Here is a 57,671-nt window from a genome sequence, read left to right as displayed (position 1 = left end):
ACACCACGCTCGTACCCGGCTGGTCCCTCGAACCCGAATGCGATCCGCACTCCCCACAGGAGCCGAGCATCGTCCTGGAGCGCACCACGGCATGCCTGCAGATCGAGGCCGCCGTCCTCGGCACCATCGAGGTCATCGGCGACGAGGTGTCCGAGGACCCTCTCGACATCCACATCCGCGACAGCGTCCTGGACGCCACCGGAAGCGAGCGCCCGGCCCTGTCCGCCCCGGACTGCCGTCACGCCCACGCCGTACTGCACGCCCACCGCACCACGGTGATCGGCGAGGTCCACACGCATGCGGTGGCCATCGCGGAGGACTCCCTGTTCACCGGACGGCTCCACGTGGCGCGTCGCGGCATCGGCTGCCTGCGCTTCTCGTACGTTCCCGCGGGATCGCGCACGCCGCGCAGGCACCGCTGCCTGCCGGACCCGGCCGATGGCGACGCGGCCTCTCGCGTACGGCCGCTGTTCACGTCCGAGCGCTACGGCACGCCCTGGTACGGGCAGTTGGCGGACCGCTGCGCCCGGGAGATCCGGCGCGGGGCGCAGGACGGGGCCGAAATGGGCGCCTTCCACGACCTGTTCCGGCCGCAGCGCGAGGACAGCCTGCGCGCGCGGCTCGCGCAGTACACGCCCGCGGGCACGGACGCCGGGATCTTCTACGTCACCTGAGCGGGCCGCTCCGAGCCCGACGAACTTCACGACCCGCACTTTCCTGAACCAGGGGGACTCCCTTCATGCACGCTGATCTCTCCCGCTCCACCTTCCGCCCGGAGCGGCACTATTCCGCGGTCATCTCCCAGCAGGGCCGCGTTCAGCTCGACGCCGACGCCAACGAGCAGGCCGCGATGGAGCTGCACCGGGTGCGCACGCTCGCCGCCGATCTGATCGGCCGGCACGGAGCCCCGCGCGACGCCGCGGGCTTCCGCATCCAGTACGTGGGCGGCAAGCACGACATCGACACCCTGAACATCTACGGCGGCCGCTACTACGTCGACGGCATCCTGTGCGACGCGGACCGGATCGCGCCCGGTGTACCGGTCCCGGACGAGGACGCCACGGACGACGGTGCAGGGGTGACCGCGGCCTCTGTGTGCTGGACGTACTGGGACCAGCCCGACGGCTTCCGGGATCCGGAGAAGCCGGCCGACCGGCTGCCGTCGCCCGCCCAAGTGCCCTTCGTGGTCTATCTGCGGGTGTGGGAGCGTTCGGTCACCGCGGCCGAGGACCCGGCGCTGCGCGAGGTGGCGCTCGGTTCGGCGATGCCGGACACGGCGGCGCGCGCGAAGATCGTCTGGCAGGTCCTTCCGCTGACGCTGGCCGAGCTCGGCATCGAGGAGACCGACCCGTCGAAGGAGCAGGTGAGCGAGAAGTTCGCCCAGTGGGCGCTCGCCCGTAGCGCCCCCTCGGCACACCTCGCGGCCCGCGCCGAGCGGCCGGACCACGCGGACGGGGACCCGTGCCTGGTCAAGCCCGACGCCCGGTACCGCGGCCCGGAGAACCAGCTGTACCGGGTGGAGATCCACGAGGGCGGTCCGGCCGGGGACGCCACGTTCAAGTGGTCGCGCGAGAACGGATCGGTCGTCTTCCCGGTGGACGAACTGGACGGCACCTGGGTCCAGTTGGCCACCCTCGGTCAGGACGACAGGCTGGACCTCGACGTCGGCGACCAGGTGGAGTTCACCGACACCGCGTACGCCTCACGTCTGGAGGCCCTGCCCCTGCTCCGGGTCGAGGAGCTGGATCTTCCGGCCCGTCGGGTGCGGCTGTCCGCCGAACCCGAGCCGGGTGTGGGGAGGCTGCCCCATCTGCACCCGTTCCTGCGCCGCTGGGACCAGCGGACGGGCTCCGGACGCCGGGGCCGTACCATCGGTCTGCGGGGTGGAGCGATCGGTGTCCGGGAGGGCGAGTGGCTGCCGTTGGAGGACGGCGTCGAGGTCTACTTCGCCAAGGACGGCGCCTATCGCACCAACGACCACTGGATCATCCCGGCCCGCACCGCGACCGGCGGCGTCGAGTGGCCCACCGACGACGCGCGCAAGCCGCTGCTCCAGGCCCCCGCGGGCATCGAGCGGCACTTCGCGCCCCTGGCCCTGGTGAAGGGCGAGGACGCTCCCGTCGATCTGCGTCTCGTCTTCGCCCCGCTCGCGCAGAGCGCCCCGGCTGCGGACGAGGCGGCGCTCGCCGCGGAAGCTCTCGCGGCCGACGAGGAGTACGCGGCGGAGGCCGCTCAGGACGCCCCGGCGGGACCCCGGTCCCAGACCACCGCCGAGGCGGAGATCGCAGTGGAAGGGGACAAGTGATGGCCAAGCCGCTGAGCGCGTCCAAGCTGGTGGAGATTCTGCGCGCGGAGGGCCTGACGGTCCTTGAGGTTCGCAACTGGCGTACGCACAACCGCAATTCCAAGGGTCCGTGGGGTCCGATGAACGGTGTCATGATCCACCACACCGTCACCTCGGGCACCGACGCGTCCGTGGACATCTGTTACAACGGCTACTCGGGCCTGCCGGGCCCCCTGTGTCACGGGGTGATCGACAAGCAGGGGCACGTCCACATGGTCGGCAACGGCCGTGCCAACCACGCGGGCCTCGGCGACGGTGACGTCCTGCGCGCCGTCGTCAACGAGACGAAACTGCCGCCGGACAACCAGGCCGACACCGACGGCAATCGCCACTTCTACGGCTTCGAGTGCGTCAACCTCGGCAATGGCAAGGACCCCTGGCCGGATGCCCAGAAGGAGGCCATCGAGAGGGTCTCGGCCGCGATCTGCCGGGCCCACGGCTGGAGCGAGCGCTCCGTCATCGGCCACAAGGAGTGGCAGCCGGGCAAACAGGACCCGCGCGGCTTCACGATGGACGGCATGCGTGCCCGTATCGCCGACCGCCTGCGGAACCACAAGCCGGGCGGTGGCGGAGACACCCGGCCGCCGACCGAACCCCGGCCCTCGTACGAGCCGTTCCCCGGCACGGCCTTCTTCCGGGCCGGCCGTCGCGACAAGCTGATCACCGCCATGGGCAAGCGCCTGGTCGCGGAGGGCTGCGGCCGTTACCAGCAGGGCCCGGGGCCCGAGTGGACCGATGCGGACCGCGCGTCGTACGCGGCGTGGCAGCACAAGCTGGGCTTCAGTGGCAAGGACGCGGACGGGGTTCCGGGGAAGGCCAGTTGGGACAAGCTGAAGGTGCCTGCGTCACGGTCATAGGGGGCCGGGGCTCTGCCCGCCGAAGGGCGGGCACAGCGGTGCACGGGCGGCACCACGACGGTGCCGGCCCGCACCAGCGGCGTTCGGTCCGGCCGCTCCCGCACCGACCACCACCACGTCGTGGACCTCGTCGTCGTGGGTGCGCCGCGCGCCGTCGGGCGGGTCGTTCGTGACCTTGATCACGACAATCACCGCCGGGCTGATCCTCAGCCCGTTCGGCCGCCGGGGGAACGCATGCACATCCGCGCCAGGCCCCCCCCGGGCGGAACCGGCAACCCTTATCGACGGGCCGTTGTCCGGTGCGGGGGCCGTGGCGGAACGCAGTGCTCAGCGGGCGGCGAGCTCGCGGGCGGTCCGGACGATGTGGGTGCGTGAGATGCCCGCGATGTCGAGGAGCTCGGAGGACGTGCCGGAGCCCGGCAGGTTGCGCACGGCGAGATGGACGACGGTGGGCGCGAGTCGCTGTGCGGCGAGTGCCGACAGCACGGCCTCACCGATGCCGCCCTCCGGGTGGTGGTCCTCGACGACGACCAGCGCGCCGGTCTCCCGGGCCGCGCGGGCGAGTGTGTCGAGGTCCAGGGGCTTGACGGAGTACAGGTCGATGACCCGGACGGGGATGTCGTCGTCGGCCAGCCGGTCGGCGGCGGCCAGGCATTCGTGGAGGGTGACGCCGGCGCCGATGAGGGTGACCCGGTCGTACTCGCTCGCACGCAGGGTCTTGGACCCGCCGACGGGGAAGGTTTCGTCGGGGGCGTAGAGAACGGGGTAGGCACCCCGGGTGGTGCGCAGGTAGGAAATGCCGTCCAGGTAGGCCATGGCGGCGGTCAGGGCCGCGGCGGAGGTGGCGTCACTGGGGTAGAGCACCGTGGAGTCGTGGACCGCCCGCATCATGGCGAGGTCTTCCAGGCCCATCTGGGAGGGGCCGTCGGCGCCGATCTCGGTACCGCAGTGGGTCCCGCACAGGCTCATCGAGATCTGCGAGACGGCGGCCATGCGGATGAAGTCATGGGCCCGGGTGAGGAAGGCGGCGAAGGTGGTGGCGTAGGGGCGGTAGCCGCGTACGGCCATGCCGACCGCGCCGGCGATCATCTGCTGTTCGGCGATGTAGGTCTGGAAGTACCGCTCGGGGTGTGCCTTGCCGAAGTCCTCCGCGTGGGTGGAGTTGCCGACCTCGGCGTCCAGAGCCACGATGTCGGGCCGGGCACCGATCGCGGCGAGCGCCTTGCCGAAGGCGACGCGGGTGGCCACGGTGTCACCGACCCGGAATTGCGGCAGCGTCACCGGTACGGGAAGAGCCGGGGCGGCGGCGGGGGCCGCGGGCGGCCGGGGTCCGCGTACGGTGAGGTGACGTACGCCGCCCAGTTCCTCGACGGCGCGCGCCGCGAGGTCGTCGGGCAGCGGTTTGCCGTGCCAGCCCTCGGCGTCGGCGACCTCCCGGACGCCCTGTCCCTTGACGGTCTTCGCGACGACGACGGTGGGGGCCTGTCCGTCGGCCGCGGCGGCCAGGGCCTGTTCGACGGCGGCGAGGTCGTGGCCGTCGACGACGAGGGCGCGGCAGCCGAAGGCTTCGGCGCGGCGGGCGTAGGCGCCGGTGTCCCAGCCCAGCTCGGTGGGGCCGCTCTGGCCGAGACGGTTGACGTCGATGATCGCGACGAAGTTGGCCAAGCGGTGGCGCCCCGCCTTGTCCAGGGCCTCCCACACCGAGCCTTCGGTCATTTCGCTGTCGCCGCACAGCACCCACACCCGGTACGGCTCGTGCTCCAGATCGCGTCCGGCCAGCGCGATGCCGACACCGTAGGCGATGCCCTGGCCCAGCGAGCCGGTGGCCACGTCCACCCAGGGCAGCACGGGTGTGGGGTGGCCCTGCAGACGGGCGCCGTCGCGGCGGTAGGTGGTCATCAGCTCTTCTTCGCCGATCGCACCGGCGGCGAGGAACATCGCGTACAGCAGCGGGGAGGCGTGCCCCTTGGAGAAGATCAGATGGTCGTTGCCCGGGTTCTTCGGGTCCTGCCAGTCGTAGCGCAACTGGCGTGTCATGAGGACGGCCATCAGATCGGCGGCGGACAGGCTGGAGGTGGGGTGCCCGGACCCGGCGGCGGTGCTGGCGCGCACGGAGTCCACGCGCAGCTGCTGAGCCAGCTGGAAGACCTCGTCCAGGCCGCTGTCGGGCCCGAGGGAGACAGTGGTGGTGTTCTCGGCCGACATCGCGGCCTCCTCTCTTGTCCTGCCTTTTCTTGTCCTGCCGTCCGATCCGGCCGTTCCTGTCCTGAGTTCCGATCCGGCCGTTCGGCGCTGCCGGTGCACGAGCCGCGCACCGGGGCTGTGCGTGAAGCCTGTGCCCCTGCCGACCGTATGTCCGTGGCGCGAGCGCCGCGATTCAAGCGCGTGCGGGTCCGATGGTGCGGTCCAGCAGTGCCGTCAGTGCCGTCCAGTGGCGTTCGCCCGCCGTGCTGTCGTACGCGGCGGTGTCGGCCTGGGTGAAACCGTGGCGCGCCCCGGTGTAGACCTCGCTGTGGTGGCGTACGCCCGCTGCGGTGAGGGCCTCGTCGAGCCGGTCGATCTGTTCGGGAGGCAGCGAGGCGTCCTGGTCGGCGTGGCCGAAGTACAGCTCGGCGGTGATCCGGCCGGCGAGCAGGTGCGGGCTGTCGGCGGAGTCGGTGGCCAGTCGCCCACCGTGGAAACCGGCCGCGGCCGCGACCCGGTCCGGGCACGTGCCCGCGGTGCGCAGGGCGAGTCCGGCACCCATGCAGTAGCCCGTGATGCCGACCGGCCCGTCGGTCGTCAGGGAGGATTCGGCCAGCCAGGTCAGATAGGCGTCCGCGTCGCGCATCGCCGCATCGGGTGTCAGTGACTGGATGATCGGGCCGAGGCGCTCGAAGATCTCGGGGCGTGCGGCCGGGTCGATGAAGTCGGGCAGTTCGACCAGCGGCGCTCGCCCATGGCGGTAGAAGACATTGGGGACCAGGACGGCGTAGCCGGCCTCGGCGAGACGGTCGGCCATCTTCTTCAGCTGCGGACGGAGCCCGAAGGCGTCCATATAGAGCAGCACCGCGGGGTGGGGACTGCTGTCGTCGGGGTGGGCCAGGTAGGCGTCGGCGACACCGTCCTGTGTGGGGATGTCCACGGATGTTCCGCGCACGGAGGTCATGGGCGGCTCTCCTCTCTTGTCGCGGTCAGTGATCGTAGACGGCCGGTGATCGCTCGGCCGGTTACGGGGCCGGGATCGGGCGCGTTTCGGAGCCGCGACCGGGCGCGTTGCGGGGCCGCGACCGGCGACGAAACGCGGGCAAGGACCATTACGTCGTAGGCGCTGTGCCGGTCTTCCGACTCGGTATCGTCGTCCGGCAGTCCCGGTGAGCGAACAGAGACCGAGCAGCCGGCAGGTGCCGTTCCCGGCAGGGAGCCAAGACGGTGAAGGATCCGAAGCCCCGATGACAGACAACTCCGAGATGATCGACTTCGTTCGGGCGCGCCTCGCTGAGGAAGAACAGATCGCGCAGGCGGCGGGCGGCGAGAGCTGGCGGTGCCCGGCCGACGTCTCCGGCGAGGTCCACGACCGTTCCGGCGGTATCGCGTTCGTCCTGCGCGGTCGCGGCTTCGACCGGCACATCGCTTTCCAGGACCCGGCGCGTACGTCCCGTCGCATCGAGACGAGCAGGGTCCTCCTCGATGAGTACGCGGAGATCGCCGACAGGGACACCGACCGCCCCGAGCACGACTTCCCGTCCGGCCGCGCGGTCGGCCTCGGCTTCGCCGTCCGACAGATGGCCGCGGAACACGCCGGCCACCCGGACTACCGGGCCAAGTGGCTGCCACGGTTCATGCAGTAGCGTCCGGCGACCGTCGTCGCTTTCCCTGTTCCCCCGATCCGCGGTTCCGCGGTTGTGGAGGTTCGCGGTTTCGAGCACGTGGGGCCAGGGGATTTCAGGGGCCACCCCACGGTTGATGTCGGAGACGTTGGTGTCCGCGACGGTGAAGACGACCGGCGTCCGGGGCGTGGCCTCCTTGACCGGTGGGCCGACCACATCGTGCTGCGGCCCGGTAGCACCCGTGGTCAAGATCCTCGACGACACCGACCCGATCGCCGCCGGCCTGCGCAGGACGCGCCGTGACACACGCGCTGCACGAGCGGCGGCGGGTACAACTGGACGAGACCTCGTGGTGCGGGGCAGCGTCCCGGTCGTTCTCGCAGCCGCCGTATTCGCGCAACTCGCCGGCACCGCCGAGACCATCGTCGGCGGCGGCCCCGCCGGTCTCCTGGACCGGGATGCCTCGACCGGCACCGGTGACGTTCACCTGGACAACGCCGACGCCGCCGACCCCGAGGAGGAGGAGGAGGAGGACCGGCCGGCATCCGGAATCAGCAGACCGTTCAGGTGGCCGGCGAAGGACTCGCCAGTACGCATACGACTCTCCGGCGCACCGGGCCGTCCGAGACACCACGCGCGTCCAGCACTCCCACTCCGCCTGGAGCCACCTCGGGTCGGAAACCCACCAGTGCCGCAGAGCGCTACCGCAGGTCCACGTGCGGCACCCCCACGGTGAGTGGATCCGCGCTGCAGAACCTGATTCCGCGGTGCGGTTTCAAAACCCGGTTTTGAGGAGTTGTCGCGCCACAAAGCAGACCGCGGAGCGCCTTGGCCACCTGTTGTCCCGTCTCACGTTCTGGCTCGCCTTCCGTGAAGCGGTCACACCCTGTTCAGCGACGTCGGCCGCTGGAATGATCACTGCTCACCCATGGTCGAGGAGCCGGGGCCCAGGATGAGTGGCTGGTCACCAGAGGTGCACGACGTGTCGGAGGCGTCGGGATGGACGCCTGAGCGGAAGGTAGACACGGGTCGTTGGCGATCCATGTCTGAATCCGTCGGCCTCGCCATGCACGACGCTGCGGAGGCGTTCCTGCAAGAGTCCGGCGGTTTGACTGTGAACGTCAGCGGACCGGGACAGGGCTGTGACCTGGGGCGACCAGATCATCTGAGATGCCCAGGCGCCGAAAATCTCAGTTGAACTGGTTCCTGGCGTACGAATACTGGCTGTTGTCTTAAGAATTTCAGACGCGGGAGTGCGAGAGATGACCATGCACGATGATCAACTGGACGTGACCACCGAAACGGTTGCGACCTTGGTCCAGGAACAGTTCCCTCAGTGGAGCGACAAGGAGATCCGACTCCTGCAGTCGACAGGGACGGTCAACGCCATCTTCCGCATCGGGAACGACCTCTCGGCACGCTTCCCACTGCGTCTGACCGATGCCGCCGAGGCGCTGGCGGTCCTGAAACAGGAAGCCCGAGCGAGCGCGGAGCTGGCGCGGGTGTCTCGGTTTCCCACCCCGGAACCCGTCGCCCTGGGAGAGCCCGGAGCGGGCTACCCCATGCCGTGGTCGGTCCAGACGTGGCTGCCGGGAACGGTCGCCTCGGACGCCGACCCGAGCGGGTCGGATGCTTTCGCACTGGACCTTGCGACCTTCATCGCCGCCCTCCGGAAGGCCGAGACGCGGGGGCGGCTCTTCAGCGGCGAGGGCCGTGGCGGCGTTCTCACTCACCACGACGAATGGATGGAGAAGTGCTTCGAGGAGAGCGAGGGGCTGCTCGACGTGCCCCGGCTGCGCCAGGTGTGGAGCTGCCTGCGGGAGCTGGCACGCACGAGTGCCGACGTGATGAGCCATGGTGACTTGATCCCCGGCAATGTGCTGGTCGCGGGCGACCGGCTCAGTGGCGTACTCGACACCGGCGGCTTCGGCCCGGCCGACCCCGCGCTGGATCTGGTCAGTGCCTGGCACCTGCTGCAGAGGGGTCCGCGGGAAGTGCTCCGGCGGACACTGGGTTGCGACGATCTCGAGTGGGAGCGCGGAAAGGCATGGGCGTTCGTACAAGCGATGGGCGCTGTCTGGTATTACGTCGAGAGCAATCCGATGATGAGCAGAATGGGGCGCCGGACACTCGACCGCATTCTGGAGTCGATGAAGTGATGTCGCCCCGGCTGTAGGCCGTGACCAAGACGATCGCTCAACGTACTCAGTCCGTCCTGGTCAGCAGCTCGCGTTCAACCGGCTTCGTTGAGAACGGACACCTGTGCCCGTAACTCAAGCCCGCACCACAGCACGGCGCATGGCCTCCATCAGCTCCTCACGGGCCGCGCGGAGGCACGGCGCGCGTCAGCACACTCGGGATCATCCCGCCGCGCACCAGCCGCCACCGCGTCCCGGTACAAGGCAAGCTTGTAGCCGGCATCTCTGGCCCGCGACACGACATGCGACAGCGCCAGCAGCTCAAGCTGATACTGCTTGACATGTACCCCGTGTTCCAACAGAGCGCTTTGGACCTGCTCCTGCTGTGCTGCGTTCGACGCACGGCTTGCCTGGCTTATGACATCCCCGGCCTGTGTCAGCGCTTCCAGGAACTGAACGTACGAAGACCGCAACACCTCTCTGTCGCGCTCACCGGAATCCCAGCGCCACCGCAACTGATCGGCTAAAGAGGGTACTTCCCACACCGATGACCGCGCCCAGCATCGTGCTGACCAATGTCGTCCATTCCATGGCCGCAGAGTAAGGAGCTTCTCCAACGGACAGCCATAGCAAGACAGTCGTGACCCCAACTGGCCATGGCTGCCCGCGAAACCCCGGAAGGTTCGTGCCCCTGCGGGATCCCCAGGGGGCACGAACCTTCTGAGATTCGGACGCACGTCGCCCTTGGGGACGGGAGACCGTAGTCGGGATCAACTAGCGGGCTTCACACCCCAATTGGGGAGTCCATCTCCGGGGGCATGATCCATCGGACGCCGGACGGTGCGGAGTTGACGGATCCGGGTCCGGAGACGGCAGGAGCCCTGCCTCCGGCACTGCCTCGGAAGGCAGGGCTTCGGGGTGCGGGTCAGGTTGGCGGTAGCCGGGAGTCCATCACCGGCTCATGAACCGAGGCCGCGCCAGTCTTCGGCTTGATCTGCTCCGAGTACGACAGGGCCAAGTCCGGAAGGCAGATGGCGCACAGCCGCCGCCACCGCCTCGTGTGCCGTGGACGCTTGGGCGAGGGGGTCCTCACCCAAGATGTCGGCGCTGACCATGTAGCTGTCGACGTCCTGCGCGAGCAGGCACGGACCGACGACTGACAGACGCGGGCGGGTGGTAGTCGAGAAGCGCAGCGTCCAATGGCTGGTGAAGGGGTAGAGACCCCGCAGTGCCGGCTCTGCATATGCCGCCTCGACCAGCGCGCGATAGGCAAACCCGGGCCGCTCCAGCTCGCTCGCCTCGGTATGCAGGTGCTGCCACTCGGATTCCGTCAGGCGCACGGGATCGTGGCTGGGCACCTCGAAGCGCCCGGTCAGGTGCACGAACGGCGCGGCCTGGCGGATTTCGCTCAACGCCACCCCGTCGTGCCATGCCCGCGCGGCCCTGGCGACCTGCCCCAAATCCTCGGTGTCGCCTTCGATGAGTGCCATGCCCTGAAACGACTCCTCGCCGCGGATTGACCACCGTCGCTTGATCGCCCACGAGCTGACGTACAGAGGGTTGCGGTGCGGCAGCCTGCTCTCGACGGTGGCATGGCTCAACGAATGGGACGTCGAGGCTGTAACGGGAACGGAGAAACTGCCAGCTTCGGCCACAGTTCGGAGCGTCACAGCGAGACCGCCCTGCGCCGCGACGTCGGGATACAGAACAACTGGATCAGGGTGCGTCACCACAGCATCTGATTGTGCCGGATCCGCCGTACGCCGGCCTATTGTCGACAGCGGCAGCCACATAGGAGAAGGCCACCGAGGAAGCGGTCCTTGCGTTCCTGGTGAGCATCAACGGCGAGCTGCCGCTGCCAACCGCCCCGATCCGTCCGCGGTTCTGGCGGGGTCGTTGCCGCGGTCCCGCTCGCCACGATCTTGAATCCCGCCCGGTCCAGGGCTCGGGACACCGCGGCGAGCTGGGTGACGACGTCCCATGACGGCGACGAAGCGAGGTGCCCACCGCGATGCTCATGGGCAGCCTGCCGAGGAATCGCGAGCGCGGGTACGACGAGGAAGCCACCACCGGAGCCCACCAGGCCCGTGACGGCACCGACGACCAGACCTTCGACAGCGATGTGGTTCACGGGGAGGTCACGGTGCCGGGGCTTCGGTTCGGCACCTCCGCGCGGTTTGCGGAGCATCGCCACCGCCGTGGCGAGCGTCATCAGGGCGAACGCGACGAGGAGCGCGTGCCGGGGATGAAGTCGGCGACCCGGCCGCCGCCATAGGCGCCGGCCATGCTGAAGGCGCCGAAGAGCAGGTCGGTCCTCCACCGCACCCTGTGGGCACGCGCGTGGGGGATCAAGGCCACCATGCTGGTCACACCGACGACGAACAGAGAAGTGGCGATGGCCTCCTTGGTGCCCTGTCCGGCCAGGTAGACGAGGATCGGCGCGGTCAGGATCGAGCCTCCGCCCCCGAGAATGCCGAGGCTGAGGGTCCGCAGATGAACAACACGAGGGCGAGCGACGCGCTGACCTGCGATGTCAAGTCATGAAACCCACAAGTTAATTCTCTGCGGGCCCTGACTCCGACGAACAGCAACGCCGCGACGCCGCGACGATCAGGGCGGTCATGACGTGCCCCGCAGTTCCGCGATCACGTTGCGGATATCGGTGCGCGGTCCGCGGTTGTAGGGGAGCTTGGACAGCAGGACACCCATGGCACAGGAGTTGCTCACAGCCGCGTACGTCAGGCCCGCGCCGACCGCGGTTCCGACGAGGTGCGCGCCGGGAACGAAGATGCCCACCACCCCGGTGGCAAGGACGATCGAACCGGCGACGAGCCGGACCTGGCGCTCCATGTCCCAGCGGTCGGCGCCGCGGTTCGTGGGAGCGCCTGCCATCTCCCAGGCGTTGATGCCGCCCTCCAGCACCCGGAGGTTCGGCAGGCCGGCCTCGGCCAGAGCCTTTTCGGCCTGGGCGGCACGGGCCCCTGAGCGGCAGACCAGGACGACGTCCTCGTCGAGGTGGGCCAGCAGTTCGTTCCGGTGCTCGCGCAGGGTGTCGAGGGGCACGTTGTAGGCGCCGGGGATGTGGACCGTGCGGAACTCACCGGACGTGCGCACGTCGAGGATGCGCGGTGCGCGTTCCTCCTGCACGAGGCGGTGCAGGACCGCGGGGGTGATCGAGGAAATCTGGGCGGACTTCTCGGTCATGGGGGGGGCTCCATTCGAAGAGTTCATGTACGTGGGTGGGTGCTGAGGGCCCGAGTGACCGCCCCGGGCAGAGGGGTACCCCTGCCCGGTGCGTGGCGGGAGGCTGCGGGAGGAGGGCGGTCAGACGCCGGCGGGTTCCGCCGACAGGGCCCAGGCGGCGTAGCCGCCCAGGATGTCGGAGACGTCCTGGAAGCCGTGGTGGCGCAGGAGGCTGGCCGCGATCGAGGAGCGGTGGCCACCGGCGCAGTGCAGGACGAGGGGCCGGTCGGTGGGGATCTCGTCCAGGCGCGCGGGCAGTTCGCTCAGGGCCATGTGCAGGGCGCCCTCGATGAAGCCGTTCGCGCTGCGCTCCCCGCAGGTGCGTACGTCGATGACGAGCGGAGGGTTCTTTCCCCGCAGGGCGGTGCGCAGTTGTGCGGCAGCCAGGCGGCTCGCGGGAGCGACCTCCTCGGTCAGCTCCTTCAGGGCGTCCTCGGGATTGCGCAGGTAGCCGAGTACACGGTCGAAGCCGATACGGGCGAGGCGGGTGACGACTTCCTCCTCCCGGTTCTGCGGAGCCATGACGATCAGCTCGTCGGCCGGGTCGAGGACGGTGCCGGCCTGTTCGGCGAACCGGCCCTCGACGGGTACGTTGACCGCCCCACGCAGGTGACCGTTGGCGAATTCCTGCGGGGAACGGGAGTCGACCACGACCGCCCCCGACTGCCGCAGTCCGGTGAACTCGGTCAAGGACAGCGGGCGGGGTGCCGCGGCCGAGTCGAACAGGAGACGGTCCTTGCGGTTGAGTTCCGCGTCGAAGGCGAAGTAACCGGGCGCGGCGGACTGGCCGGCGGTGACGAGTGCGACGAAGTCCTCACGACTCATCGGCACGCAGGCGTAGTTGGTGGCGCGCTGCTCTCCGATGGTGGACTGCTTCTCGGTGGAGAGGTTCTTGCCGCAGGAGGAGCCGGCGCCATGGGCGGGGAAGACCCGGACCGCGTCGGGCAGTGCCATCAGCTTGTTCTGGACGCTGTCGTGCAGCATCGCACCGAGTTCGTCGGCGGTCACGCCCACGGAGGCGAGCAGGTCGGGACGGCCGACGTCACCGATGAACAAGGCGTCGCCGGTCAGCACCCCGTAGGGAGCCGTGTCGTCGGCGTGCTCGTACACAAGCACGCTGATCGACTCGGGGGTGTGCCCGGGGGTCTCCATGATCCGCAGGGTGACATCGCCGAGACGGACACGTTCGCCGTCGGTGAGCTTGCGGATGGGGTATTCGGTCTCGGCGCGGTGGCCGTAGCCGATCCAGGCACCGGTGCGGTCGGCCATCTCCAGGTGCCCGGCGACGAAGTCGGCGTGGAAGTGGGTGTTGATGACGCCCACGACGGTGAATCCGTGCGCCTGGGCATCGGCCAGGTACTCCGAGACGTCTCTGCGTGGGTCGACGACCACGGCCTGCCCTGTCGTCTCGTCGGCGATCATGTACGACGCCTGTGACAGGCAGTCGAGGTAGTACTGGGTGAAGAGCACGGTAAACCCTCCGTCGGGAGACGCGCACCCGGCCGGGTGCGGAAAGTTGGCCGAAGGCGCCGACAGCGCCTTCCGCATGGGTCCGGGGTTGAGGCTTCAGGCGGACTCGGCCGCGACGCCGTGGTCGAGGGAGTGACCCGCCCGCGCCCATGCGGCAGTGCCGCCTGCGACCGAGACGGCGTCCACACCGAGAGCCTCAAGGTGCTCGGCGGCCCGGCCGCTGCGGTTGCCGCCGGCGCAGATCACGTAGACGGTCCGGTCCCTGGGCAGGGCACTCACGCCGGCGCCGAGCGCGGACAGCGGCGCGGGGTGGGTGCCGGGCACATGGCCGGCCCGGTACTCGTCGGGCTCCCGGACATCGATCACGAACGCACCGTTCGCGAGCTCCGCCGCGAAGACGGTCAGATCCACTTCACGCATGAAGATCCCCTCGCTTCAGATACCCCCATGGGTATTGACTGCCTCCGACCGTAGACAGTCCCGCGACAAGAAGTCAAATACCCCTCGGGGTATCCTGCGTCACCAGGAAAAAATACCCATGGGGGTATGCTGGCCTGCAGGTTTCTGATCTTGACCGGAATGGAGGAGCGATGGAACAGCGGACCGGCATGGTCGCGCCCACGTCTGGGGTGCGGCTGGGCCTCCGGGAGAACTGGGCTCAGTTCACTCTGCTGGTGATCGTCACAGCCAGTGTCGGTTCACTCGTCGGCCTGGAGCGCACGACGGTCCCGCTCATCGGCACCGATGTCTTCGGCCTGACGAGCAATCTGGCCGTCTTCTCCTTCATCGTCGCCTTCGGGCTCGCCAAAGCCCTCACCAACCTCGCGGCGGGCGCCCTCACCGCGCGCTTCCGACGCCGGCAGCTCCTCCTGGCAGGGTGGCTCGTCGGCGTGCCGGTGCCCTTCGTCCTGGCGTGGGGCCCGTCCTGGTGGTGGATCCTGGCCGCGAACGTCCTGCTGGGCGTCAACCAGGGCATGACGTGGTCGATGACGGTGAATATGAAGATCGACCTCGTGGGACCCGCGCGCCGGGGTCTGGCCACCGGACTCAACGAGGCCGCCGGATACGTCGCCGTCGGCACGACGGCCCTGCTCACCGGCTACCTGGCAGCCTCCTACGGCCTGCGACCGGCCCCCGAAGCGATCGGCATCCTCTTCGTCGCCGCCGGGCTCGGCCTTTCGCTCCTGGTACGGGACACCGGCGCCCATGTCGCCCTCGAACTGTCCCGGACGCCGCCCGCCCAGGTCCCCGAGGAACGGAACCCGTCATTCGCAGCAGTGTTCGCGCGCACATCGTGGCGCGACCGCTCCCTGCGCGGCGCGAGCCAGGCCGGCCTCGTCAACAACCTCAACGACGGCCTCACCTGGGGCGTCTTCCCGCTGCTCTTCGCCGACCACGGGCTCGGTATCGCCGCCATCGGCCTGATCAAGGGGCTCTATCCGCTCTTGTGGGGCATGGGGCAGATACCCGCAGGTCACCTGGTGGACCGGATCGGCCGTAAACCGCTCATCGTCTCGGGCATGCTCGTCCAAGCCGGCGGCCTCCTCACCGCGTTGGTGATCCTCGACCGCCCCCTCCTCGCGGGCGTCCTCTCCGCCGTGGCCCTCGGTCTCGGCACCGCGATGGTCTATCCGGCCCTCATCGCCTCCGTCTCCGACCACGCCCATCCCGCCTGGCGGGCGAACGCGCTGGGCACCTACCGATTCTGGCGCGACCTCGGCTACGCGGCCGGAGCCCTCGCCGCGGGCCTCCTCGCCGACGCACTCGGCCTGGAGACGACCGTCCTCACCGCCGCCGTCCTCACTGCGCTGTCCGGCCTGCTCGCCGCGCGCTGGATCACGGAGCAACCGGGCCGGTGACACCCGCGGAGCACCCGCACTCGTCATCCGTCGCGCTGCTCCGCGCTCACGCGTGCGGCGTACGGAGATTCGGCGGTGGAAGAGCACCTCGTCGCCGGTTGCGCAGGCGACGGAGCGAGCCGCTGAGGTGTCCGCACGGCAAGGAAGGCGGCCGGCGTCCGGTGCCGCCCGGTTCAGCCCGACTTCGGCGGCTTCTGCGCGTCGAAGGCGAAGAGAGTGTTCTTGGCCGCGGCCACGATCACCGCACGCCCCTCGACGGTCACGCGCGGGCTTGCGCCCTGCTCGCCCGTCAGACCATCGGCCTGCGGGTCTGTTGTCCACAGGGGTTTGCCATCGTGCGGCGCCAGCGCGACCACCCGGCCGGTGGCCGAGCTGAAATACAGCGCGTCGGCTCCCGCGACGGGACCCGACGCACCCTCCACGCCCGTCTGCCGCGACCACTTCTTCCGGCCGGTCGCGGGGTCGAGCGCTGTGATGAGACCGGTCTGCCCGCTCACGTAGACGGTGCCGTCCGCCATGCCGGGCGTCCCCGCGTATGTCTTGGCCAGTCGGGAGTACGTGACCTTCCGCGAGGCCGGGTCGACCCGCGCCACCCCGTCGTAGCCGGCCAGCGCCGTTCCCTCCATGTGTCCCTGAAGGAGTACGAGCCTGCCGTTGGCGACGCCCATCGGCACGGCGGGGCCGTTGACCGCGATGGGCCTGCCCAGTGTCCCCGAGGCGCGGTCGACCGAGTACAGGGTGGGGTGGCGCACCTCTGAGGCATCCACCTCCGCATCCGTCGCGCACATCACGAAGAGCTGTGGGCCCACCGGGACGGGAGCGCACTGCGTACCCACGGGGAACGACGTCGTCCAGGTGACCTCACCGCTGTGCGCGTCCCGGGCCTCGAAGCGGGAGTTGGAAGCGTCGACCGTCACGACGGCGGAGCCGACCACAAGGGCGTCCTGAGTCCGGCCCGTGACGGCCTGCGACTGGGCACCGGACGGCACGGACCACAGCTCCCGGCCGTTGTTCGCGTCGATGGCCACCACCTCGCTGGGAGGGTCCTGCGGGGCGTCCTGGGCGGCGAAGCGGTAACCGAGCACCGTGTCGTCGGTGGCGCCCACCAGGTGCATGCCCTGGACGGGGACGCCCGGGCTCTTCGCCGTCCACACCCGCGAGCCGTCCAGGGCCCTGATACGGGTCGCGACAACACCGCCGCCCCCGCAGAACAGCGCGTCGGCGCGCGCGACGCAACGCAGTTCGTCGGGGATGTCCTCGCGACCGCCCCGCACGGTCTTGCGCCACGGCTCGAAGCCGTCCGGAAGTGCGGCAACCGGCGCCGCAACGCTGTTGCCCTTGTCGCCGCCGCTGTTCCCCCCGAAGCCGCCCGCCTTCAGTGCGGCGACTCCCCCGCCGATCGCTGCCACCGCGACCGCGGCCGCGAGCACAGGACGCCATCGGCTGCGCAGGCGGCGCCCGATGGCGGTGCCGGTGCTCCCCGTATCGGGACCGGCCGGGGAGGTGGTCGGGGCAGTCGGCGCCGGGGTGGCCCCCGTCGCGAAGTGATGCTGGGTGATCATGTCGCGGGTGCGGCCCGCGCCAACCCCGTTCGCGTCGGTCCCGCCGAGGTCGGCCGGCAGGTCCCGCAGCAGCACGAGGAGTTCGTCCGCCGAGGGGCGCCCCTCGGGCTCCTTGTCCAGGCACGACTCGACGACCGCGCGCAAAGCCACCGGCACGGCACCCAGCGACGGCTCCTCGTGCACCACCTGATACGCCGTCATGTATGGGCTGTCCGCGTCGAAGGGCCCGCGGCCCGTCGCTGAGTACACCAGCAGCGTCCCCAGCGAGAAGACATCGGACCGCGGCCCCACACCACGCGGCGCCTGCAACTGCTCCGGCGACATGAAGGGCGGCGTACCGATGACCCGCCCTGTCATCGTCAGCGTCTGCTGGTCCACGGCGCGCGAAATGCCGAAGTCGATGACGCGCGGGCCCTCGGGCGAGAGCACGACGTTCGAGGGCTTCAGGTCACGGTGGACGACCCCCACCCGGTGAATGTCGCGCAGCGCCTCCGCCAGCCCGATGGCGAGCCTCCTCAGCTCCGCTCCGTTCAGCGGGCCCTTCGTGGCGATGCGCTGGGCGAGCGTCTGCCCCTCGATATAGGTCGTCGCCATCCACGGCTGCTCGGCCTCAGGGGCGGCGTCGAGCACGGCGGCGGTGAACGCGCCGCTCACCCGCCTCGCCGCCGCCACCTCCTGCCGGAAACGGATGCGGAACTCGTCGTCCCCCGCGAACTGCTGGTGGATCAGTTTGATCGCGACAGGTCGCCCCGAACTCGTACGGGCCAGAAAGACCGTGCCCATGCCACCCGAGCCGAGCCGCGCCTCAAGCGGATAGCCGCCGATCTCGGCTGGATCACCTGCGCGCAGCGACACTCTTCCCGACCTCCCGTCCCCCGTGCACCTCTGCCGCCACGGGCCTGCGTACCTGTCCTGCACACAAACTAGCCGCAGGGCAGTACGGCAGAGCAAAGCGGGTGACGAACAGGGAGCCCAGGGCTGCTCCCGTGCCGCACACGACGAAGCCCCGCCACGAGTATGGCGGGACTTCGTCGTGTCGTGGAACACCGCACGGTGCGGCCCATCGCCACACGCAGAACCTCGTCGGCACAAGCCGACGGGGGTTCGTGACCTCTCACACGCGTATCACCAACAGCGTCGACGCCTCTGGACCACAATGACCTGACCTGCGCTGACGCACCTCACATGGACCACCTGGACCGCGCAAGACACGGAGGTTCTTCCAATCCGGTCGAGTCGCCCACGAGTTGGAGGGCTCGGCGAAACGACAAAGCTCCTGCTGGACGGTATCACGTCCAAGATCCACCGTGCTGCCAGGAGCTCCGCGTGCTTGTCCACCCGTCCTCGATCGACCTCTCCAGCCGCAGCCTGCGGTACCTGACCGGGCGACTCACCTCCCGGAGTCAGGAGATCGGCACGCGGTGGCGCCGTCCGACAGCCGGCAATCGACCGGGCCGCCGCCGATACGCCCTCATATTCAGGCAAACACAAACGTCATGGCATGAATGTCCAGGTTCTGACCATTCCGTTCGGGCGGTTGCTGTGGGCTTCGCCCGGCCTGCCCGGTTCGACTCATGACCTGACGGCAGCCCGCCGCCACGGGACCATCCACATACTCGTGACTGAAGGACTCAAGTGCTGGGCGGACAAGGCATACCAGGGCATCGGCCGTCCCGTCCGCGTCCCGTTCCGGGGCCGCCGACTCAAGCGGTGGCAACGGCCCGGACCACGACCTCGCCGCCATCGCCCGGGCCGGCACCTGCAATTGGCTCGACAGGTGATCCGCAATACGCGCCCGGCCACGCGGACGGCCTCACTACGATGGCGGCATGAATCTTCTGGTACTCGGCGGTACGGCCTGGGTTGGGCGCGAGGTCGCCGGTCAGGCGCTGGCTCGCGGTCATCGCGTGACATGCCTGGCCCGTGGCGACAGTGGTGACGTCGCCGACGGGGCCGAACTGGTGCGTGCCGACCGACGGGAGTCCGGCGCGTACGACGAGGTCAGCGATCGGGACTGGGACGCGGTGCTGGAGGTCTCCTGGCAGCCGGGCCTGGTCCGCTCGGCGCTCGACGCGCTCGCCGGCCGGGCGCGGCACTGGACCTACATCTCCTCGGTGAACGCGTACGCGGACACGGATGTGCCGGGTGCCGACGAGTCCGCTGCGCTGGCCGAGCCGATCGCCGCCGACGAGGCGGACGCGGAGCAGTACGGGCCGGCGAAGGTGGCCTGCGAGCAGGCGTCGGCGGCCGCCTGCGGGGACCGGCTGCTGATTGCCCGCCCGGGGCTGATCGGTGGCCCGGGAGACAAGACCGGCCGCTCCGCGTCCTGGATCGCCCGGGCGGCGCGGTCACCGCAGGAGCCCATGCTCGTGCCGGACACCCCCGACCTGCCCACTCAGGTCATCGATGTTCGCGATCTGGTCGCGTGGCTGCTGGACGCGGCCGAGCAGGGGCTGGCCGGAGCCTTCAACGCGGTCGGCCCGGTCGTGCCGTTCGGCGAGTGGGCCGAACTCTCCCGCGCCGCGGGCGGCCATACCGGCCCGGTTCGGTACGCGGACGCGGACTGGTTGCTTGAGCAGGGCGTCGGGCAGTGGGCGGGCCCCGAATCGCTGGCCATGTGGCTCGTCGAGCCCGGCTGGGAAGGCTGGTCCACGCGCGATGGCGCGGCCGCGGCCCGGGCGGGCCTGCGTCACCGCCCGCGCCCCGAAGTGATCGCCGACGCTCTGGCATGGGAACGTGAACAGGGGCTGGCGCGTGACCGCGGCGCCGGCCTGAGCCCGGCCCGGGAGCGAGAGCTCATCGCCTTGTTGCCTAACGGCCGCTGAGCAGCTCGGGTTCCAGCGGCCCGCCGAGCGACCGGCGGGTCATGATCGTCTCCTTGTGTGGATCGCCGTCGAGAATCGCATGCAGGATGTTCCTGGGGCCCTGACCGGTGCCGAGCAGGGTCGGGCTGCCGTACAGGCTGCGCAGCTCGTGCGGTTGGAGTCCGCTGGCCGCGCACAGCTCCTCGGCCACGCCGACGCCGACGCCGCCGCCGCCGGCGAGAAAGTCGTGAATGTCGTCGAGGCGCGGCAGCAGGTGCGGCCGTTCCCGGGACAGGTAGTCGGACAGGCGCTCGCCTTTCCCTGCGAACGGGGCGTAGACCATGCAGATCAGCTCTTCCTCGCCGAGTCCGTACGCCTCGGCGGCGAACTGGTTCGCGCGCTCCCGCATACGCGCGGGTGCGTCTGGTCCTGCATAGCGTTCCCGCATCCGTTCGATCAGCCAGTCGGGGAACTCCTTGGTACGCATCAGCCCTGTGGCGAAGGTGACGTACTCCCCCAGACCGTCACCGTAGTCCCGGCCGTACAGCCGCTCGCACTTGAGCGCGCGCAGGTGCGCCATCAAGGTGGGGTTGGCGCAGTCGGACTCGCTGAAGCTGAAGGCGAGCTCGTCGAACTCGAAGGCGAGGAAGTCGGTGAGCAGCGGCCAGTGGTTCGACGAGCTGTACCCCGTGTCCTCGAAGATGGAGAAGAACCGCAGTGACTCCGGCACGTCCGAGACGACACTGCGGGCAGCCACCTCGTCGGCCGCGTCGGCGCCGAAGATCTCGGTGAAGTAGGCGCCCGCGATCGCGTCGGCGGAGCGCAGGAAGCTGCCGAAGCCGGCGGCTCCGGGGCGTCGTTCCCGTCGGCCGTGGTCGCGCGCCAGCCGCGTCACCCACCGGTAGTAGGACCGCTGCTCGGCCGGCGAGTCGCCGGTGATGACGATGTCGACCCCGCCTTCGTACGCCGCGGCGAGGCCGAACGAGTTGACCATGCTCAGGTTGCAGGAGTTGCAGAACGTCGGGCGGGCCTCGGCCATGGTCCGGTGCCCGGTCATCAGCAGGTCCAGGCGGTTGCGGGCCAGCACACGTGGCAGCGCCGGCTCGCTCCGCCGGAAGGGTCGTACCTCGTCGTCGTCGATCAGCAACGCCGTGCAGTCCGGGTCGTCCGTGAGGCTCAGGGCCCGGTAGGTCCGGTCGATGTTGTCCATCACGGCCTGTGGCATGCCGGCCTGCCGGTTGGTGGCCGAGCGGAGCCGGAAGGTGCTGCCGTGGCGCTCGTGCAGCAGCAGTTGCACCATCCGCACGAACGCGAGCGTGTACGCGCTGTCCTTGCCGCCGCCGTACGCGACGAGCACGACGTTGTCGCCGAGCCGGTCGGGCACAGGCAGCGCCGCGTGCAACCGCGTCGCACAGTTCTCGGCGCCCGCGATGTCCTGGGCGGACATCGCCTGGTGCAGCCCGGCGAGCGTACGCGCGCGGGCGGCCGCGAGCTCGGGCCGGGCTGGGCTGTTCGTCGGCATGGTGATGTGTCTCCTCGGTTCGGGTCAAAGGGCGGACGGGACTCAGGACGTGGTGGCGCCCCGCCGTCGGGCCAGGGCGAGGTGAGCGGCACGCCGGGCGGTACCGCGTTCACTGCCCTCGGAGGCGGTCCCGGGAGCGGCCTCGCCGTTGAGGAAACGCGCCATGGCACGAAGGGTCGGGTGCCGGAACAGGTCGATGACGTGCACTTCGCGGCCGAACTCGGCGCGCAGGGCCTCGCGCAGGCGGATGAGCAGCAGCGAATTGCCGCCCGCGTCAAAGAAGTTGTCGGTCGCGCCGGCCTGAGTGCCGAGCACCGCCTCCCAGCACGCGGCCACCCGCTGCTCGGCCACGCCGGAGGCCGGCTCCTTCGCGCGGGTCGCCGGCTCGGCCGCCAGCAGGGCGAGCACCGCCTTGCGATCCAGCTTGCCGCTGGGCAGCAGGGGCAGGCGCTCGGTCACCCGCAGCATCGCGGGAACCATGTAACCGGGAAGGCGGTCGGCCAGGAAGACGCGCAATTCCGTCTCGCTCACCGTGGTGCCGGGTCGGGGCGCGCCCGCGGCCACCAGCTCGTCGCCGCCGGGCGCTCGGCGCACCATGGCGCACGCCTCGCCGACGGCCGGATGGGCGAGCATGACCGCCTCGACCTCCCCCAGCTCGATCCGCGCTCCCCTCAGCTTCACCTGATGGTCGACCCGGCCGACGTAGAGGATGCGCCCGTCCGCGGCGTGCCGTACGAGGTCGCCGGTGGCGTAGAGGCGCTCGCCGCCGACGGCCGAGAACGGGTCGGGGATGAACCGTTCGGCGGTCAGCGCCGGCCGGTTCAGGTAGCCACGGGTGACACCCGCGCCGCCCAGGTGCAGTTCGCCCACCACGCCTGGCGGGACAGGCCGCTTCTGCGAGTCCAGGATGTATGCCCGTGTGTTGAGCATCGGGCGGCCGATCGGGATCGGTTCGTCCGGGTGGACGATGTTGAACAGGGAGAACGTCGTGGTCTCCGTGGGGGCGTACATGTTGTAGACCGTCTCCACGCCGGGCAGCTCGGCCATGCCGCGCAGCACCGACGGTGACAGCACCTCGCCGTTGGAGACGACCGTACGCGCGGAGTCGGGGGTGCCCCCCATCTTGAGCAGCTCACTCCAGATCGACGGCACCGCGGTGACCAGCGACACGGTGTCGGCTCCGGCGGTGCGAGGCAGCGCGAGGGCGTCCTCGGCGATCACCACGGTCCCGCCGGCGGCGAGAGCCGTGAAAATCTCCCACATGCAGACGTCGAACGTCACCGAACTGATCAGCGGCACCGAGGCGAACGTCTTCTCCCCCAGTTCCCGGTGCGCCCAGGTGATGAGATTGATGAGGTTGCGGTGCTCCAGCACCACGCCCTTCGGGCCGCCGGTAGACCCGGAGGTGAAAAGGATGTACGCGGCGTTGGCCGGCCGCACCGGCGAGTCGACCGGACCGTCGGGAAGACCGTCCAGCGCCCGCAGGTCGTCTTCGGCGAGTTCCACGCGGCGTGCGGGGTACCCGGCGACCAGATCCGCGTACTGCGGCGCCGCGACGATCACCGAAAGGCCCGCGTCCGTCATGATCTGTTCGAGCCGCCGCCGGGGCAGGGCCGGGTCCAGCGGCACCCACACACCGCCGGCCTTGAAGACACCGAGCATCGTGGCAAGCATCTCCAGCGACCGCGGCAGGCACACCCCGACCCGCTCCTCGGGGCCGACGTCGAGGTCGCGCAGCAGGTGTCCCACCCGGTTCGCGGCCGACTCCAGCTCGTCGTAGCGCCACCGCCGCGCACCGGAGCGCGCCGCGACCGCGTCGGGGGTCCGTGCCGCCTGCCGTTCGAACAGCTCGTGGATGAGCAGATCGGGTACCTCGCCCGCGGTGTGGTTCCAGTCGTGCAGGACCAGGTGTACGTCGGCGTCGGTGGCAGCGATGAGCTGTGAGACCCGCTGCCGAGGGTCGTCGGCTATCCGGCCGAGGATCGTCTCCAGGCGGGCCAGAAGCCGCCGCACGGTGACCGCGTCGAACAGGTCCTCGCGATAGCCGATCCGCACGCGCAGTCCCTCCGCCGTACGCGTCAGCGCGAAGTCCAGCTCCACCTTGGCCGTCGGCAGGGGCAGCTGCGAAACGCTCATGGTCAGCTCGCCCGCCCGCTGCGGCGAGACCTGCTCCTCGTAGCCGAACATGACCTGGTAGAAGGGGTAATAGCTGGCGTCGTGCGAGACGGCGAGGTTTCCCAGCACCGTCTCGAACGGCAGATCCGGATGCTCCAGCGCGTCGAGCACGGCGCCTCGGACCCGGCCGAGCACCTCGTCGAAGCCCGGGTCACCGTCCAGCTCGGTGCGCAGCACGACGGGCCTGGCGAGATAGCCGATCAGGTTCGCCTCGGCCGGGTCGTCGCGCCCGGAGAGCGCCAGCGCGGTCAGCGTGTCCATGACGCCGTGCTGGCGCAGCAGTACGTCGCAGGCGGCCTTGGCCAGCATGAACTCGGTCGCGCGCAACGTGGAGGCCACCGGCGCCAGCCGGTCGGCCACGTCCGGCCCGATCACCCGGCTCAGGTACGCCATCCGATGCGGCGTCACCGCCGGGCGCGACCGGTCCAGCGGCAGGTCCATCACTTCCGGCGCGCCGGTCAGATGCCCGGTCCAAAAGCGGGCCGCCCCGTCGTCCACGGCGGCGGCGCGGCGGCGGGCGTGGTCGGCGTAGTCGGCCGGGTCCTGGGGCTGAGGTTCCCCACCCCGAGCGTAGATCTCGTAGAGGTCGGTCAGCTCCGTGAGGAAGATGTCCAGCGAGACCCCGTCGAAGACGACGTGGTGCACGCACACGACCAGCCGGTGTTCCGCCTCGCCCAGCCGGGCCAGCAGGAACCGCGCCAACGGTCCGGCGGACAGGTCGAAGCCCCGGCCGGTGAACGCGGCGGCGAGCTCGGCCGCCCGCTCGTCGGCCTCCCCCGTCGGCATACCGGTGAGGTCCGTCTCGTCCACCTCGACAGGTCCGGGCTCGGTGACGACCTGCTCCAGCTGCCCGTCGCGGGCCCGCAGAACGGTACGCAGCGCGGGCTGCCGCCGTACCAGTTCGGTCAGTGCCCGGCCCAGGGCCGCCGCATCGAGCGGACCGTCGAGCCGCACCACGAAGGGAATGTTGTAGAACGGGTCCCCCGGCCGCATCTCGGCCATGAACCACAGTCGCTGCTGGGCCGCGAACGCGGGAAGTATTTCGGCGGTCATCGGGATGCGTCCTTCTCCTCGTTCAGTACGGCGGCGACCGCGGCCACCAGCGGCTCGCGCATCATCGTGTAGTGGTTCCCCTCGACCGTGCGGACGGTGAGGCCGCCTCCGGCGAGCTCGTTCCACCGGCGGTAGTGGTCGGGATCCTCCTCGCGGGCGAGCACCAGCGTGTAGGGCGCCGTCAGGGGTTCGGGCCGGTAGCGCCACACCAGGTGCAGGTTCGCGACCCACAGGTCGATCACCTGCGCCATCCGCTCACGTCCGGCGTCAGGGGGCAGGTAGTCCCCGCGGCGGGCGATGTCCAGCAGGTAGTCCAGGTGCTCGTCGTCACTCAGCCCGCGCAACTGGTCGACCGTCAGCAGCCCGTCGCCGTAGTCCCACTGCAGGTTCTGTGCCAGCGCCGCCACGATGTCCGACCGGTCGGGCTCCTCGTCGGCTGTGACGTACACGGGCGGGTGCGCGTCGAAGAGGATGAGTTCGGCCTCCTCACCCAGGCGCTCCAACTCCTTGGCGATGGCGTAGGCATTGACGCCGCCATAGCACCACCCGGCGACGGTGTACGGGCCGTGCGGCTGGGTTCGCCGTAGCAACTGGACGTATGCACGGGCCCGTTCCTCGAACGTGGCGTACGGCAGGTCGCCGTCGCGCAGGGGCGGGGGCGCGATGGCATACAGGGGACGGTCTGCGGGATCGACCAGCCGCGCGAACGGCATGTAGCAGACCACCTCGCTGCCGGCCGGATGCGCGAAGAAGATCGGGCGCCCGGCGCCTCCCGGCCTGATCTCCACCAGGTGCGCCTCCTCCTGTGGCTGGTAGCCGTCCCGCAGCAGGTGGGCGAAGCGCTCGACGGTCGCGCCCTGGAAGATCGCAGCCATCGGCAGCTGCCGGCCGAACCGCCCCTCGATCTCGGCCATCAGCTTCAGCACCAGCAGCGAGTGGCCACCGAGGTCGAAGAAGCGATCGTGCAGGCCGACGGGCCGCGTGCCCAGCACCTCCTCCCAGATCGAGGCCACGGCCAGCTCGACCGGGTCGCGGGGCGCGACGAAACCGGCGCTGCTCCGCTCGACGGCCGGCGCCGGCAACGCCTTACGGTCGATCTTGCCGCTGGTGGTGAGCGGGAAGTCGGTCACCGTGACGACGGTGGCCGGAACCATGTAGTCGGGCAGGAACGCGCGCACGTGGTCGCGCACCTGCTCCGGCCGCAATACGTCGGCGCGCGCCTGTACGTACGCGACCAGCCGGTGGTCGCCCGGCCGGTCCTCGCGCACCAGGGCGACGGCTCGCGCCACGTCGGGGTGTTCCGCAAGCCGCGTCTCGATCTCACCCAGTTCGATCCGGTAGCCGCGCAGCTTGACCTGGCCGTCGTCACGGCCCAGGAAGACGAGCGTGCCATCAGGGCGATAGCGGACCTGGTCGCCGGTGCGGTACATCCGGGCGCCGGGCCGTCCGCCGAGATGGTCGGGCACGAACCGCTCGGCGGTGAGTCCCGGCCGGGCGTGGTAGCCGCGGGCCACTCCGGCGCCGCCGATGTACAACTCGCCGGGCATCCCGGCCGGTACCGGGTCGAGCTGCTCGTCCAGGACGTACAGCTGGGTGTTCGCGACCGGCCTGCCGAGGGAGACCTCGTCGGTCCCCGGCTCGACGGGCCAGCTGGTCGACCAGATCGTGGTCTCGGTCGGGCCGTACACGTTCCACACCGGGGCGGGGCCGTCGGCGAGGAGACGGGCCAGGCCCAACGGCAGGGCCTCGCCGCCGACCAGGACGCGCAGGCCGCTCGTGTTGCGCCAGCCCGCCTCCGTCAGCAGATGCCAGGTCGCCGGCGTCGCCTGCATCACGGTGACCCGGCGATCGGAGAGCAGGCCGCGCAGGGCGCCACCGTCCTGGGCCACGGTCCGCGGCACGATCACGACCTCGGCGCCGCACACCAGGGGCGTGTAGAGCTCAAGTCCGGCGATGTCGAAGGAGACGGAGGTGACAGCGGCGAGGACGTCCGCGACTCTCAGGTCGACCTCGTCGGCCATGCCCAGCAGCAGGTTGACCAGGGCGCGGTGCGAGACCTCGACGCCCTTCGGACGCCCGGTGGATCCGGAGGTGTAGATGACGTACGCGAGCCGGTCCTCGGTCAGGGCCTCGTCCGCACCGAGCGACTCACCCGCAGCGATGGCGTCCCGGTCGAGGTCCATGCAGACCACCTCGCCGGCGCACTGCGCCAGTGCCGGCCGCAAGGCCGCCTCGGTGAGCAGCACCGTCACACCGGCGTCGGCACTCATCTCGGCCAGCCGCAGCGGTGGATGCCCCGGGTCGAGAGGAAGGTAGGCCGCGCCCGACATGAGCACGCCGAGCAGGCCGACCATCAGGTCGCAGGAGCGCTCCAGGCAGACGGCCACGACCTGTTCCGGGCCCGCCCCGCGGCCGCGCAGGTACGTGGCCAGTTCGTCGGCGCGCCGCACCAGTTCGGCGTAGGTGAGCCGGTCGTCACCACACGACACCGCGACCGACTCCGGATTCGCCGCAGCCTGCCGCCGGACCAGTTCGTCCAGCGTGAGCCCGGCCTGCCGAGGCACCTCGGTGCGGTTCCACTCCGTCAGCATCTCGGCCAGCTCGTCGTCGTCGACCAGCGACAGGCGGCCGATCGGCCGCCCCGGGTCGGCCACGCCCTGCTCGATCAGCCTGCGCAGGTAGCGGGCCATCCGGGCGACGGTCTCCTCGCTGAACAGGTCGGTGTTGTACTCGAACAACCCGAAGAGGTGGTCGGCCAGCACCTCGTCGTCGAAGACACAGAGCATGCACTCGTCCTTCGCCGTCCGGTTGTCGAAGATGAGCGCCTCCAGCCGCAGGCCGGACAGCCGCACGGGCTCCTCGTGGAAGTCGACGAACATGAACGACGTCTGGTAGACGGGGTTGCGGCTCGGGTCGCGCTCCACCGCGAGCTCGTCCAGGAGCGTGCCGAACGGGATGTCCTTGTGGTCGAACGCGTCCACCACGGTCCGCCGCACGGCGTGCAACAGCTCCCGGAAGGTCATCTCCGGCCGGATCGTGGTGCGCAGCGGAAGCATCGTCAGGAAGTAACCGATCAGTGCCTCCACCTCGGACCGGCTGCGGGTCGAGGAGGTGGTGCCCACGACGATGTCCTCCTGGCCGGTGAGCCGGTGCAGGAGCAGTTGCCAGGCCGCCAGCATGGCGACGTAGACGGTGCTGCCCTCGCTCCCGGCCAAGTCACGTACGGCCTGGGTGAGTTCGGTGGTGAGGTGGAACTCGTACCGTGCCCCGTTGAATGTTTGCACCGGGGGCCGGGGCTTGTCCGCCGGCAACTCCAGCACGAGGGAGGACCCGGCGAGTCGGTCGCGCCAGTACGGAACCTCGCGCCGCTTCACCTGCTCCTCCAGCCGGCGCGACTGCCACTCGGCGTAGTCGGGGTACTGAATGACCAGCTCGGGCAGCTCGGCGTCGCGGCCGGTGACCTCCGCGGTGTACAGCTCGGCCACCTCGGCGCCGAAGATGCCCAACGACCGCCTGTCCCACACGAGGTGGTCGATGGTGCCGACCATGACCGCCTCGTCCTCGGCGAGGCGGATCACGGAAATCCGCACCAGCGGGCCCGCCACGATGTCGAACGGGCGCCGCACCTCGGCGTTGCCGAGCTTCCACATCCGCGCCTCGCGCTCGGCGGCCGGCATGCCGGTCAGGTCGAACTCGCGGTACTCGTACGGCAGATCGTCGTGCACGACCTGCACCGGTTGCAGCCCGTCGAGGCGGAATGTCGTCCGCAGCGCCTCGTGCCGGCGCACCAGCGCGCCGATCGCCCGCCGCAACACGTCCAAGTCAAGCAGGCCGTGCAGCCGCCAGCCGAACAAGACGTTGTACACCGGGTCGCTCCGGTCGAACTGGTGGATGAGCCAGATCCGCTCCTGGTCGACCGTGCAGGGGCTGGGCCCGTCGTGGCCGCGAGGGTGGATGGGCGACTCGGTCGGGACGGTGCTTCCGCGCTCTCGCAGCCGCCGGTCCAACAGCGCTCGTTGCTGCGGGGTCAGTTGCGCCAGCCGGTCCGCCATGTCGGTCACTGCTCCTCCCCCCGCGCAGCCGGAGCCTCGTAACGGCGTTTCAGCTCGGTGAGGTGTCCCAGGCTGTCCAGCACCCGGTCGTCGTTCACACCGAAGTCGACGAGGCAGGCCACCTCGTCGACGCCGATGTCGACCAGGTCCTCGATCAAGGTCTCGCACTTGTCGGGCGTACCCAGCAGCGCGATGGTGTCGAAGTAGCGGTCGAACATCGCGTTCAACATGGCTTCCCGCTCCACCGCGTCCATCTGGGAGTACGCGCTGGAGAAGCTGTCCTGCTGTGCCAGGAACGTGGTGAGGTAGTCGATGAGCGGGCGGCGGACCAGCTCACGCACCTCGTCGTCGGAGGTGCCCACGAACGTGTGGACCATGGCGCCCACGCGGCCGCGGGCGGGATCGTGGCCGCTGTCGCGCAGCGCGGCGCGATAGGCGGCGATCTTCTCACCGAGCTCCGGCAGTTGTTGGGCGACCAGCCCGGTCAGCACGTGCGCGCCGACCTTCCCGGCCTGGATGAACGTCTCCACGTTGCCCGACGACGAGATCCAGACCGGAAGCTCGGGCTGCAGCGGGCGTGGCATGGACCGTACGCGGACTGTTTCGCCGTCGGGCCGGCGCAACGGCACCGCCTCGCCCCGCCACAGCCGCTGCACCAGCTCGATCTGGTCGAACATCTCGGTGCGGCGCAGCTGGTAGCGCTCCGGGCTCGGGTCCGGGGCAAGCACGAAGTCGTCCGGATGCCAGCCGGAGGCGCAGGAGATCGAGACGCGGCCGCCCGAGAGGTTGTCCACCACCGACCACTCTTCGGCGATGCGTACGGGGTGATGCAGGGGCACGACCACACTGCCGGCCCGGATCGGCAGCCGCTCGGTCACCGCCGCGATCGCCGCAGCCAGCAGCGACGGGTTCGGGTACAGGCCACCGAAGTCGACGAAGTGGCGCTCGGGAACCCAGATGCCGTCGTATCCGTGGGCGTCGGCGTACCGTGCGCAGTCCAGCAGCATCCGGTACTTGCCCGGCCCCTCGATCGAGCCGTCGCTGGAGAAGAAGAACAGACTGAAGTCCATCCGGCTGGTCGGCCGCCGCGAGCGGCGCGTGTGCGCGGGCCGGCCGGCCGTGCCGCCCGTCGCCGGTTCCGGCCGGGCCAGCCACGGCAGCGTGCGCCGGCGCTCCCGCAGCCTGCGCTCCAGCAGCTCGCGCTGCTGCGCGGTCAGCGACTCCACCCGTTGCCGCAGGCCGGGCGTCGTGTCGGCGATGTCAGACATGGTCCTCCCCCAACTTGTCCGCGGCTTCCTCGGCCGACAGGGCTTCCACCTCGCGCAGCAGCGCGTCGAGCTCGTCGTCGTCGAGGCTCTTGGTCTGTTCCGCACGGATGGCGGCGGCGACGCCGGACACCGTCGCCGCCTCGAAAATGACGTTCATGGGCAAATCCCCGTGCAGCTCGCGCAGCCGGGCGACGATCTGGATGGCGAACAGCGAATTGCCGCCGAGCTCGAAGAAGTCGTCGTCCGCGCCGAAGTCGTCGCGGCCGAGCACCTCGTGCCACACCCGGGCGACGCTCCGCGCCACCTCGTCGTCGGGCCAGTCCTCGGCCGGGTCCCAGGAAGGTTCCGCAACGGGCGATCCGCGCAGGGCATCGGCGACGGCCTCGACCCCGAGGGCATCTCCGCCGGCCAGCACCTCCTGAAGGTCGACGGCCGACACGACGGCTCGCGGCAGGCGGGCGGCCAGCACGGCGCGGGCGACGGCCACGCCCTCGTCCGCCCGAAGGCCGGTCGCACGCCGGTGACGGGCGAAGGTCTCCCGCATCCGGGGCGTGCCGGCCTGCTGTTCGTGCCAGTCGTCGAACGCCCACTGCGCCCAGGCGACGGTGGTCACCGGGCGCCCGGCCGCGGCGCGGGCTTCGGCGAACGCGTCGAGGAACGTGGCCACGGCCGCGTTCTCCGCCTGGCCGATCCCGCCGACCAGGCCGGTCGTGGTGGACACGGCGAGGAAGAAGTCGAGGTCCTCCGAAATCAGTTCGTCGAGCAGCAGGGTCGACCGCACCCCTGCGTCGAGCACAGCGGCACTCTGTGCGCGGGTCTTCAACGCGATCAGCCCGGACCCCCGCACGTCGGTCGTGTGCACGACGCCACGGATCACGCCGAGCTGATCGCGGGCGGTGGCCACCGCGCGCCCCGCCTCGTGCGGCTGCCCCAGGTCGGCAGCCACGAAGCTCACCCGCCCGGTCGCGGCGAGCCGGGCCAGGCGCTCCCTCGTCTCGGACGGCAGGTCGGCCGTGGCCCACCGGTCCGGTGCCGGGAAGCAGGGCGGTCCCACCAGCACTGCTCGCGCACCCTGTCCGACGATGTCCTCGGCGAAGGAGAGGCCGGGCTCGTTCACGGCGCCGCTGACCAGATAGCCGCCGTCCTGACGCCAGAGGCTTCCGGCGTCCGCGGGGGCCAGGCGCACCGGCGCGTACGCGGGAAGCCACCGCCGCCCGCCGCGCAGCGCGACCACGTCATCGGTGCCGTCGGTGGACAGCTCGGCCACCACCTGTTCCGCCAGCCCGACCTCGCCCAGCCGGACATCGACACACCGGGTGCGAAGGGTCGCGTACTCCTGGCCCAGGACCCGGGCGGCGCCGCAGACCGTGGCACGCCCCGGCCGGCTCGCCTCGCCGCCGTCCACGTCGTGCAACTCGTCGGTGAGCACGTCGATCCGGACCGGCCGGCCGTCACCGGCCTCGTCGAGCCCGCGCGCCACGTCCAACAGCGCCGACAGGGCGGCCTCGCCACCGGGATCGTCACTGCCGACACCCCGGGCGTCCACGATGTGATCGGCCCGCACCCCGCCGACGCCGCTCTCGCCGGCAGGGACGGTGACCACCGTGTGACCGCGGGCCTCGAGCAACGGAACCAGGCTCGCGGCAAGACCCGCCTCGTCGGAAAGGATCAGCCAGGTACCCGGCCGGACCGGCGCGGCCGCGCGGTGCGGCGCCCGTCGCCAGACCGGAACGCTCGTCCAGCGCGCGGGGGCGAGGCGGCCCTGCGGGCCTCGGGCCTGCGGCCGGGGGAGCAGGTGGTCGTCGCCTTCGAAGGGGTAACCCGGCAGGGACACCCGCCGACCGGCGGACGTGCCCCGCCACGCCTCCCAGTCCACGGGCACACCCCGGGTCCACAGCTCGGCTACGCCCTCGCTCAAGACCTTCCTCTCGTCGGTGGGCGCGCCCGCGCGGTGCCGCATCAGGGCGACCGCGGCAACCGGGCGGTCATCAGCACGGTGAGCCGCGGTCAGGGCCGTCAGCGCGCCGCCCGGGCCGACCTCCACAGGGACCCCGCGCTCCAGCACCGCGCGTAGGCCTTCGGAGAAGCGCACCGGCCGGCGGGCGTGACGGACCCAGTACCCGGGGTCGGTGGCCTGCTCGTCGGTGATCCAGGTGCCGGTGACGTTGGAGACGAACGGGATCCGCGGGGCCGCGAGCGCGACCGAGCGCAGCACCTCGCCGAACTCCGGCAGCGCCGGCTCGACGAGCGCCGTGTGGAAGGCATGTGAGGTGGCCAGCAGTCGCGGCTGCAGCCGCTGGGCGGTGAGCCGCTGCTCGGCCTGCTCGATCTCGTCCGGAGCACCGGCCACCACGCAGGAGCGGGGACTGTTCACGGCGGCCACCACGCCGTGCTCGCCCAGAAGCGGGGCGACGATGTCGGCGGGTGCGTCCACCGTGAGCATCCGGCCAGATGGCGCCTGCTGGATGAGGCGGGCCCTGGCGGCGACCACGGTGATCGCGTCGGCGAGGGTGAACACGCCGGCCAGGCACGCCGCCACCAGCTCGCCGAGGCTGTGCCCGAGCAGGGCGGCGGGCCGGATGCCGGCGTCCATCAACGTACGCGCCAACGCGTAGTCGAGGCTGAACATCACCGGTTGCGTGTGGATGGTCTGGCGCAGCCGCTCCGCCGCACCGTTGTCGTCGGCGAAGGCGACCGTGTGCAGGTCGATGCCGAGCCGGTCGGCGAAGCCCGCGGCACACTCGTCGAACGCGGCCCGGAACGCCGGCGCGGACCGGTACACGTGTGCGCCCGCCGCCGGATACTGGCTGCCCTGCCCTGGCAGCAGGAACACGGCGGCGGTGGTCTCGGCCCGGGGCGCCGTCCGGGGCGTGCGCAGCGCCCGCACCGCCTCGGTGATGTCCTGGGCGCAGAGTGCACGGCGGTGGGCGAACTCGGCGCGGCCGGTTTGCAACGTGTGTGCCACGTCGGCGAGGCGGAGGTCGGGGTCGGTGGCCAGCCTGTCGGCGAGCCGTGCGCAGGCGTGGTCGAGGGCGGCCGCGCTGCGGGCCGAGATCGGGAGCACGTGCCCATCGTCGGGTTCCGGCGCGGCGCGACCGGCCGACGTGGGCGGCGCCTCGAGAACGACGTGGACGTTGGTGCCGCCGATGCCGAAGGAGCTGACGCCGGCCCGCGGCGGGTGCGGTGCGGTCGGCCACGGCTCGCCCGAGGCGTTGACCCGGAACGGGCTGCCGTCGAGGCCGGTCGCCGGGTTGGCCGTGCGGTAGTGCAGCGTCGGGGGGACGTATCGGTGCTCGATGGCGAGCGCCGTCTTGATCAGGCCCACCACGCCGGCCGCGGTGTCCAGATGGCCGATGTTGGCCTTCACCGATCCCAGCAGGCAGCTTCCCGGGGCGGCCGCGGGGTGGAACACCTCGGCCAGCGCCTGCACCTCGATCGGGTCGCCCAGCGGTGTCGCCGTGCCGTGGGCCTCGACGTACTGCACGGTCGCGGGGTCCACCCCGGCCACCGCGAGCGCCTCCGCGATCACCGCGGTCTGGCCCTGCGGTGAGGGTGCGGTGAAGCCGGCCTTGGTGGCGCCGTCGTTGTTGACCGCGGAACCTCGGATCACGGCGTACACGTGGTCGCCGTCGCGCAGTGCGTCGTCGAGTCGTTTGAGGGCGACCATCGCGACGCCGTCGCCCACGACGGTGCCTGCGGCTGCCGCGTCGAACGGCCGGCACCGCCCGTCCGGTGACAGGATGCCGCCCTCGTCGTAGCGGTAGCCCTGCGGTTCGAGCAGCCGCACGGCGGCGCCGCCGGCCAGGGCGAGGTCACACTCACCCAGCAGCAGGCTCTGGCCGGCCATGTGCACGGCGACGAGCGATGAGGAGCAGGCGGTCTGCACGGTGATGCCGGGCCCGCGCAGGCCGAGCTTGTACGACACACGAAGGGCCAGCATGTCGAGATCTGTGCTGACGGCCGCCTGCACCGGCAGCGTGGTTCGGCAGCGCTCGGGGTCGGCGTCGATGCGCTGCGACCGGTAGCCCGTCGTGCTTCCGCCGGCGAAGACGCCGACCCGGCCGGGGATGCGCTGGGCGGTATGGCCCGCGTCCTCCAGCGCGTGCCAGGCGATCTCAAGCAGCATCCGCTGCTGCGGATCGGTGAGTTCGGCCTCGGCGGGGGTGTAGCCGAAGAACTCGGCGTCGAATCGGGCAGGACGCTCCAGGGCGCCCACCACCGGGACGTACGCCGGGTCGTCGCGCACCTCGGGCGGCACGCCTGCGTCGGCGAGCTGGCTCGCGGACCACCGCGTGAGACCTTCCTCGCCGGCCACCAGGGCGGCCCAGAAGGCGTCGAGGTCGGGGGCTCCCGGAAGGCGACCGGCCATGCCGACGATCGCGATCCCGAGCCCGTCGTCACCGTACTCAGCCATGCAGTCCTCTTTCAGGTCTTTTTACAAGCGCTGTGCTGGGATCGCGCGAGCAGCGAATCGGCCAGGATCGGCGTCGCCACGGCGGGCCGCCTCGCGGGGGTGGCCGCATCGCCCGTAGGTCGTGCCCTCGCCCGCCGGCCACCATTGATCGGCTTCGCCGTCAGCCGGCGCGACAAAGCACGGAAATCACAATGAAATCGGCCTGAGACGGTTGCCGTTCAGAAAAGAGTCCGCAGCATGATCTCCCCCGTTTACACATGCGAGCCGGACGGCCGCCACGAATGAGGACATTACCCAAGGCAGCGAACCCAGTTCAATACCCGAAGTTAAGGAGTGGCCGTTTTAATCGCCGAAAAGGACTCACACCCCGGGGCGGTCACGGTAATAATCAGGAGGGCACGCCGAATCCGTTCGGCACGTGTCGAGGGAATTGTCCCGCCTCCGCAATCTCGGTGAGGAAATGAATGGATGACGTGATCTTCCGGGTGGTCCGGAACGACGAGGAGCAGTATTCGATCTGGCCGGCCGATCGCGACCTGCCGCCGGGCTGGACACCCACCGGCTTCTGTGGCCCCAAGGACGACTGCCTGGCCCATGTCGACCAGGTGTGGACCGACATGCGGCCCGCGAGCCTGCGCGGGGCGGCGACCTGATGCGACCGGACACGGTCAGTTCCTGATCCGGCGACGGGCCTGGTCCACCAGGCCGGCCAGGAGCCGGCCGACGGCGTCGAGCTGCCGGCGGTAGTAGAAATGGCCGCCGGGCAGCACGGCCGTCTCCAGCGGGCCATCGACCACATCGGCCCACGCGCCGAGCTCGGACGCCGGACACCGCAGATCGTCGGCGCCGCCGACCACGACGGCGGGGGCGTGCACCGACTCCCGGCCCGGCACGCCGGCCGTGACGGCCCGGCAGAGTTCGCGGGCGAAAACGAGCCCCTGGCGTACCAGCGGCAAGTAGAAGGCACGTGTCTCGGCGTCCTCCAGGATCTCGGCGGGAATGTCGCCGTCGGCGCCGAGCGCGACGGCCAGCGCGTCGTCGCTCAGCGTGCTGAGGTCCGCCACCAGGGTCCGCCGGTGTGCCGGCAGTGCGCCCGACAACAGCAGCCCGTCCACAGGCCGCCCGGCAGTCTGCAAGACGGCGGCGACCTCGTGAGCCAGCAACGCCCCCAGGCTGTGCCCTCCGACGATCAGGGGCCGGCCCGCGAGCCGCTCCTGCACCCCGCTCAGCACGCCGGTCAGCTCGCAGATCATGGCGGCGGGATCGTCGATCGACCGCTCGGTGAGCCGGGCTCCGTGGCTGGGGTACTCGATGGCCGACAGCGCGACACCGTCGGGAAGAACCGAAGCCCACTCGCCGTACGTGGACGCGCTGCCGCCCGCGTGAGGAAGCAGGACCAACTGAACTGCGGGCGACGGCGGTGCGGCGATGCGCCGCAGCCAGGGCGAACCCGGCGTGCTCACTCGTACGTGATCCACGACACCTCCTCGAGCGCGGCCACCGTGTCGGCGAGCTCGGCATGGGTGGAGACCGTTCCGGAGATCGCGGCGGCGTTGGCCCCGGCGCCGAGCTCCCAGCCGGCGGGGCTGCCGGGGCTGGTCAGCACCGTCACCCGCTCGGCGTGCGGCACGCGGCGCAGGGCCGGCACGGCGTGGATGTCCCCGACCCGGGTGACGCCGACCGGAGGGACGAGCAGGTAGTGGAACGCGATCGGGCTGTCCGCCACCGGCGCGTTGCGGCCCTCGAACGGCCGGCCGAGCGCCGCCTGGAGGGCCACGTGCGCCGGCACCGAGCACTCGGACCGTACGGCGAGGTCGTCGACCCAGGCGCCCAGCCGCCCGTTCACCTCGATGACCCGCGGGCCGTTGGCGGTCAGCTTGATCTCCACGTCGGCGATGCCGACGCTGACGCCGACCGCTTCCACCGCACGGCAGGCGAGTGCCTCCACCTCGGCGACGAGCGCGGCATCCACGACCGAGCGGCTGCCGTAGGCGCCGCGCTCGCGAAACGGTTCGGCGAGCGTGAACTTGCTGCTGGTGAACAACGCCTCGGCCCGGCCCTGCCGGACGGCGCAGTCGACCGCCATGTAGTCGCCCCACGGCGCCGGCGTCGGACGGCCGATGAGCATCTCCTCGATCATCAGGGCGCTCTCGCGCGGGCCGGGACCGGCGCCGGACAACAGGCCGGTGACGAACTCGTGGGCCTCGGCGGCGGTGTGCACGGCACGTGTGTTGCGGCTGGAGGCTCCCCGCACCGGCTTGACGATGGCGGGCAGCCCGACCTGTTCCAGCGCGGCGTCCAGGTCGGTGGGCTCCGTGACGACGGCGGCCCGTATCGCGTCGACCTTCCGTTCGGCCAGCCGCTGTCGCTGGGCGTCCTTGAGCGTGATGGCGGGTATGTCGTCGAGCGCGTGGTGCGGCAGGCCGAGCCGGGCGGCCAGCCGAGCCGTCGGCGCCAGCTGGAACTCGCTGAAGGTGACGATCCCGGCCGGGCGGTGGGCGTCGATCGCGGTGAGCAGTTCATCCTCCTCCCCCGCCGCAGCCGTCACGACCTCACCCACCATCTGCAGCGTGGGCATCATCTGCTCGGTGTGCGTCGTCGTGGCCGGGTCCGGTGTGCCGGTCGTCGCCGCTTCGGCGCCCACCACGAACACCAGTTCGCAGTCGTTGGCTGCGGCGACCTCGGCGAGCCGGGTCGGCGCCATGCTGCCGCGGTCGTAGACGACCACCAGGGTCGAGCGATCAGCCATGGCTCGCCACCTGCCCCGACCGCGCCGTAACGGGCTCGGCCCGGCCGGTCACGTCCACCTTGCCGGTCCCCCGGGCCCGGACGACGGCGGCGGCCAGCTCCGCGACGGTCGGGTACCGGAAGATGGCCTGGATCGGCACCTCCAGCAGGAACTCGCGCTGCAGCTCCCGGGTGACCTGGGTGGCCAGGAGCGAGTCGCCGCCCAGGGCGAAGAAGTCGTCGTGCACGTCGAGGTCGTCGGCCCACAGCGCCTTCTGCCAGATCCGGGCCACCGCCCGCTCGGCGGCCGTCCGGGGCACGGTCCGCTCCGCCTCGCCCGGCCCCGGCTCGGCGCCCTGGCGGGCCACGATCTCCGCCGGGCCCGGCAGCGCGCGATCGTCGAGCTTGCCGCTGCCGGTCAGCGGCAGCCGCGGCAGCGTCAGGCAGACCGTGGGGATGAGGTAATCAGGCAGGGTGAGCGCGCACCACTCGCGCAGCTCGGTGAGCGCCAGTGGCCGGTCGCCTGTGGTGACCACGTAGGCGACCAGCCTGGTGTCGCCCGGGGCGAACTCGCGGGCACGGACTACGGACGCCGTGATGTCCGGGTGGCCGTTCAGCCGGGCCTCGACCTCCCCGGGCTCGATGCGATACCCGCGCACCTTCACCTGCGTGTCGCTGCGCCCCGTCACCCTCAGTCGGCCGTCCGGTGCCCACCAGGCCAGGTCGCCGGTCCGGTACACCATGGCCCCCTCCGGCGAGCCGGGGTCTTTCCAGGTGTCGGGCACGAACCGCTCGGCGGTCAGTTCCTTGCGGTTCACATAGCCGCGGGCGACATTGCGCCCGCCGATCAGCAGTTCCCCCGGCACACCTGCGGGTACCGGTCGATCGTGTGCGTCGACGACGTACAGCGACGTGCCGTCCACCGGTTCGCCCACCGTGACGTCGTCCGGTGCGGTGATGGTGGCGATCGTGGAGTAGATGGTGGTCTCCGTCGGGCCGTACCCGTTGATGACCCGCCCCGCCACGGCGAGCAGGCGAGCACCGAGATCGGGGGTGAGCGGCTCGCCGGCCGTGACGATTTGGAGCCAGTCCCGGCGGCCGCCCGCCGCCAGGGCATCGCTGAGCTGCCGCCAAGCCGACGGGGTGGCCTGGGCCAGCCGCACCCGGTGCCGGTCGATCAGCCGGGCCAGCTCGACGGGGTCCCGGCTCTGGTCCCGGTCGGCGATCACGACGTGGGCGCCGCTGATCAGCGGCAGGAAGATCTCCACGGTGGAGATGTCGAAGGCCGGCGACGAGCTGAACAGGACGGCATCACCGGCTTGCACGGACAGGTGGCGGCAGACGGTCTTCAGGAGTCGGCCGACCGCGCCTTCGGTGACGGCCACCCCCTTGGGCTCGCCGGTGGAGCCCGAGGTGTAGAGGAGATATGCCAGCCGCAGCGGATCCTTGGGGTCGAGCGGACTAGAGGCCGGCGAGGCGGCGATCAGTTCCCGGCCCTCGGTCGTGTCCGGCCGGATCACCGGCCGCTCGCCGACCGGCACGGGAACGCCGTCGGCGGCGAGCACCACGCGGACGGCGGCGTCGTCGAGCAGGAAGGCGATCCGGGCCGCCGGATAACTGGGGTCCACCGGGAGGTAGCACCCGCCCGCTTTGAGGACGGCGAGCATGGCGACCACGAGGTCGATACCGGCTGCGAGACACACTGCCACGGGGACGTCGGGACCCACCCCGCGCGCGAGCAGCAGGTTGGCCAGCCGGTTGGCCTGCTCGTCGAGTTCGGCGTAGGTCATCCGCTGTGTGCCGTGCAGGACCGCGAGGCGGTCGGGTTCGCGGCGCGCCCACTCGCGGATCGCCCGATGCCTCTCGTACGCCGGATTCTCGGCTCCTGGCTCGGCCGGCCGGCGCCACTTGTCCGGGGGGCTGACCTGCTCCCCGGTGAACGCGCGCAGCCGCGCCAGCGGCGTCGACGGCGCGTGGCCGAGCCGGCCGGCCGTGCGCGCCAGCAGCCCGGCCAGCAGCTCCATCTGCACGGGGTCGACCAACGAGGAGCGGCAGCTCAGCGCCGCCCCGGCCGGGCCGAGTACCAACGTGATCTCATCGAGCGGCGTGGCTGGCGCGGCGTCCGGGTCCACGATTGCCTTCGCGCAGCTGCCCAGCAGGTCGGCGCCGGTGGCAAGGGCGTCCAGATCGACCGTCACCACACCGGTGCGGTCATGCACGCTCAGCGGGATCGCGAGCGTGCCGGCGCGTAGGGCTGCGCCGCGGACGATCGCCCAGGCGGCCAGGACGGTCGCGTCGTCGACGGCGGAGCCACCGGGGCCCGGGGCAGGGGGCACGGGGACGGTCGTGCGCGCGGTCATCGGCGAATCCTCACTTCGTCCTCCTGAGCGTCGGCTTGTTCGATGCGGCGGGTCTTGAACGTGAGTGCCGCGGCGGGTATCAGCAAGATCGCGCCGGTGACGATGATCGACGCGGCGATGCCGCCCCAGTTGGCGACGGCACCGCCGAGCAGCACACCGACGATCGTGAAATTGACCATGAGGGCGTTGAGCAGCGCGATGCCCCGCCCGCGCAGCTCGTCCGGCAGGTCGCGCAGCAGGATGTTCGCGACCGGCACCTGGACCAGGCTCATGCCGAGGCCGGCCAGCGCGCACCAGGCGCAGATCACGGCGAGCCACGTCACCCCGTACCGGTCGATCGGCCACAGGATCAGCAGAGACAGTGCGAACAGACCCACCGCGCCGGCCAGCAGATCCGCCAGCGCGAAGCGCTTGACGAGCACCGGGCCGAAGAACGCTCCGAGGATCGCGCCCGCGCCGAGCATCGCCTGGGCCAGGCCGAAATTGAAGGCCGAGAGATCGAACGCGACGAGCAGCTGGGTGTTCACGTTTGTGGTGAACACGCCGATCGCGATCATGACCGGCACCATCATCCACGCCACGGTCCGCAGCGACGGAATGCTCAGGGCGCCGGTGACGCCGCTGCGCAGGGAACTCCAGTACTGTCCGGGCGAGGTGGCCGTGATCGACGCGCCCTTGAGCACCACCAGGTTGCCCAGCAGCAGAGCGCTGACGACGAACGTGACGGCGTCGATGACGAACGACAGGCGGACGCCCGCCGTCGCGATCAGCACGCCTCCGATCAGCGGGCCGACCAGATTCAGGGTCTGCACGGTGCTCTGGAACAGGGCGATCGCCGCGGGGAGGCTGTGGCCGCCGACGACCTTCGGGATGGCCGCCATCCGGGCCGTCTCGAACACCGACTTTCCGATGCCCTCCAAGAAGATCAAGATGAGCAGCAGCCCGGCGTTGTGGACCGCGGGGATCATGGCCAGCACGATGACGACCCGGGCCAGGTCGGCGCCGACCAGCAGAACGCGCGGGGACAGTCGGTCCACCAGTGGCCCGATGAACGTCCCCAGGACTCCGGAGGGGACCAGCTGAGCGATGACCACGGCAGCGATGAACAGCGCCGGGGCATCGGTAAGAGTGGCCGCGACATACACCACGGTGACCTTCGCGATGCCGTCACCGAGGAAGGAGACGACGACCGCCAGCCAGTACCGGATGTAGACCTTGTCGCGCAGCAGCTCTCTCACGTTTACGACTCCAATGCGGGGCTTGAGGATCCGTGCGGGCGGAGGGGTCGGGTCAAGCCGGTCGCCCGCCGAGTTGTTCGGCGAGCAGGCCAACGGTCGGGGCGTCGAAGAGCGAACGCAGCGAGATGGTGAGCCCGTGCCGTTCCTGGGCCAGCCCGATCGCCCGGACGGCAAGCATGGAGTGGCCGCCGAGGTCGAAGAAGTCGTCGTCAAGGCCGACCTCGGCCACGCCGAGCACTTCGGCCCAGACCTCCGCCAGTTGCTGCTGGACCGGGCTGCGCGGCTGCACCATCGGCGAGGACAGCGCCGGGCGCTGCGAGCCGGGTGCCGGTAGCGCCGCCCGGTCCACCTTGCCGTTGACGGTCAGCGGCAGCCGATCGAGCGTGACGAACACGCCCGGCAGCATGTACTCGGGAAGGATGCGGGCCAGGTGGGCACGCAGCTCGTCCGCCGCAACCGCGACCGCGTCCGTAGTCGCCACGTACGCGATCAGCCGCGCCTCGGCTTCGTCCCGCTGGTCAAGAACAACGACCGCCTCCTTGACGGCGGCGTGCCCGCAGAGTGCGGCATCGATTTCGCCGAGCTCGATGCGGTATCCCCGGAGCTTCACTTGATGGTCCAGGCGGCCCAGATACTGCAGTTCACCGTCCGGGCGTACCAGGCAGCCGTCGCCGGAGCGGTAGAGCCGGTCGCCGGACCCTGAGGGATCGGGCACGAATCGGGCGTCGGTGAGGTCGGGTCGTCCGGCGTACCCGCGGGCCACACCGGCCCCGCCGACGTACAGTTCCCCCGGTGTGCCCGCGGCCACGGGCCGGCCGTCCTCGTCGAGGACGCAGGCCGTCCACCCGGCCAACGGCACGCCGATCAGGCTCACATCGGGTTCTGCGAGGTCCGCTGTGGTCATCCGCCGCCAGGTGGAGTGGACCGTGGTCTCGGTGATCCCGTACATGTTCACCAGTGCGGGCTGCTCGTCGCCGTGGCGCCGCAACCACGGCCGCAGCATGGTCGGCGTCAACGATTCGCCGGCGAAGACGACCCAGCGCAGGGCCGGCAGCGCAGCCGCGTCAGTGTCCTCCTCGTACCGCGACAGCTGACGAAACGCCGCCGGCGTGAGGTTCAGGACAGTGACGTTCTCGTGACGCAGCAGCTCGTGCAGCGCCTGCGGCGATCGGCGGCGCTCCTCGTCGACGATCACGAGCCGGGCGCCGTGCAGCAGCGCGCCCCACATCTCCCACACCGACACGTCGAAGGCGAGGGAGGCAAACAGCGTCCACACGTCGTCGGCCCTGAAGCCGAACCGGTCCGTGGTGCGGCCGAGCAGGGCCGTGACGTTGGCATGCTCGATCAGGACGCCCTTCGGCACTCCGGTCGAACCACTGGTGTAGATCACGTACGCGAGCTGGCCGGGCCCCACCCCCGTGTCGGGCACCGGCGTGTCCCGGCCTGCTCCGACGGCCGCGATGTCGAGGACGGGCAGCGTTCCCGACGTCCGTTCGGGCTCGTCGGTGACGAGCAGCCGCGCGCCGGAGTCGGCGCAGACGAAGGCCAGTCGGTCGGCGGGGTGGGCGGGGTCGAGCGGAACGTAGGCGCCTCCGGCCTTGAGTACGCCCAGCATGGCGATGATCGCCTCCGGTGAGCGGCGCACGCGCACAGCGACAGGCACGTCGGGTCCGACGCCCTCCTCGCGCAGGCGATGGGCCAGGGCATTGCCTCGCCGGTCGAGCTCGCGATAGGTGACGTGCCGCCCGTCATGCGTCACGGCGACGGCGTCCGGGCGCGCCTGCGCCTGACGCGCGAACAGGTCGTGCAGACAGCCTCTCCACTCCGACTCTGCTGGCACGGTCATGACACCTCCCGATCGAGGCCGGCGGAACGCTCGCGCGTGCACCGCGCGGCGGTTTCGAAACCGCTCGACGCCGACAGGTCGACCGCAGCGTCCGGATCCTGGACGAGCGACCGCAGCGTGTCCTCGTACGCGCTCAGCACCGCTGCGGCGGTCCGGGACGCGTAGACGTCGGTGTCGTACTCGAGCTCGAGCCGCAGGTCGGCGCCGCGGCCGATGACGTACAGGCTGAGGTCGTACTTGGCCGTTCCCGGCGGACTGGAGGCGGCCGGTGCGGCGTCGGCCAGCCCCGGGAACGGCACCAGCGGTGGGTTCGGCTGATAGGAGAAGAGGACGTTCACCAGCGGGGCGGCTCGGCGGCCCCGTGTCCGGGCGAGACGGTCGAAGGGCACGTCCTGCGCGTCCAGCGCCTGCCAGGCCGCCTCGCTGACGTGCGCGACGAGTTCGGCACCCGAGGAGGAGCCGTTGAGGCGGACGACGACCGGGACCACGTTCACGAAGCAGCCGACGATGTCGTGCCACTCGGCGCGGACGCGACCCGAGGCCGGCGTGCCGACGACGATCTCCTGCTGCCCGCTCGCCCGGCCGAGCACCGTCACGAAGGCTGCCATCAGCACGGCGAACGGTGTCACCCGGCCCTGCCGGGCCAGCCGCCGCACCGCGGCGACACCGGCTGCGTCCAAGCTCCCGTGCACCGCGGCGCCGGCGAAACGCGCAGAACGCGGACGGGGTAGATCCGTGGGCAGCGCGAGGGACAGGACCTTCTCAAGGACCGCGCTCCTGTCGGCGACAGCGCGGTCGACCGCCGCCGACCTCGCCGGAGAGGACTCCCACTGCGCCACGTCGGTGTACGCGCACTCCGGTGGTACGACGGGCTCGGCCGCGCCCCGCACGTGTACCGCATATCGCGCCCCGAGATCGCACACGAGGATGTTCACCGTGATCCAGTCGACGGCGATGTGGTGAAACGTTCCGATCAGCGTGAGACGGCCGGCGCCGCGACGCGCCATCACCAGGCGGACGGGCGGATCGCGGTGCAGGTGGAAAGGGAGGGCCGCCTGGTGCACGGCGAGGCGCTCGAGCGCGGCGTCCGGGTCCGTGGCCCGGGCCAGATCGACCACGGGAATCGGCGGTAACGCGGACGGTGTGCGGACCTCTGCCAGCGGAATGCCGGACTCGACGGGGTAGACGGTGCGCAGGATCTCGTGCGTCGCCCACACGTCCGCCAGCGCGGCCCGCAGAGCGGCCTCATCAAGTGGACCGGTGAGCTCCAGCCGGACCGGCACGTTATAGAGCACGCGGTCGCCCGCGAACTGCTGCATGAACCAGATCCGTTGTTGCGCCGACGACAGCGGGGCGCGGTCGGCATCGCCGTGCGGCACGTCGGCCACCGGGCCCGTCAAGGCGCCTTGGATCAGGGCACACAGTTTCGGGACGGAGCGCACGCCGCTCACTTCTAACGGGGTGAGCCGCAGGCCGAACAGAGCGTTGACCTCGTGCGCGATCCGGGCGGCGTCGCCGGGACCCGCATCCGCGGGCCATCCACCGCAGATGGCTCCGACCTCTTCCAGCAGATAGCCGGAGACAGCCGTCATCGATCGGTCCATCGCGATTCCCCCCGGTGCCTGGACGGCCCGAACTTTTGCACACCCACGACCGGAGGTCAAGGCACCGATACAGGGAAGAAGCCGATTCCCGCAAGACGTCGCGTTGATAATTCGGCATTGACATGGGCCGCACGAAGGCAGTAAATGTCGGCCTCCATGAACGGGACACACAACGGCCCCGCTACGGCTATGCTGAGCGCCGCGCCGATCCTCATACGAGCTCCACAGTCAGCGAACCTGCCTTACTGAAGCGACAGAACCGCCGCTAAATGGAGCCTTTACACAGGCATCCGGGAAGCAAATTCATTCGCTCGTTTCCACACCCATGAAATGAATTCTCGGCAGCCCTTTTCCGTGACGCCTTTGGCAATCATCCGGAGGATTCCTTGACGATGAACCACGACGCAGGAACGACGCGAGTACTGATCATCGGCCCAGGTGATCTGGGCCAACGCCTCCTGCACATGCTGGTCAGCGAACACGGCTCCCCCTACAAGGTCGTCATCTCCGCCCGTTCCGGAGAACGCGCTCTGCGATTCGCCAACCTGGCGCAGTACACGGCCGCGAATCTGGGCTGCCTCACCTCGGTGGGCAGCGCGGAGATCGATCTCAAGGACGTGGACCGCACCGCAGAGACCATCGCCCGGATCCAGCCCGACATCGTCGTCAACGCCGCCTCCCTGCAAGCGGCCCGAGAGATCCTCGCGCTGCCGGACAAAACGTTCCGCGAACTCGACGAGGCCCAGCTCGGCCCGTGGCTGCCCATGCACTTGGCCTTGAACCACCGTCTGATGCTCGCACTGCGCCGAGCCGGCTCCACCGCCATCGCCGTCAACACCGCCTACCCAGACGCGGTCGGCCCCGCCCTGGCGTCCATCGGCATGGCACCACACATCGGCATCGGCAACGTCGGCAACATCGTCCCCGCACTCACCTACGCAGCCGCTCTCGACCTGGACCGCGATCCAGCGAGCCTGACGATGCGCGTGGTGGCCCATCACTATTTCAGCCACCATGTACACCGATTCGGTGAGGCCGACGGCGTTCCGTTCGTGCTCGAGGTATCCGACTCGGCCACCGGCGACACCCTCCGACCACGACCGGAGCGCATGTTCGCCCATCTGACGGGGCCGCTGAAGCGGCAGGGCGGAACGAGAGGCCAGCAACTGACCTCGGCGTCGGCCCTGCAAGTCATCCGGGCGCTCACATCCCCCGAAGAACGCCGCCTCCATGCCCCGGCCCCGCATGGCCGCGTAGGGGGCTATCCCGTCGCCGTGTCCGCGACCGGCATCCGGCTCGACCTGCCGCCCGGACTGACCGAGCAGGCGGCCATGGCCGTCAACGAGGAATGCCAGCGCATCGACGGCATCGATGCCATCCACCCGGGTGGCAGGATCGTCTTCACCAAGGAGAACATGTCCACCATGCAGCGCCTGCTCGGCTACGAATACCCGGAGATGATGGTCGAGGATGCCCTACCGCTCGCACGTGAACTAACCGTCAAGTACGGCGAGTTCACCGCGCGTCAGGCACGGATGGACGCGGTGGCCCGATGACTCCGAAAGTCGTCTTCTTCGACCTCGACGGAGTCCTGGTCGACAGTCAGGGCGCCGAGAACGACGCCCTGCTCCACCTGGCCCGCCTCATCGGGGCTCCCATCACGCCGGCCGACGCCGAGCTGCTGTTCACCGGACGTCGCGTCCAGGAGAGCGTCGACCACCTGGCCCGCTACGCGACGATGCCCATGCCACCGGATCCGGTCGGTATCGTCCGCACCCGATGCGAGGAGCTGATCGCCGGGCGGCTGCGTGCCGTGCCCGGCGTCGAATCGGCGCTACGCGCGATCACGCTGCCCACCTACGTGGTGTCGAACTCGCCGCTGCAGATGATCCGCGATCGACTGCACATGACCGGGCTCGACGGCTACTTCAGCGACACGCATTTCTCGGCCTACGAACTGAAGCTGTGGAAGCCCGACCCACGCCTGTACGCGATGGCCGCCGAGTCGGTATCGATCGATCCGGCGGACGTGCTGGTGGTCGAGGACAGCCGGGTGGGAGTCGAGGCCGCGGCGTCCGCGGGCATGCGGGTCCTGTGGTACCAACCACGCCCGCATCCCGACGAGACGGGCATTCCGGGTGCTCGGATACTTGCCGACATGGGCGACCTCGCGAAGGTCGCCCCGACCTGGACCAAGCTTCGGGATACGCATCGCACGGCACCTGTCGCCCGGTGAGCCCGCGCCGCGTAGCGTCCTGGAGGCGGGCCGCCCTGGCGCCGCGGCCCACACCTGGACACGAGATCCCGGCAGCACAGCCTCCTCCGCGATCACATGTGGGTCCGTGCCATGCAATTTTCTGTCCATTCGCGCACGCATGGTACGGAGAATTGACGGCACGTTCTCGGGAGCGTCTCGGTCAGCCGAGGAAGCTCAGCCGCACCTGACGGTCCGTATGGTCAACGTTCGTGTCCGCCAACCTCCATTGAGGCAACCGGCAGCGTACCGAGAGCGAAATATCAGCGCGATGCGCTGTCGAAGAGATGCCCGAGAAACACGCTCGGGCGCTTGGGCCCATGCGACTGCCGCGATCCGGCAGTCCAGTCACCAGCCGGATGGAGACGAAGCATCCGCACTGCCCAACCTCAAAGGCGACATCCCTCCCTCCCCCCGGCGGCAATGAGGGGAAGAGAGGGGGACGACGCTTCAGCGGCCCGGAAACCGGTGCCGACCTGGGCCGACGCGGGAGCTCCACCACCACTCGCACCCGAGCGAGAGGTCGCACTGCCCCCGGCTCCGGCTCACTTGCCGCGCTCCTGTCACTTCCGGTCGAAGGAGAGCCATGTACCGGCGAGGCCCTGCTGACCCGCCCCGGGCCTGGACCAGTCGCAGACACCGTTCCGGAAGATCACCCTCAGTTCCTTGAGCTGACCATCAGTCACCGGCACTCGGTAGTCGGAGCGGATCACGGGACGCTTGCGGCACTTGACGATGTCGTTGGCCACATCGGCTCCGGCGACCATCCGCGGCGATGTCCACACCGGGTAGAGGGTGTTGCACTCGGTGTTGTCGATGCCCTCGACCTGGGGCTCCGCGATCTTCTTCGCACCGATGCCGCGGGTCCAGCAGGCGTCCGTGAGACCCTGCGGCTTGTGGCGGACGATCTTCTCGATGGGGGCGTCGTTGCCGGAGTCTCCCTTGATGCCGGTGAGCCACTGGTCCATGTCGGACAGCATCCCGGCGAGAGTGAATCCGTGCCCGTTGGAACGGGTGAGCATGACCTGGTTGGCGTGGGTGCCGTTGGCCTTGTCCAAGCGCGCCCGGGTGGAGAAGGAGTGGAAGCGCATGTGCATGTCGCCGGCCGACGCGTCGTCCGTGTAGTCGCGGTAGTCGATGATCGGAACGTCGGCGAGGCCGGCACCGCCGTTCAGCATGCGGCCCGTGCGGTAGGCCGTCCGTACCGCCTTGAGATCGGCGACGGTGCGCTCCGTGGTGGGCTTGGCGTCGTCGTCGAGGCCGCCGATGCGCCGGTTCAGGTCGATGAACTGGTCCATGTCGATGGTCCCCTTGTTCAGGGCCTCAAGTCCGTACTGGATACCGGTGTTGTCGAGTGGCCTGCGCGCCTTCCCCGTCCCCGGTACCTCGCCGTAGACGTTCACGGTGTGGCTGTAGACGTCACAGCGGGCACCGTCCGGGTTGGTGTCGGGGTCATAGCGCTGTCCCTCGGGCAGCTGGGGCGGGCAGAACACCGTGGGGTCGATGCGGCCGGCGGCCCTGGCCAGGCTGCCGATGCTCTCCCACTTCCCGAACCCGGAGACCGCCCTCTGCTGCTCCTTGGTGAAAGCTTCCGGCGCGACGTCCTTGAAGTAGTGGTTCAGGAGCTGGGCGTCGCTGAGCGTCTGAATCGTCCCGAAGCCGACGTCGGGGAAGCTGCAGCCGGAGAGGATGCCGTCCAGCAGACCCGGGTAGTTGTCGGCGATCTGGTGGGTCTGGTACGAGCCGCCGGAGCAGCCGTTCCCGATGGTGAAGGCCGGGTCGCCGTACGTCTCCACGAAGCGTTCCTTGACCATGCTCATGGTCTCGGCGGCCAGCAGGTCGTTGCAGTTGTTGCCGAAGACGTTCAGCGTGGACGATGCGACGCCGTAGCCCTTGCTCAGATACGTGTCGTTCATGATGCCGACGGTGTTGCGGCCCTGGACGTACCAGCCGCCGTTACAGCCCCCGCCGAAGCCGTACACGAGGCGCCCGTTCCAGCCCGGCCCACGCTGCAGCGGGTCGGGAGTGCCGGACATCGGGTCGTGCAGCACGGCCGTCTCGTAGATGCCGCGGTTGATGGTGCCGGTCTCTACGCGGACGATGTACGGCACCTGCTCGCCCGCGCTCGTCGTGGCGGTCGCCAGGTCAGCGGGACGGACGTTCTCGTCGGGCAACGGAACGAACTTGCCGGCCGTGGTGCGATACATGTAATCGACGCGGGTCCTGACCGAGCAGTCCTCGTCGATCGGCTGCCCGAGGGTGCCGCCGGTGACGGTCTTGAACTCGGCGGTGTCACAGACGAACGGCTGCTCGTGCGGCCCGGCGAACACCGGCCCCGTGATGGGATGGTTCTTCAGGGTCAGTTGTCCGGAGCCCGCGCCCTGAGCCCTGGCCGTGAGCCTGTTGTCGCCCTTGGACAGCTCCTTCACCACGCCCATCAGCGCGTTGTCGCCGGAGGGCCGGAAGCTCGAGGTCACATCCCGGCCTTCCACCTCGACCCGGACATTGTCGGCCGCTATGGAGGCGGGCACCTCGACACGTATCAGGGCGTCGTCTCCCGACACCGTGCCGGGCCGCGACGACACGGCCGTCACCCGCAGATTCTCGCGTTCCTGGCTGCCGGCCGGCGTCGCCGACGCGCCTACCAGCACGCCCATGAACGCTATACCGACAAGACCCAGTTCTACCGGCCTCGCGGCCCTTCTGAACAACACGACGGAACTCGCCTCACTTCCTGGAGTCGAAAATTGGTGCTCAATGTGCGGACGCGGGCCACGGGCCCGCCAGAACGGTGATGCGAATGTCCCGTTGTCCTGGTGTGCAGCTTCCTCGCCAGTAGCCGGAAGAGGCCCGCTCCCCGTCCGGTACCGGATGGGACAAGGGTGGTGCGCTGCCGATTCCGCGGGAGCGGGCCCGCGCGGCCGACCGGCCCTGCCCGGCTACCAGTTGGTGAACGCCCCGTCCGCCGTGCGCAAGTGCGTGCGCTCTGCCGCCGCGACCTGATGCCGGCGCGCCGCCTGCCGGTCGATGTCGACTCCGGTCGTGGTAACCGTCGCCGACATGCACATAGGCGGGTACGTGATCACGCACCCGGCCGCCGAGGAGCTCATGCACCGGCACGCCGAGCGCCTTGCCGCGGATGCCCCAAAGGGCCACGTCCACCGCTGCGATGGCAGCGCCGAGTATGCGGTCGGCGGGGAAGAACCCGCGCCGGAACATCACCTGCCAGAGGTGCTCGATCCGTCGCGGGTCCTCGCCGACGATCAGCTCCGCAAGGCGCTCGAGAGCGCCCGCGACCGCCCGTCGGCGGGACCTGATGCCGACCTCGCCCAGGGCCGTGGATGCCTTCGTCGATGTCGACCACGACCAGCATCATGCTGCCGCCGTGGTCGGGAAGAGTCAGCACCTCCAGGCCGGTGATCTTCATTCCACTCCTCTATGAAAACGTTCCCGCAACTTCAGTACGTTCTTGAGAACACATCATCAGCAGCAGTCGAGTTGAAGCGCAAGACCCGCGCATCCAGCAGGTTTTCCTCGATGAAATAGTCCTGACACACGTCTTGACACATCATGGGAACGTTCGCAAACATCAACCGCATTCGCAGGATCCAGATGCGAGACGACCGGGGTCCCCCGGCTCAAGGCGACGAGGAGGCCGTCCCTGGCAGTCACGATCCCGGGAGATGGCGAGCGCCGCGGGTCTCTCGGTTTCGACGGTCTCCCGCGCGTTCACCGCACCCGACCAGGTGCAGCCGATGACCCGGCAGCGCATCCTCGACGCCGCGGCCGAGCTCGGCTACTGCCCCAACCCGGCGACCCGTTCACTGCGCGGCGGCGGCACCGGAACGCTTCGTCTGATCGTCCCGGACATCGCCAACCCGTTCTTCCCGCCGACCATCAAGGCGATGCAGGCCCGCGCACGACGCCTGGGCTACACGGTCCTGGTCTCCGACAGCGACGAGCGCGAGGCGGATGAGCTGGCCACCATCGCGGCCGTGTCGAAGCGGGTCGACGGCCTGATCCTCTGGGCCTCCACCCTCACCGAGAACCGGCTCCATGAACTCGCGGACCAGATGCCGCTGGTCGTGGTGAACCGTCATGTGCCGGGCATCCCCGAAGTCCGGATCTCACTGTCCGCCGGCAACGCGCAGGCCGCCGAGCACTTGAAGGCGTACGGCCATCGGCGCCGCGTCTTCATCAACGCGTCCCGCGCCGAGCTGATCCGCGGCAAGTCTATCCAGGAGTCCATCGAGGCGCTCGACCTCTCTTTGTCCGAACTCGGCCCGTACGAAACGCGGTTCGAGACAGGCGTGCACGCTGCGACCCTCGTCGCCGCCCATGACGCGTTGGCCGTGATCGCCCACAACGACCTGGTCGCCCTCAGCATGCTGCACCAGATGGCCAACCTCGGCGTGAGCGTGCCGCGCGACGTCAGCGTCATCGGCATGGACGACACGCCGCTCGCCTCCGTATCCCCCCCAGCCTGACCATGATCAGGATCGACCCCGAGGAGATCGCCACGCATGCGGGGGACCTCCTGATCGAGACGATCGCAAAAACAACAGGCCGCCGTGGTACCGGAGTTGACATCGGTTCCCCCTTCGTGGAGATCGGCTCCCGCCTGATCCCCCGCGCCTCGACGGGCCCCTCACCCACCCACTGATCCACCGGCCGCCGCGGCGACGCCCCCGTCGGCCCGTGAGCTGACAGCAGCCGGCGGCGAGTCGGCCATCAGGACTCTATCCCTCAAGCCGATCGCCTCTCGCGGGTTCTCGCTCAGCGGCCTTCCCGTCGTTGTGCATTGCGCTGTGCCTGGGGCGGCTCATCGCCCCGCAGCACAGCAAGCACCAAACTGCGCTGCCCACGAAAACTCCGGATGACCTGTTGGCGGACCAGGTCCGTGCTCGTACCCGTGGTTCCGATCTGACCGGTCTCCACGAGTCGCGTGAACATTGTGTTGTCCAGATAGCCGGGAACGTTCTTGTAACCAAAGCGCACGGCGTAACCCGCGGCAGGTTCAGTGTGACTGTCCCGGCCGACCGAGAGCCGCCGTCGATATGCCTGGGCCGTAAGAAGGCTGAGATGGCCGGATGCCACCCTCTCCTTTACCTCGGACTGTCACTTGCAGGCGCCCTCGTGCCAAAGTCTCTGGACGGGCCAGTTCAGCACGGAAACGGCGCAAGGAGCAGCACATGCGGGACGGGGGATCGCTGTGGACACTCGTCGTGCCCACAGGCGGTGACACACTCCGGCAGGAGCGTCTCACCCGGGATTTGCACGACACACTGCACGGGGCAGACGGTCTCGTAGTCGGCTTCCATGACGCCGAAGGGTCCACCGAACCGGGTCGCAAGGGTACGGGCGTGGGCGAGGTGGCTCTCTGGGCCGCTACCACTGCCGCTGTCGCCCGCCCGGCATCCCAGGTCCTGATCACCCTGATCAAGGAGTGGTGCGCCAAGGAGCGGCACCGCAAGGTCGTGGTCACCATCGCGGGCGACTCCGTCGAGATCACCGGACGCCCGGACGCCGCACAGGAACGCATGGTCCGCGAGTTCCGGGACGGGGTCTCCGGCAACGACGGCCCCGGACCGGATGACGGGACGGCATGACCCGCCTTCACAAGCGCCGGGCTCTTCTGATCGGCAACGAGCACTACGACGACGGCCGCTTCCCGCCGCTGGCATCCGTACGAGCCGACGTATGGGGACTCGCTCAGGTCCTGAAACACCGCAACATCGGCAACTTCGTCTCCGTCCAGACCGAATCCGGTCTCACCGCCGACGACATGCGGGCAGCCATCGGCGAGTTTCTTCAGGATCGCGACGAGGACGAGCTCGCGCTCGTGTACGTCTCCGGGCACGGCGTGCGGACAGTGCGTGACGGCGGTGAGTTCCATTTCGTCGCCAAGGACACCGACTACGACAGAGCGGCCGCGACCGGTGTCAGCGCCGGATTCCTCAATGATTCGCTGGAAGAGTGCGTCGCCCCGCAGAAGATCGTGATGATCGACTGCTGTCGCAGCGGCGGGTTCGCCATGGGTCTGCGTACTTCGGACCGACGGCCTGACAGCTCCGTGGCGAAATCCGGCGAGCAGCCCCCGCTGACCAGCAGGGGCGTGTACGTCCTGTCGTCCTCGCGGGCCGGGGAGGACTCGTTCGCGGACGCGGGCAGCGGCGATGACGTGAAGCCGTCGGCGTTCACCGGCGAGGTGATCGAGGCGCTGCGCACGGGGAAGGTCAGCAAGGACGGCGGCAGGGAAGTGCAGGTCAGCGACCTGTTCCACTACGTCAACCGGCGTATGCGCGCCCAGGACGGCGGCCGTCAGGTGCCGGTGCAGTCCACGCTCGGCGTCGACGACCGCATCGTCATCGCGGACAGTCCGTTCGGCCGCGCCCCCATCCTCGATCCCCTGAGTCCACGACCCCGCCCCGGCTCTGAGGAGCCGACACAACCGCATGCCCCGAAGTCCGCCCATGCGCAGCCCGCCTGGGCCGGCCTGCTGGACTACTACCGCGAGTGCGTGCTGGCCGAGAGCGCCGAGACGCCTCTGATGGAGGTGGGCCACCAGAACACGTCGTACGTGTGCCTGAACGGCGCGGAGAGGTTCATCTCCGGCGAGGTCGACGACGACGGTTGCGTCGCGCTCCCCGAGGAAGCGGCCTCGCTGGTGGACTCGGCGGCCGAGGAGGATGCCGAGCTCTGGGCGGGCTACCCGGCCGTGGTCCTCACCGGGCCTCGCTCCGGGCGCCCCTGGCGGCAGCCGAAGTTCGCGCCCCTGCTGGTACGCCGTGTCGAGATCGTCCAAGGCGAGGGCGAGGTGCGGCTGAAGCCGTACGGCCCGGTCCAGCCGCATCCTCAGCTGGCTCTCGACTGGCTGGGCGAGGACGAGGCCACCCAGCTGATCGACACGTTCCAGCCGTCCTGGCATCGAGGGCAGCACGACCGTATGGCGGTAGAGGTGCGCAACCTCCTCACGCAGGAGTTCGAGCTGCCGTGCGTGCAGGAACTCCGTCCGGACCAGCTCGCCGACCGTATCGACGTCCGCACGCCCGGCCACGGAGCCCGCAACACCGCGGTCCTCTTCGCGGCGCGCCAAGAGACGGGCTTCACCAAGCGCCTGCTAAACGACTTCGCCGACATCGCCAAGCGGACGGACCAGATCGGGAAGACCGCCCTCGGGGCCCTCGCGCCCGACGCCTCGCAGCGTGCCCGAGCCCTCGCCCACGCGGAACTCAAACCGGCGCGCCTCGTGACACCGCTGCCGTGCAACGAGGCACAGGCCGCGGTGCTCCGGTCCGCCATGACCCGCCGCCTCACCGTGGCCACCGGCCCGCCCGGCACCGGAAAGAGCCAGTTGGTCGCCAATCTCGTGGCCACCGCGGTCTCCGCCGGCCAGACCGTACTGGTCGCGTCCACCAACAACGAGGCCGTGGACGAGGTCTGGCGCCGCTGCGACGAGCTGGTGCCCGGCAGCGTCGTACGCACTGGTTCGGCGCGGAAGAACGCCAAGAGCAACGCCGAGCACGAGACCGCCGCGCTGCACGCACTGCGCACCGGCCCAGAGCCCTCGTCCACCGTGGGTACGGCGTCCATGGAGGCCACACTGGCTGCCGACCGTCTGGGAGAAGTACGGCAGGGCCTGGCACACATCGCGGAGACCGAGCTGCAGCTTCGCCGGGCAGGTGAGAGCCGCGACCATCATGCGGGACAGCTCGGTATCTCCGCCGCCGAGCTCCAGGGCCTGCTTGGCGATCTGCCCCGGCCTAGGGAGCTGGAGGACAAGGCGCGCAGACTCTCCCGCGCACGATTCTTCGGGTCGTGGCGCCGGGGCCGTTTCCTGCGCGGGGCCGGTCTGGAAGCGTACGACAGCGATTCCGTCGCGGGCTGCCTCGCGCTCGCCGGCTTCGCCGCGGCCGAGGCAGAATGGCATGATGGGCGCGAGCACGCGGCTTCCGTGGACGACACAGCGCTCGCGCGCGCACTGCGCGATGCCGAGAACAGGGTTCAGGACGCTTCACGCACACTCCTCGCCACCACGGTCCAAGCTGCCGCCTGGGCCGGACGCCGTCGCATTCTCGATCTGCTGGCCGCTCAGGACGGCAGTCGCAGCGACTGGCCGCAGATGCGGAGGGTTCTAGGCCACTCAGACGGCCAGACAGATACGCCCGCAGTGGCCGGATGGGCCGTCACCAGCCTCTCCGCCCGGCGTTTCCCTTTGGGCCCGGCCCTGTTCGATCTCGTCATCATCGACGAGGCCAGCCAGTGCGCGATCCCGCACGTCCTGCCGCTGCTCTTCCGCGCGCGGCGCGCCCTCGTCATCGGCGATCCCATGCAGCTCACGCACATCACGAAGACCAGCCCACACCGCGAGGCTCTCATCCGGCGTGGGAACGGGCTGCGGTCCGACTGGCTGGAGAAACACCGCCTTGCCTACCGACGCCACTCCGCCTTCCACGCCGCCGAACGCTCCGCGGGCGGCACGTTGCTTCTCGACGAGCATTTCCGCTGCCACCCGCACATCGCCGCGATCTCCAACGACCTCTTCTACGACGGCGGACTGACCGTCCTCACCGACACCCGCGGCCGCCCAGCCCTGGCGCGTCCCGCCGTCATCTGGACAGACGTACCCGGGCGGGCCGCCCGCCCCCGGTTCGGTGGCTCCTGGGTCAACGAGGACGAGATTGGAAAAGCGCACGACAGCGTCAACTACCTGCTGGGACAGCTGCCGCCCGAGACCACCCTCGGCGTCGTCACGCCCTTCACGGCGCAGGCCGAAGCGCTGCGGAAGCGGTTGAGACCATACGACGAGGAGCGTCTGCGTATCGGTACGGTGCACACCTTCCAGGGCGGTGAACGCGATGTCATGGTGTTCTCCCTCGTCGCTGGCGAAGGCATGCACCCCGGTGCCGTCGAGTGGGTCGGCGGACAACTGAACCTCTGGAACGTCGCCGTCACCCGGGCACGCAGTCACCTCATCGTGGTGGGGGACAAGGAGCGCTGGCGGAAGCGGGGAGGCGTGGCCGCCGCGCTGCTGGAGGCTGCGGAGCGCGACGGCGCGCACTCGCGTGACGGCGGCGAAGACGTGCTACTCAAACGCCTGTACCAGGTCCTCTCCCGCCAGCCGGGAGCCACCGTCACGCTGGGCGAGAACGTTCACGGGCATCCGGCGGACGCTCTGGTGCGCGGCTTCGACAGCACCGCCCCCAAGGCCGTACTGCTCGACCGAGGAGTGGAAGAGGGCACCGACGCGGCACGCCACCTGCGGCTCATGCTGCACCGCCGGAACCTGCTGGGCAGTGGTGACGGCGAAGTCGAAGCCGCTCGTTGGCCAGCCTGGAGGCTGTACGACACCAATGAGCAGCGGGGGTGAGTCTCCGGCCCCGCGCCCTGGCCCCCGGCGGGGGGCGCTCACTCTCCGTACGCCTTCCTCCAGCGCGTCCGGTGCCCAGTGTCCCCCTGTCCGCCACCGTTCACCTCGCCGAGCGACAGCAGAGAGGCTCCGCTGTTCCACAGTCCGAGGTGGTCACGGTGTACGGCGAGGATGCCGTGCTGTATCGCGAACCCTTCGGAAGGCCGGCTGAACCGCGTGGTCGTCACGAACACGGCCAGATTGGCCCCGAAGTGCACCTTGGCCCCCAGAAGGTCACGCATTTCGCGGCTCGCGATCGTCCTGGTCGGCGCGTAGCGCTTGCACTGGATCACCATGGTCCGGCCGTCTGGGAGACGGCCGACGACGTCAGCGCCGTTGTCATTCGCGCCGCCGACGCGACGTACGTCGGTGCACCCGTCCCTCCGGCACAGGGCCGCGACCTGCTCCTCGAACTCCGTACCCGTCATCGCGTCCATCTCGGCGAGTGTCCGTAGCCCGTTCTCGACCCTGCCAGCCTGCCGCCACAGGTGGTCCCGTTCGCGAACCTCCCGGTCCGTGCGCCAGAGCCACCAGGCGGCCACACCCGCGCCGCCCAGCACTAACGCGCCAACGAGATAGGGCCAGACCGCAGACCAGAACACCATCAGGAGGATGATCGCAGCGGCCCCGCCCACGGTCACTCGCTTGAGCCGGGCCGCCCTCCGCCTCCGTGCAGCCGCACCTCGTCTCCGCCGAGCCGCCATGCATGCCTCCCCTCCCCCTCGCTCCCGTCCAGCAGTCTGGTCAACAAGGCGCATCACGAGTAGGGCTCGAAGACGGCCAGTGGCCGGTTCCGGCCACCACGTATCTCGCGGGATCTGGCCGTCCCGGGCGTCATGGCGAAGCTGAGTAAGCCGGGCGGGCCGGGTGCAGGGCTCGACGACCAATGCTCAGGCCTTGTGGATCGGTCTGAGGGAAGGAGGCATACCCTTCCGATGGATCGCCCGGTACCGAAGGCGGACGCGTTTCGACTGGTGGAGCCAGGCGAAGGTCCGCTCTACCATCCACCGAATCCCACCCAGGCCGGAGACGTACGGGGCGCCACGGCTGGCGATCTTCGGGGTGATCCCGAGCTTGCGGATCAGCAGCTGGTACTTGTCATAGGTAGCCATACCTTGTGTCGGCGAACAGGCGTTTCGGCCGGCTCCGCAATCCGTGGATGCGGGGTATCACGACCAGTAGAGGCATGGGGTTGGGCGACGTCGTGCCGGTTCGCGCTGGTGAGTGACACGGCGAGCCGGATGCCGTGCCGGTCGACGATCACATGGTGCTTGCTGCCTGGCCTGCCTCGATAGACCGGCGAAGGGCCAGTGTGTGAGCCCCCTTTGAAAGCCCTGACATGGGAGCCGTCTATCGCCGCATCGTCCATGGCCACCAGACTCGTCGCTCGTTCCTCAGCCGGCAGCGACTCGTGCAGACGGGGTCAGACGCCCAGCCTCGGTCCAGTCCTACAGCCGACGCCAGGCGGTGCCCCCCGAACAGCGCACTACTCAGTTGGCGCGGCCGGGCTTCCCCTCCACAGTGCCACTGATGCGACTCACTAACCGAAGAAGCTCAACCGGACGTTGCCCTCTCTGTCAGCCTTGGGTGAGACATCCCGTTCTGCGGGGTTAGCCTGAGAGGGCACGACAGGAGAACCGTCCCTTATGCCCAGCACAGAGCC

General features: G+C 70.1%; 38 protein-coding genes and 4 pseudogenes (1 of these 42 running past the window's edge). 16 read left to right on the top strand and 26 right to left on the bottom strand.

From position 1 onward, the window contains the following. The 3 genes from ACZ68L_RS27050 to ACZ68L_RS27040 form a co-directional block, all read left to right on the top strand. Nucleotides 1-674 carry the end of a hypothetical protein gene (locus ACZ68L_RS27050; RefSeq protein WP_469581382.1) on the top strand. 1,486 nt of this gene lie to the left of the window's left edge, so the window shows 674 of its 2,160 coding nt (coding positions 1,487-2,160); the start codon falls outside the window, past its left edge; the stop codon is at nucleotides 672-674. A gap of 65 nt (nucleotides 675-739) precedes the next feature. Continuing rightward, nucleotides 740-2,305 (top strand): DUF6519 domain-containing protein, encoded by a 1,566-nt coding sequence (locus tag ACZ68L_RS27045; protein ID WP_469581379.1) that lies wholly within the window; start codon nucleotides 740-742, stop codon nucleotides 2,303-2,305. Continuing rightward, the gene (locus tag ACZ68L_RS27040; RefSeq protein WP_469581376.1) at nucleotides 2,305-3,201 is read left to right on the top strand and encodes a peptidoglycan-binding protein; all 897 of its coding nucleotides are present in this window, start codon (nucleotides 2,305-2,307) and stop codon (nucleotides 3,199-3,201) included. Before ACZ68L_RS27045 ends, ACZ68L_RS27040 begins: the two co-directional genes overlap by 1 nt. On the opposite strand, the gene ACZ68L_RS27035 is transcribed toward ACZ68L_RS27040, so the two are convergent. The 3 genes from ACZ68L_RS27035 to ACZ68L_RS27025 all read right to left on the bottom strand — a co-directional run bounded on the left by ACZ68L_RS27035 (nucleotide 3,196) and on the right by ACZ68L_RS27025 (nucleotide 6,349). After that, complete coding sequence (locus ACZ68L_RS27035; protein WP_469581373.1) at nucleotides 3,196-3,393, bottom strand: hypothetical protein; 198 nt, start codon at nucleotides 3,391-3,393, stop codon at nucleotides 3,196-3,198. The two genes, ACZ68L_RS27040 and ACZ68L_RS27035, sit on opposite strands and share 6 nt — an antisense overlap. 135 nt (nucleotides 3,394-3,528) lie before the next feature. Next, nucleotides 3,529-5,406: a transketolase gene (locus tag ACZ68L_RS27030; protein ID WP_469581370.1), complete on the bottom strand. Its 1,878-nt coding sequence runs from the start codon at nucleotides 5,404-5,406 to the stop codon at nucleotides 3,529-3,531. 172 nt (nucleotides 5,407-5,578) lie between these two features. Continuing rightward, nucleotides 5,579-6,349 (bottom strand): dienelactone hydrolase family protein, encoded by a 771-nt coding sequence (locus ACZ68L_RS27025; protein WP_469581367.1) that lies wholly within the window; start codon nucleotides 6,347-6,349, stop codon nucleotides 5,579-5,581. Nucleotides 6,350-6,632: 283 nt separating this feature from the next. Here ACZ68L_RS27025 and ACZ68L_RS27020 point away from each other — a divergent pair, with 283 nt between their 5' ends. From ACZ68L_RS27020 to ACZ68L_RS27010, 3 genes are all read left to right on the top strand, one after another. Next, nucleotides 6,633-7,031 carry a DUF6221 family protein gene (locus ACZ68L_RS27020; RefSeq protein WP_391745579.1) on the top strand — a complete coding sequence of 133 codons (399 nt, stop codon included), beginning with the start codon at nucleotides 6,633-6,635 and terminating at the stop codon, nucleotides 7,029-7,031. 907 nt (nucleotides 7,032-7,938) lie between these two features. Continuing rightward, nucleotides 7,939-8,208: an SUKH-3 domain-containing protein gene (locus ACZ68L_RS27015; RefSeq protein WP_469581363.1), complete on the top strand. Its 270-nt coding sequence runs from the start codon at nucleotides 7,939-7,941 to the stop codon at nucleotides 8,206-8,208. A 64-nt stretch (nucleotides 8,209-8,272) separates the two neighbouring features. After that, nucleotides 8,273-9,169 carry an aminoglycoside phosphotransferase family protein gene (locus ACZ68L_RS27010; RefSeq protein WP_469581360.1) on the top strand — a complete coding sequence of 299 codons (897 nt, stop codon included), beginning with the start codon at nucleotides 8,273-8,275 and terminating at the stop codon, nucleotides 9,167-9,169. Nucleotides 9,170-10,107: 938 nt separating this feature from the next. On the opposite strand, the gene ACZ68L_RS27005 is transcribed toward ACZ68L_RS27010, so the two are convergent. The 6 genes and pseudogenes from ACZ68L_RS27005 to ACZ68L_RS26980 form a co-directional block, all read right to left on the bottom strand. Beyond that, entirely contained in the window at nucleotides 10,108-10,638 is a 531-nt protein-coding gene (locus ACZ68L_RS27005; protein WP_469581356.1) for a DUF6193 family natural product biosynthesis protein, read from the bottom strand. 278 nt (nucleotides 10,639-10,916) lie between these two features. Then, nucleotides 10,917-11,126, bottom strand: a pseudogene (locus ACZ68L_RS27000) (hypothetical protein); the annotation flags it as partial. Nucleotides 11,127-11,140: 14 nt separating this feature from the next. Then, nucleotides 11,141-11,641: pseudogene (locus ACZ68L_RS26995) on the bottom strand (sulfite exporter TauE/SafE family protein); the annotation flags it as partial. Nucleotides 11,642-11,767: 126 nt separating this feature from the next. Then, on the bottom strand, nucleotides 11,768-12,352 hold the full coding sequence (locus tag ACZ68L_RS26990; RefSeq protein WP_469581352.1) for a rhodanese-like domain-containing protein: 585 nt from the start codon (nucleotides 12,350-12,352) through the stop codon (nucleotides 11,768-11,770). A gap of 120 nt (nucleotides 12,353-12,472) precedes the next feature. Beyond that, nucleotides 12,473-13,861 carry an MBL fold metallo-hydrolase gene (locus ACZ68L_RS26985; RefSeq protein WP_469581349.1) on the bottom strand — a complete coding sequence of 463 codons (1,389 nt, stop codon included), beginning with the start codon at nucleotides 13,859-13,861 and terminating at the stop codon, nucleotides 12,473-12,475. Between the two features lie 96 nt (nucleotides 13,862-13,957). After that, nucleotides 13,958-14,281 carry a rhodanese-like domain-containing protein gene (locus ACZ68L_RS26980; RefSeq protein WP_469581346.1) on the bottom strand — a complete coding sequence of 108 codons (324 nt, stop codon included), beginning with the start codon at nucleotides 14,279-14,281 and terminating at the stop codon, nucleotides 13,958-13,960. A gap of 170 nt (nucleotides 14,282-14,451) precedes the next feature. Here ACZ68L_RS26980 and ACZ68L_RS26975 point away from each other — a divergent pair, with 170 nt between their 5' ends. Then, complete coding sequence (locus ACZ68L_RS26975) at nucleotides 14,452-15,720, top strand: MFS transporter (RefSeq protein WP_469581343.1); 1,269 nt, start codon at nucleotides 14,452-14,454, stop codon at nucleotides 15,718-15,720. A gap of 173 nt (nucleotides 15,721-15,893) precedes the next feature. Here ACZ68L_RS26975 and ACZ68L_RS26970 read toward each other — a convergent pair whose 3' ends face one another. Further along, on the bottom strand, nucleotides 15,894-18,137 hold the full coding sequence (locus ACZ68L_RS26970; RefSeq protein ID WP_469581340.1) for a serine/threonine-protein kinase: 2,244 nt from the start codon (nucleotides 18,135-18,137) through the stop codon (nucleotides 15,894-15,896). Between the two features lie 471 nt (nucleotides 18,138-18,608). Here ACZ68L_RS26970 and ACZ68L_RS26965 point away from each other — a divergent pair. Continuing rightward, nucleotides 18,609-19,221: pseudogene (locus ACZ68L_RS26965) on the top strand (transposase family protein). Beyond that, entirely contained in the window at nucleotides 19,112-20,107 is a 996-nt protein-coding gene (locus ACZ68L_RS26960) for an NAD-dependent epimerase/dehydratase family protein (protein WP_469581337.1), read from the top strand. The pseudogene ACZ68L_RS26965 and the gene ACZ68L_RS26960 overlap by 110 nt, the downstream one beginning before the upstream one ends. Here the strand turns inward: ACZ68L_RS26960 and ACZ68L_RS26955 are convergent. From ACZ68L_RS26955 to ACZ68L_RS26935, 5 genes are read right to left on the bottom strand one after another with little or no spacing between them, the layout of a single operon-like run. Then, on the bottom strand, nucleotides 20,094-21,608 hold the full coding sequence (locus ACZ68L_RS26955; RefSeq protein WP_469581336.1) for a PqqD family protein: 1,515 nt from the start codon (nucleotides 21,606-21,608) through the stop codon (nucleotides 20,094-20,096). The two genes, ACZ68L_RS26960 and ACZ68L_RS26955, sit on opposite strands and share 14 nt — an antisense overlap. Nucleotides 21,609-21,650: 42 nt before the next feature. Continuing rightward, on the bottom strand, nucleotides 21,651-24,836 hold the full coding sequence (locus ACZ68L_RS26950; RefSeq protein ID WP_469581331.1) for a non-ribosomal peptide synthetase: 3,186 nt from the start codon (nucleotides 24,834-24,836) through the stop codon (nucleotides 21,651-21,653). Further along, the gene (locus ACZ68L_RS26945) at nucleotides 24,833-28,888 is read right to left on the bottom strand and encodes a non-ribosomal peptide synthetase (RefSeq protein ID WP_469581544.1); all 4,056 of its coding nucleotides are present in this window, start codon (nucleotides 28,886-28,888) and stop codon (nucleotides 24,833-24,835) included. The genes ACZ68L_RS26950 and ACZ68L_RS26945 overlap by 4 nt, the downstream gene beginning before the upstream one ends. A 5-nt stretch (nucleotides 28,889-28,893) precedes the next feature. Continuing rightward, complete coding sequence (locus tag ACZ68L_RS26940; RefSeq protein ID WP_469581329.1) at nucleotides 28,894-30,156, bottom strand: MupA/Atu3671 family FMN-dependent luciferase-like monooxygenase; 1,263 nt, start codon at nucleotides 30,154-30,156, stop codon at nucleotides 28,894-28,896. Continuing rightward, nucleotides 30,149-34,570 carry a type I polyketide synthase gene (locus ACZ68L_RS26935; protein WP_469581326.1) on the bottom strand — a complete coding sequence of 1,474 codons (4,422 nt, stop codon included), beginning with the start codon at nucleotides 34,568-34,570 and terminating at the stop codon, nucleotides 30,149-30,151. Before ACZ68L_RS26935 ends, ACZ68L_RS26940 begins: the two co-directional genes overlap by 8 nt. 464 nt (nucleotides 34,571-35,034) lie before the next feature. Between ACZ68L_RS26935 and ACZ68L_RS26930 the strand changes: the two genes are divergently transcribed. Further along, entirely contained in the window at nucleotides 35,035-35,223 is a 189-nt protein-coding gene (locus ACZ68L_RS26930) for an MbtH family protein (RefSeq protein ID WP_469581323.1), read from the top strand. Nucleotides 35,224-35,238: 15 nt separating this feature from the next. On the opposite strand, the gene ACZ68L_RS26925 is transcribed toward ACZ68L_RS26930, so the two are convergent. Genes ACZ68L_RS26925 through ACZ68L_RS26900 form a run of 6 tightly spaced genes read right to left on the bottom strand, consistent with a single transcriptional unit; the run spans nucleotide 35,239 to nucleotide 44,333 of the window. Next, entirely contained in the window at nucleotides 35,239-36,048 is an 810-nt protein-coding gene (locus ACZ68L_RS26925; RefSeq protein WP_469581320.1) for a thioesterase II family protein, read from the bottom strand. After that, entirely contained in the window at nucleotides 36,030-37,319 is a 1,290-nt protein-coding gene (locus tag ACZ68L_RS26920; RefSeq protein ID WP_469581318.1) for an ATP-grasp domain-containing protein, read from the bottom strand. The genes ACZ68L_RS26925 and ACZ68L_RS26920 overlap by 19 nt, the downstream gene beginning before the upstream one ends. Then, the gene (locus ACZ68L_RS26915) at nucleotides 37,312-39,657 is read right to left on the bottom strand and encodes a non-ribosomal peptide synthetase (protein ID WP_469581315.1); all 2,346 of its coding nucleotides are present in this window, start codon (nucleotides 39,655-39,657) and stop codon (nucleotides 37,312-37,314) included. Before ACZ68L_RS26915 ends, ACZ68L_RS26920 begins: the two co-directional genes overlap by 8 nt. Next, the gene (locus tag ACZ68L_RS26910; protein WP_469581312.1) at nucleotides 39,654-40,895 is read right to left on the bottom strand and encodes an MFS transporter; all 1,242 of its coding nucleotides are present in this window, start codon (nucleotides 40,893-40,895) and stop codon (nucleotides 39,654-39,656) included. Before ACZ68L_RS26910 ends, ACZ68L_RS26915 begins: the two co-directional genes overlap by 4 nt. A gap of 52 nt (nucleotides 40,896-40,947) precedes the next feature. Next, nucleotides 40,948-42,741, bottom strand: a complete 1,794-nt coding sequence (locus ACZ68L_RS26905; protein ID WP_469581308.1) for an amino acid adenylation domain-containing protein — start codon at nucleotides 42,739-42,741, stop codon at nucleotides 40,948-40,950. Next, on the bottom strand, nucleotides 42,738-44,333 hold the full coding sequence (locus ACZ68L_RS26900) for a condensation domain-containing protein (protein ID WP_469581305.1): 1,596 nt from the start codon (nucleotides 44,331-44,333) through the stop codon (nucleotides 42,738-42,740). Before ACZ68L_RS26900 ends, ACZ68L_RS26905 begins: the two co-directional genes overlap by 4 nt. A 404-nt stretch (nucleotides 44,334-44,737) precedes the next feature. Here ACZ68L_RS26900 and ACZ68L_RS26895 point away from each other — a divergent pair, with 404 nt between their 5' ends. Further along, nucleotides 44,738-45,901, top strand: a complete 1,164-nt coding sequence (locus ACZ68L_RS26895; protein ID WP_469581300.1) for a hypothetical protein — start codon at nucleotides 44,738-44,740, stop codon at nucleotides 45,899-45,901. Continuing rightward, nucleotides 45,898-46,581: an HAD family hydrolase gene (locus ACZ68L_RS26890; protein WP_469581297.1), complete on the top strand. Its 684-nt coding sequence runs from the start codon at nucleotides 45,898-45,900 to the stop codon at nucleotides 46,579-46,581. Before ACZ68L_RS26895 ends, ACZ68L_RS26890 begins: the two co-directional genes overlap by 4 nt. Before the next feature lie 581 nt (nucleotides 46,582-47,162). Here the strand turns inward: ACZ68L_RS26890 and ACZ68L_RS26885 are convergent. The 3 genes and pseudogenes from ACZ68L_RS26885 to ACZ68L_RS26875 form a co-directional block, all read right to left on the bottom strand. Further along, the gene (locus ACZ68L_RS26885) at nucleotides 47,163-49,256 is read right to left on the bottom strand and encodes a DUF6351 family protein (RefSeq protein ID WP_469581294.1); all 2,094 of its coding nucleotides are present in this window, start codon (nucleotides 49,254-49,256) and stop codon (nucleotides 47,163-47,165) included. Between the two features lie 282 nt (nucleotides 49,257-49,538). Next, nucleotides 49,539-49,661 (bottom strand): hypothetical protein, encoded by a 123-nt coding sequence (locus ACZ68L_RS26880; protein WP_469581292.1) that lies wholly within the window; start codon nucleotides 49,659-49,661, stop codon nucleotides 49,539-49,541. A gap of 46 nt (nucleotides 49,662-49,707) precedes the next feature. Next, nucleotides 49,708-49,932 (bottom strand): annotated as a pseudogene (locus tag ACZ68L_RS26875) (galactonate dehydratase); the annotation flags it as partial. Nucleotides 49,933-50,282: 350 nt separating this feature from the next. Here ACZ68L_RS26875 and ACZ68L_RS26870 point away from each other — a divergent pair. The 4 genes from ACZ68L_RS26870 to ACZ68L_RS26855 all read left to right on the top strand — a co-directional run bounded on the left by ACZ68L_RS26870 (nucleotide 50,283) and on the right by ACZ68L_RS26855 (nucleotide 55,969). After that, a complete protein-coding gene (locus ACZ68L_RS26870) occupies nucleotides 50,283-51,086 on the top strand; it encodes a LacI family DNA-binding transcriptional regulator (RefSeq protein WP_469581289.1) in 804 nt (267 codons plus the stop codon). Between the two features lie 2 nt (nucleotides 51,087-51,088). Continuing rightward, complete coding sequence (locus ACZ68L_RS26865) at nucleotides 51,089-51,262, top strand: hypothetical protein (RefSeq protein WP_469581286.1); 174 nt, start codon at nucleotides 51,089-51,091, stop codon at nucleotides 51,260-51,262. Nucleotides 51,263-51,791: 529 nt separating this feature from the next. Continuing rightward, nucleotides 51,792-52,208: a hypothetical protein gene (locus tag ACZ68L_RS26860; protein ID WP_469581283.1), complete on the top strand. Its 417-nt coding sequence runs from the start codon at nucleotides 51,792-51,794 to the stop codon at nucleotides 52,206-52,208. Next, a complete protein-coding gene (locus tag ACZ68L_RS26855; RefSeq protein ID WP_469581280.1) occupies nucleotides 52,205-55,969 on the top strand; it encodes a caspase, EACC1-associated type in 3,765 nt (1,254 codons plus the stop codon). The genes ACZ68L_RS26860 and ACZ68L_RS26855 overlap by 4 nt, the downstream gene beginning before the upstream one ends. Nucleotides 55,970-56,007: 38 nt before the next feature. On the opposite strand, the gene ACZ68L_RS26850 is transcribed toward ACZ68L_RS26855, so the two are convergent. Both ACZ68L_RS26850 and ACZ68L_RS26845 read right to left on the bottom strand, forming a co-directional pair. Beyond that, a complete protein-coding gene (locus ACZ68L_RS26850) occupies nucleotides 56,008-56,613 on the bottom strand; it encodes a restriction endonuclease (RefSeq protein WP_469581277.1) in 606 nt (201 codons plus the stop codon). Nucleotides 56,614-57,089: 476 nt separating this feature from the next. Further along, the gene (locus ACZ68L_RS26845) at nucleotides 57,090-57,377 is read right to left on the bottom strand and encodes a transposase (protein ID WP_469581274.1); all 288 of its coding nucleotides are present in this window, start codon (nucleotides 57,375-57,377) and stop codon (nucleotides 57,090-57,092) included. Between the last annotated feature and the right edge of the window lie 294 nt (nucleotides 57,378-57,671).

The sequence above is a fragment of the Streptomyces sp. NPDC104309 genome (assembly GCF_055584025.1).
Note: the sequence above shows the minus strand (reverse complement) of the source record. Positions and strands in the feature narration are given on the sequence as shown.

What these genes read in the sequence shown, in the direction of transcription:
- ACZ68L_RS27045 (WP_469581379.1), top strand. Translation starts at nt 740, where the DNA reads ATGCACGCTGATCTCTCCCGCTCCACCTTCCGCCCGGAGCGGCACTAT.
- ACZ68L_RS27040 (WP_469581376.1), top strand. Translation starts at nt 2,305, where the DNA reads ATGGCCAAGCCGCTGAGCGCGTCCAAGCTGGTGGAGATTCTGCGCGCG.
- ACZ68L_RS27030 (WP_469581370.1), bottom strand. Translation starts at nt 5,406, where the DNA reads ATGTCGGCCGAGAACACCACCACTGTCTCCCTCGGGCCCGACAGCGGC.
- ACZ68L_RS27025 (WP_469581367.1), bottom strand. Translation starts at nt 6,349, where the DNA reads ATGACCTCCGTGCGCGGAACATCCGTGGACATCCCCACACAGGACGGT.
- ACZ68L_RS27020 (WP_391745579.1), top strand. Translation starts at nt 6,633, where the DNA reads ATGACAGACAACTCCGAGATGATCGACTTCGTTCGGGCGCGCCTCGCT.
- ACZ68L_RS27015 (WP_469581363.1), top strand. Translation starts at nt 7,939, where the DNA reads ATGGTCGAGGAGCCGGGGCCCAGGATGAGTGGCTGGTCACCAGAGGTG.
- ACZ68L_RS27010 (WP_469581360.1), top strand. Translation starts at nt 8,273, where the DNA reads ATGACCATGCACGATGATCAACTGGACGTGACCACCGAAACGGTTGCG.
- ACZ68L_RS27005 (WP_469581356.1), bottom strand. Translation starts at nt 10,638, where the DNA reads ATGGCACTCATCGAAGGCGACACCGAGGATTTGGGGCAGGTCGCCAGG.
- ACZ68L_RS26990 (WP_469581352.1), bottom strand. Translation starts at nt 12,352, where the DNA reads ATGACCGAGAAGTCCGCCCAGATTTCCTCGATCACCCCCGCGGTCCTG.
- ACZ68L_RS26980 (WP_469581346.1), bottom strand. Translation starts at nt 14,281, where the DNA reads ATGCGTGAAGTGGATCTGACCGTCTTCGCGGCGGAGCTCGCGAACGGT.
- ACZ68L_RS26975 (WP_469581343.1), top strand. Translation starts at nt 14,452, where the DNA reads ATGGAACAGCGGACCGGCATGGTCGCGCCCACGTCTGGGGTGCGGCTG.
- ACZ68L_RS26960 (WP_469581337.1), top strand. Translation starts at nt 19,112, where the DNA reads ATGAATCTTCTGGTACTCGGCGGTACGGCCTGGGTTGGGCGCGAGGTC.
- ACZ68L_RS26955 (WP_469581336.1), bottom strand. Translation starts at nt 21,608, where the DNA reads ATGCCGACGAACAGCCCAGCCCGGCCCGAGCTCGCGGCCGCCCGCGCG.
- ACZ68L_RS26950 (WP_469581331.1), bottom strand. Translation starts at nt 24,836, where the DNA reads ATGACCGCCGAAATACTTCCCGCGTTCGCGGCCCAGCAGCGACTGTGG.
- ACZ68L_RS26945 (WP_469581544.1), bottom strand. Translation starts at nt 28,888, where the DNA reads ATGGCGGACCGGCTGGCGCAACTGACCCCGCAGCAACGAGCGCTGTTG.
- ACZ68L_RS26940 (WP_469581329.1), bottom strand. Translation starts at nt 30,156, where the DNA reads ATGTCTGACATCGCCGACACGACGCCCGGCCTGCGGCAACGGGTGGAG.
- ACZ68L_RS26935 (WP_469581326.1), bottom strand. Translation starts at nt 34,570, where the DNA reads ATGGCTGAGTACGGTGACGACGGGCTCGGGATCGCGATCGTCGGCATG.
- ACZ68L_RS26930 (WP_469581323.1), top strand. Translation starts at nt 35,035, where the DNA reads ATGGATGACGTGATCTTCCGGGTGGTCCGGAACGACGAGGAGCAGTAT.
- ACZ68L_RS26920 (WP_469581318.1), bottom strand. Translation starts at nt 37,319, where the DNA reads ATGGCTGATCGCTCGACCCTGGTGGTCGTCTACGACCGCGGCAGCATG.
- ACZ68L_RS26915 (WP_469581315.1), bottom strand. Translation starts at nt 39,657, where the DNA reads ATGACCGCGCGCACGACCGTCCCCGTGCCCCCTGCCCCGGGCCCCGGT.
- ACZ68L_RS26905 (WP_469581308.1), bottom strand. Translation starts at nt 42,741, where the DNA reads ATGACCGTGCCAGCAGAGTCGGAGTGGAGAGGCTGTCTGCACGACCTG.
- ACZ68L_RS26900 (WP_469581305.1), bottom strand. Translation starts at nt 44,333, where the DNA reads ATGACGGCTGTCTCCGGCTATCTGCTGGAAGAGGTCGGAGCCATCTGC.
- ACZ68L_RS26895 (WP_469581300.1), top strand. Translation starts at nt 44,738, where the DNA reads ATGAACCACGACGCAGGAACGACGCGAGTACTGATCATCGGCCCAGGT.
- ACZ68L_RS26890 (WP_469581297.1), top strand. Translation starts at nt 45,898, where the DNA reads ATGACTCCGAAAGTCGTCTTCTTCGACCTCGACGGAGTCCTGGTCGAC.
- ACZ68L_RS26885 (WP_469581294.1), bottom strand. Translation starts at nt 49,256, where the DNA reads ATGGGCGTGCTGGTAGGCGCGTCGGCGACGCCGGCCGGCAGCCAGGAA.
- ACZ68L_RS26880 (WP_469581292.1), bottom strand. Translation starts at nt 49,661, where the DNA reads ATGTCGGCGACGGTTACCACGACCGGAGTCGACATCGACCGGCAGGCG.
- ACZ68L_RS26870 (WP_469581289.1), top strand. Translation starts at nt 50,283, where the DNA reads ATGGCGAGCGCCGCGGGTCTCTCGGTTTCGACGGTCTCCCGCGCGTTC.
- ACZ68L_RS26865 (WP_469581286.1), top strand. Translation starts at nt 51,089, where the DNA reads ATGATCAGGATCGACCCCGAGGAGATCGCCACGCATGCGGGGGACCTC.
- ACZ68L_RS26860 (WP_469581283.1), top strand. Translation starts at nt 51,792, where the DNA reads ATGCGGGACGGGGGATCGCTGTGGACACTCGTCGTGCCCACAGGCGGT.
- ACZ68L_RS26855 (WP_469581280.1), top strand. Translation starts at nt 52,205, where the DNA reads ATGACCCGCCTTCACAAGCGCCGGGCTCTTCTGATCGGCAACGAGCAC.
- ACZ68L_RS26850 (WP_469581277.1), bottom strand. Translation starts at nt 56,613, where the DNA reads ATGGTGTTCTGGTCTGCGGTCTGGCCCTATCTCGTTGGCGCGTTAGTG.
- ACZ68L_RS26845 (WP_469581274.1), bottom strand. Translation starts at nt 57,377, where the DNA reads ATGGACGATGCGGCGATAGACGGCTCCCATGTCAGGGCTTTCAAAGGG.